General features: G+C 68.1%; 51 protein-coding genes (2 of these 51 only partly in view). 26 read left to right on the forward strand and 25 right to left on the reverse strand.

Annotation, left to right across the window (positions count from 1 at the left end; all coding sequences use genetic code 11):
• The 6 genes from era to AC0VYP_RS17940 form a co-directional block, all read right to left on the reverse strand.
• Positions 1-699: the 5' portion of a GTPase Era gene (gene era / locus AC0VYP_RS17915; RefSeq protein ID WP_285757222.1), read on the reverse strand. 270 nt of this gene lie to the left of the window's left edge; the window shows 699 of its 969 coding nt (coding positions 1-699); it begins with the start codon at positions 697-699; the stop codon falls past the left edge of the window.
• Positions 700-729: 30 nt separating this feature from the next.
• Positions 730-1,083 (reverse strand): cytidine deaminase, encoded by a 354-nt coding sequence (locus tag AC0VYP_RS17920; RefSeq protein ID WP_285757223.1) that lies wholly within the window; start codon positions 1,081-1,083, stop codon positions 730-732.
• Between the two features lie 30 nt (positions 1,084-1,113).
• Positions 1,114-2,460, reverse strand: coding sequence for a hemolysin family protein (locus AC0VYP_RS17925; RefSeq protein WP_475470817.1), 1,347 nt, complete (start codon positions 2,458-2,460; stop codon positions 1,114-1,116).
• The gene (gene ybeY, locus AC0VYP_RS17930) at positions 2,457-2,921 is read right to left on the reverse strand and encodes an rRNA maturation RNase YbeY (protein WP_285757225.1); all 465 of its coding nucleotides are present in this window, start codon (positions 2,919-2,921) and stop codon (positions 2,457-2,459) included. The genes AC0VYP_RS17925 and ybeY overlap by 4 nt, the downstream gene beginning before the upstream one ends.
• A gap of 75 nt (positions 2,922-2,996) precedes the next feature.
• On the reverse strand, positions 2,997-4,061 hold the full coding sequence (locus AC0VYP_RS17935; protein ID WP_475470819.1) for a PhoH family protein: 1,065 nt from the start codon (positions 4,059-4,061) through the stop codon (positions 2,997-2,999).
• Between the two features lie 162 nt (positions 4,062-4,223).
• Positions 4,224-4,580, reverse strand: coding sequence for a histidine triad nucleotide-binding protein (locus AC0VYP_RS17940; RefSeq protein ID WP_285757227.1), 357 nt, complete (start codon positions 4,578-4,580; stop codon positions 4,224-4,226).
• Between the two features lie 396 nt (positions 4,581-4,976).
• Here AC0VYP_RS17940 and AC0VYP_RS17945 point away from each other — a divergent pair, with 396 nt between their 5' ends.
• Both AC0VYP_RS17945 and AC0VYP_RS17950 read left to right on the forward strand, forming a co-directional pair.
• Positions 4,977-5,507, forward strand: a complete 531-nt coding sequence (locus AC0VYP_RS17945) for a SigE family RNA polymerase sigma factor (protein ID WP_285757885.1) — start codon at positions 4,977-4,979, stop codon at positions 5,505-5,507.
• Positions 5,504-6,181 carry a hypothetical protein gene (locus tag AC0VYP_RS17950; RefSeq protein WP_285757228.1) on the forward strand — a complete coding sequence of 226 codons (678 nt, stop codon included), beginning with the start codon at positions 5,504-5,506 and terminating at the stop codon, positions 6,179-6,181. The genes AC0VYP_RS17945 and AC0VYP_RS17950 overlap by 4 nt, the downstream gene beginning before the upstream one ends.
• Before the next feature lie 81 nt (positions 6,182-6,262).
• Here the strand turns inward: AC0VYP_RS17950 and AC0VYP_RS17955 are convergent, their stop codons facing one another.
• Genes AC0VYP_RS17955 through hrcA form a run of 3 tightly spaced genes read right to left on the reverse strand, consistent with a single transcriptional unit; the run spans position 6,263 to position 9,165 of the window.
• The gene (locus AC0VYP_RS17955; RefSeq protein WP_475470821.1) at positions 6,263-7,006 is read right to left on the reverse strand and encodes a 16S rRNA (uracil(1498)-N(3))-methyltransferase; all 744 of its coding nucleotides are present in this window, start codon (positions 7,004-7,006) and stop codon (positions 6,263-6,265) included.
• Positions 7,003-8,151, reverse strand: coding sequence for a molecular chaperone DnaJ (dnaJ, locus tag AC0VYP_RS17960; RefSeq protein ID WP_475470823.1), 1,149 nt, complete (start codon positions 8,149-8,151; stop codon positions 7,003-7,005). Before dnaJ ends, AC0VYP_RS17955 begins: the two co-directional genes overlap by 4 nt.
• Positions 8,152-9,165, reverse strand: a complete 1,014-nt coding sequence (gene hrcA / locus AC0VYP_RS17965; protein ID WP_475470825.1) for a heat-inducible transcriptional repressor HrcA — start codon at positions 9,163-9,165, stop codon at positions 8,152-8,154.
• Between the two features lie 288 nt (positions 9,166-9,453).
• On the opposite strand from hrcA, the gene AC0VYP_RS17970 reads away from it, so the two are divergent.
• The 3 genes from AC0VYP_RS17970 (at position 9,454) to AC0VYP_RS17980 (ending at position 12,342) form a co-directional block, all read left to right on the forward strand.
• Positions 9,454-10,293 carry a DUF3097 domain-containing protein gene (locus tag AC0VYP_RS17970; protein WP_285757232.1) on the forward strand — a complete coding sequence of 280 codons (840 nt, stop codon included), beginning with the start codon at positions 9,454-9,456 and terminating at the stop codon, positions 10,291-10,293.
• A gap of 62 nt (positions 10,294-10,355) precedes the next feature.
• Positions 10,356-11,543 carry a DUF4870 domain-containing protein gene (locus AC0VYP_RS17975; protein WP_475470827.1) on the forward strand — a complete coding sequence of 396 codons (1,188 nt, stop codon included), beginning with the start codon at positions 10,356-10,358 and terminating at the stop codon, positions 11,541-11,543.
• A 184-nt stretch (positions 11,544-11,727) separates the two neighbouring features.
• Positions 11,728-12,342 carry a magnetosome magnetite crystal formation protein family gene (locus AC0VYP_RS17980; RefSeq protein WP_285757234.1) on the forward strand — a complete coding sequence of 205 codons (615 nt, stop codon included), beginning with the start codon at positions 11,728-11,730 and terminating at the stop codon, positions 12,340-12,342.
• A 69-nt stretch (positions 12,343-12,411) separates the two neighbouring features.
• On the opposite strand, the gene hemW is transcribed toward AC0VYP_RS17980, so the two are convergent.
• The 3 genes from hemW to AC0VYP_RS17995 all read right to left on the reverse strand — a co-directional run bounded on the left by hemW (position 12,412) and on the right by AC0VYP_RS17995 (position 15,485).
• Positions 12,412-13,644: a radical SAM family heme chaperone HemW gene (gene hemW, locus AC0VYP_RS17985; protein ID WP_475470829.1), complete on the reverse strand. Its 1,233-nt coding sequence runs from the start codon at positions 13,642-13,644 to the stop codon at positions 12,412-12,414.
• A gap of 102 nt (positions 13,645-13,746) precedes the next feature.
• Positions 13,747-14,397 carry an MOSC domain-containing protein gene (locus AC0VYP_RS17990; RefSeq protein WP_285757236.1) on the reverse strand — a complete coding sequence of 217 codons (651 nt, stop codon included), beginning with the start codon at positions 14,395-14,397 and terminating at the stop codon, positions 13,747-13,749.
• Between the two features lie 47 nt (positions 14,398-14,444).
• A complete protein-coding gene (locus tag AC0VYP_RS17995) occupies positions 14,445-15,485 on the reverse strand; it encodes a LacI family DNA-binding transcriptional regulator (RefSeq protein ID WP_285757237.1) in 1,041 nt (346 codons plus the stop codon).
• 107 nt (positions 15,486-15,592) lie between these two features.
• Between AC0VYP_RS17995 and AC0VYP_RS18000 the strand changes: the two genes are divergently transcribed.
• The gene (locus AC0VYP_RS18000) at positions 15,593-17,224 is read left to right on the forward strand and encodes a glycoside hydrolase family 13 protein (protein WP_475470831.1); all 1,632 of its coding nucleotides are present in this window, start codon (positions 15,593-15,595) and stop codon (positions 17,222-17,224) included.
• 410 nt (positions 17,225-17,634) lie between these two features.
• On the opposite strand, the gene lepA is transcribed toward AC0VYP_RS18000, so the two are convergent.
• On the reverse strand, positions 17,635-19,479 hold the full coding sequence (lepA, locus tag AC0VYP_RS18005) for a translation elongation factor 4 (RefSeq protein ID WP_475470832.1): 1,845 nt from the start codon (positions 19,477-19,479) through the stop codon (positions 17,635-17,637).
• Between the two features lie 182 nt (positions 19,480-19,661).
• On the opposite strand from lepA, the gene AC0VYP_RS18010 reads away from it, so the two are divergent.
• The 6 genes from AC0VYP_RS18010 (at position 19,662) to holA (ending at position 26,916) form a co-directional block, all read left to right on the forward strand.
• Positions 19,662-20,654 (forward strand): hypothetical protein, encoded by a 993-nt coding sequence (locus AC0VYP_RS18010; RefSeq protein ID WP_475470834.1) that lies wholly within the window; start codon positions 19,662-19,664, stop codon positions 20,652-20,654.
• 200 nt (positions 20,655-20,854) lie between these two features.
• Complete coding sequence (gene rpsT, locus AC0VYP_RS18015) at positions 20,855-21,124, forward strand: 30S ribosomal protein S20 (protein WP_285757241.1); 270 nt, start codon at positions 20,855-20,857, stop codon at positions 21,122-21,124.
• 206 nt (positions 21,125-21,330) lie between these two features.
• Positions 21,331-22,452: a helix-hairpin-helix domain-containing protein gene (locus AC0VYP_RS18020; RefSeq protein ID WP_475470835.1), complete on the forward strand. Its 1,122-nt coding sequence runs from the start codon at positions 21,331-21,333 to the stop codon at positions 22,450-22,452.
• Between the two features lie 25 nt (positions 22,453-22,477).
• Positions 22,478-24,832, forward strand: coding sequence for a ComEC/Rec2 family competence protein (locus AC0VYP_RS18025; protein WP_475470837.1), 2,355 nt, complete (start codon positions 22,478-22,480; stop codon positions 24,830-24,832).
• 70 nt (positions 24,833-24,902) lie between these two features.
• A complete protein-coding gene (locus AC0VYP_RS18030) occupies positions 24,903-25,823 on the forward strand; it encodes an oxygenase MpaB family protein (RefSeq protein WP_475470838.1) in 921 nt (306 codons plus the stop codon).
• 124 nt (positions 25,824-25,947) lie between these two features.
• A complete protein-coding gene (holA, locus tag AC0VYP_RS18035; protein WP_475470840.1) occupies positions 25,948-26,916 on the forward strand; it encodes a DNA polymerase III subunit delta in 969 nt (322 codons plus the stop codon).
• 23 nt (positions 26,917-26,939) lie between these two features.
• Here the strand turns inward: holA and AC0VYP_RS18040 are convergent, their stop codons facing one another.
• Positions 26,940-28,148: an amidohydrolase family protein gene (locus AC0VYP_RS18040; protein WP_285757246.1), complete on the reverse strand. Its 1,209-nt coding sequence runs from the start codon at positions 28,146-28,148 to the stop codon at positions 26,940-26,942.
• 284 nt (positions 28,149-28,432) lie between these two features.
• Positions 28,433-29,941, reverse strand: coding sequence for a GTPase HflX (gene hflX, locus AC0VYP_RS18045; protein ID WP_475470842.1), 1,509 nt, complete (start codon positions 29,939-29,941; stop codon positions 28,433-28,435).
• 310 nt (positions 29,942-30,251) lie between these two features.
• Between hflX and aceB the strand changes: the two genes are divergently transcribed.
• Positions 30,252-31,850 carry a malate synthase A gene (gene aceB / locus AC0VYP_RS18050; protein ID WP_475470844.1) on the forward strand — a complete coding sequence of 533 codons (1,599 nt, stop codon included), beginning with the start codon at positions 30,252-30,254 and terminating at the stop codon, positions 31,848-31,850.
• A gap of 44 nt (positions 31,851-31,894) precedes the next feature.
• Here the strand turns inward: aceB and AC0VYP_RS18055 are convergent, their stop codons facing one another.
• The 3 genes from AC0VYP_RS18055 to dapF form a co-directional block, all read right to left on the reverse strand.
• Positions 31,895-33,583 carry an ABC transporter family substrate-binding protein gene (locus AC0VYP_RS18055; protein ID WP_285757249.1) on the reverse strand — a complete coding sequence of 563 codons (1,689 nt, stop codon included), beginning with the start codon at positions 33,581-33,583 and terminating at the stop codon, positions 31,895-31,897.
• Between the two features lie 221 nt (positions 33,584-33,804).
• Positions 33,805-34,788 carry an ABC transporter permease gene (locus tag AC0VYP_RS18060; protein ID WP_475470846.1) on the reverse strand — a complete coding sequence of 328 codons (984 nt, stop codon included), beginning with the start codon at positions 34,786-34,788 and terminating at the stop codon, positions 33,805-33,807.
• Between the two features lie 26 nt (positions 34,789-34,814).
• Positions 34,815-35,633 carry a diaminopimelate epimerase gene (gene dapF, locus AC0VYP_RS18065; RefSeq protein WP_475470848.1) on the reverse strand — a complete coding sequence of 273 codons (819 nt, stop codon included), beginning with the start codon at positions 35,631-35,633 and terminating at the stop codon, positions 34,815-34,817.
• A gap of 111 nt (positions 35,634-35,744) precedes the next feature.
• Here dapF and miaA point away from each other — a divergent pair, with 111 nt between their 5' ends.
• On the forward strand, positions 35,745-36,671 hold the full coding sequence (gene miaA, locus AC0VYP_RS18070) for a tRNA (adenosine(37)-N6)-dimethylallyltransferase MiaA (RefSeq protein ID WP_285757887.1): 927 nt from the start codon (positions 35,745-35,747) through the stop codon (positions 36,669-36,671).
• Positions 36,672-36,733: 62 nt separating this feature from the next.
• Positions 36,734-37,528, forward strand: coding sequence for a VOC family protein (locus tag AC0VYP_RS18075; protein WP_475470850.1), 795 nt, complete (start codon positions 36,734-36,736; stop codon positions 37,526-37,528).
• Here the strand turns inward: AC0VYP_RS18075 and AC0VYP_RS18080 are convergent.
• Positions 37,501-38,184: a class III extradiol ring-cleavage dioxygenase family protein gene (locus tag AC0VYP_RS18080; protein WP_475470852.1), complete on the reverse strand. Its 684-nt coding sequence runs from the start codon at positions 38,182-38,184 to the stop codon at positions 37,501-37,503. The two genes, AC0VYP_RS18075 and AC0VYP_RS18080, sit on opposite strands and share 28 nt — an antisense overlap.
• A 185-nt stretch (positions 38,185-38,369) precedes the next feature.
• Between AC0VYP_RS18080 and AC0VYP_RS18085 the strand changes: the two genes are divergently transcribed.
• Positions 38,370-39,620 carry a cytochrome P450 family protein gene (locus tag AC0VYP_RS18085; protein ID WP_285757254.1) on the forward strand — a complete coding sequence of 417 codons (1,251 nt, stop codon included), beginning with the start codon at positions 38,370-38,372 and terminating at the stop codon, positions 39,618-39,620.
• A gap of 92 nt (positions 39,621-39,712) precedes the next feature.
• Here AC0VYP_RS18085 and miaB read toward each other — a convergent pair whose 3' ends face one another.
• Positions 39,713-41,176, reverse strand: a complete 1,464-nt coding sequence (miaB, locus tag AC0VYP_RS18090) for a tRNA (N6-isopentenyl adenosine(37)-C2)-methylthiotransferase MiaB (protein WP_285757888.1) — start codon at positions 41,174-41,176, stop codon at positions 39,713-39,715.
• 265 nt (positions 41,177-41,441) lie between these two features.
• Between miaB and AC0VYP_RS18095 the strand changes: the two genes are divergently transcribed.
• From AC0VYP_RS18095 to AC0VYP_RS18115, 5 genes are all read left to right on the forward strand, one after another.
• Complete coding sequence (locus tag AC0VYP_RS18095) at positions 41,442-42,185, forward strand: amino acid ABC transporter ATP-binding protein (protein WP_285757255.1); 744 nt, start codon at positions 41,442-41,444, stop codon at positions 42,183-42,185.
• 47 nt (positions 42,186-42,232) lie between these two features.
• Entirely contained in the window at positions 42,233-43,078 is an 846-nt protein-coding gene (locus AC0VYP_RS18100) for a glutamate ABC transporter substrate-binding protein (protein WP_475470854.1), read from the forward strand.
• Between the two features lie 71 nt (positions 43,079-43,149).
• Positions 43,150-43,824, forward strand: a complete 675-nt coding sequence (locus tag AC0VYP_RS18105; protein ID WP_475470855.1) for an amino acid ABC transporter permease — start codon at positions 43,150-43,152, stop codon at positions 43,822-43,824.
• Positions 43,821-44,852, forward strand: a complete 1,032-nt coding sequence (locus tag AC0VYP_RS18110; protein WP_285757258.1) for an amino acid ABC transporter permease — start codon at positions 43,821-43,823, stop codon at positions 44,850-44,852. Before AC0VYP_RS18105 ends, AC0VYP_RS18110 begins: the two co-directional genes overlap by 4 nt.
• A 166-nt stretch (positions 44,853-45,018) precedes the next feature.
• Positions 45,019-46,992 (forward strand): S9 family peptidase, encoded by a 1,974-nt coding sequence (locus tag AC0VYP_RS18115; RefSeq protein WP_285757259.1) that lies wholly within the window; start codon positions 45,019-45,021, stop codon positions 46,990-46,992.
• A gap of 216 nt (positions 46,993-47,208) precedes the next feature.
• Here AC0VYP_RS18115 and rny read toward each other — a convergent pair whose 3' ends face one another.
• From rny to AC0VYP_RS18135, 4 genes are all read right to left on the reverse strand, one after another.
• A complete protein-coding gene (rny, locus tag AC0VYP_RS18120) occupies positions 47,209-48,711 on the reverse strand; it encodes a ribonuclease Y (RefSeq protein ID WP_475470856.1) in 1,503 nt (500 codons plus the stop codon).
• A gap of 200 nt (positions 48,712-48,911) precedes the next feature.
• Positions 48,912-49,478, reverse strand: a complete 567-nt coding sequence (gene recX, locus AC0VYP_RS18125) for a recombination regulator RecX (RefSeq protein ID WP_285757261.1) — start codon at positions 49,476-49,478, stop codon at positions 48,912-48,914.
• Positions 49,471-50,643 carry a recombinase RecA gene (gene recA / locus AC0VYP_RS18130; protein WP_475470858.1) on the reverse strand — a complete coding sequence of 391 codons (1,173 nt, stop codon included), beginning with the start codon at positions 50,641-50,643 and terminating at the stop codon, positions 49,471-49,473. The genes recX and recA overlap by 8 nt, the downstream gene beginning before the upstream one ends.
• Positions 50,644-50,889: 246 nt before the next feature.
• On the reverse strand, positions 50,890-51,084 hold the full coding sequence (locus AC0VYP_RS18135; RefSeq protein ID WP_285757262.1) for a DUF3046 domain-containing protein: 195 nt from the start codon (positions 51,082-51,084) through the stop codon (positions 50,890-50,892).
• A 66-nt stretch (positions 51,085-51,150) separates the two neighbouring features.
• Between AC0VYP_RS18135 and AC0VYP_RS18140 the strand changes: the two genes are divergently transcribed.
• Positions 51,151-51,642, forward strand: coding sequence for a GNAT family N-acetyltransferase (locus tag AC0VYP_RS18140; RefSeq protein ID WP_475470860.1), 492 nt, complete (start codon positions 51,151-51,153; stop codon positions 51,640-51,642).
• Between the two features lie 44 nt (positions 51,643-51,686).
• On the opposite strand, the gene AC0VYP_RS18145 is transcribed toward AC0VYP_RS18140, so the two are convergent.
• The gene (locus tag AC0VYP_RS18145) at positions 51,687-52,904 is read right to left on the reverse strand and encodes an ROK family transcriptional regulator (RefSeq protein WP_475470862.1); all 1,218 of its coding nucleotides are present in this window, start codon (positions 52,902-52,904) and stop codon (positions 51,687-51,689) included.
• Positions 52,905-53,182: 278 nt separating this feature from the next.
• Between AC0VYP_RS18145 and AC0VYP_RS18150 the strand changes: the two genes are divergently transcribed.
• The 4 genes from AC0VYP_RS18150 to AC0VYP_RS18165 all read left to right on the forward strand — a co-directional run.
• Positions 53,183-54,481 (forward strand): extracellular solute-binding protein, encoded by a 1,299-nt coding sequence (locus AC0VYP_RS18150; RefSeq protein WP_475470863.1) that lies wholly within the window; start codon positions 53,183-53,185, stop codon positions 54,479-54,481.
• Between the two features lie 95 nt (positions 54,482-54,576).
• Positions 54,577-55,602, forward strand: a complete 1,026-nt coding sequence (locus AC0VYP_RS18155; RefSeq protein WP_285757266.1) for a carbohydrate ABC transporter permease — start codon at positions 54,577-54,579, stop codon at positions 55,600-55,602.
• Complete coding sequence (locus AC0VYP_RS18160) at positions 55,599-56,519, forward strand: carbohydrate ABC transporter permease (RefSeq protein ID WP_285757267.1); 921 nt, start codon at positions 55,599-55,601, stop codon at positions 56,517-56,519. The genes AC0VYP_RS18155 and AC0VYP_RS18160 overlap by 4 nt, the downstream gene beginning before the upstream one ends.
• A gap of 127 nt (positions 56,520-56,646) precedes the next feature.
• On the forward strand, positions 56,647-57,671 hold the 5' portion of the coding sequence (locus AC0VYP_RS18165; protein WP_285757268.1) for a glycoside hydrolase family 3 protein. The gene runs 433 nt beyond the window's last position; the window shows 1,025 of its 1,458 coding nt (coding positions 1-1,025); the start codon lies at positions 56,647-56,649; its stop codon lies beyond the right edge, outside the window.

A 57,671-nucleotide genomic window follows, 5' to 3' on the forward strand; every position in this document is an offset into this window, starting at 1 on the left:
CACAACGGCGATGGAGTGCGGAAGCTCGTCGCGCACACCGTCCAGGGACGCCTCGCGGATCAGCTCGGCCACCAGCATTTCGTCAGGCTCGTCGGTGAGGTCACCGTCGTGGTAGAGCGGCGGTCCGGGCGGCAGGTGGCCGCACAGCACGTCGGTGACCGTGTCCAACTGGAAAGAACCGTTGGCCGAGACCGGGACGATATCGGCCCACTCGCCCAGTTGGGAGACCGCCAGCAGCTGGTCGGTGATCTGCTTGCGGTCGGCGGTGTCGGTCTTGGTGACGATCGCCACCACCGGCGTGTCGCGCTGAGCGGCGAGTTCACGGGCGATGTAGGCGTCGCCCCTGCCGATCGGCTCGTTGGCCGGGATGCAGAAGCCGATCACATCGACCTCGACCAGGGTGGAGCGCACCAGGCTGTCCAGGCGCTCGCCCAACAGCGTGCGCGGCTTGTGCAGCCCGGGAGTGTCAACGATGATCAGCTGTGCGTCGTCGCGGTGCACGATGCCACGCACAGTACGCCGCGTGGTCTGCGGCTGGTTGCTGGTGATCGCCACCTTCTGCCCGACAAGGGCATTCATCAGCGTTGACTTGCCCACATTGGGCCGGCCGACGAAGCAGGCGAAGCCGCTGCGGAAACCCTCCTTGTACGTGGGCATCGGCAGCGGCACGCGCAGCTTCTCAAGATCGAGGTCGTCCATCTGTCCAGTCTCGCCGGTGGAGTGCAGTGCTCAGGCTCGAACAATGCTGGTGGTCGTGCCGTCGGGAGCCGCCGTGATCAAGGTCGCGGCCTTGAGGTCGGCTGCAACCGAGGTGTCGGCCCCGGAGGGCACGGTGGCCGCGGTGACCACGACTGCGGCTTCCAGCGACTCCGCTCCGCTGGAGACCGCGGCGGCTACGGCCGCCTGGAGCGCGGTCAACGCCAGGGACGGCAGTGCGACGGTGGTGGCCACGTAGGTGCGACCGGTCTCGTCGCGCACCGCCGCGCCCTCGGCGGAGCCGTTTCGGGCGCGAGAGGAACGGGCGAGGGTCACGAGCTTGGCGTCTTCGGGGCCGAGCTCGACGGGGGGGCTGGTGTCACTCAACGTGGGTGCCTCTCTTGGCGGGTAGGCAGGTCAGGCGTCAACTCGGTCGGGACCGGAGTCGTCGGCGGGCACCGGAAGCTTCTGCACCAGGATCGTCGCGGTCTGGTTGCGGCGGCCGGAAGGGTCCTCGGCGATCAGCCGGAGGCCGGAGAGTTCGGCCCGGGAGCCGGTGATGGGCACCCGTCCCAGGGCGTAGGCGAGCAGGCCGCCCACGGTCTCGATGTCGGGGGCGTCGATCTCCACCTCGAACAACTGCGCGAGATCGCCCAAGGGCAGGCGGGCGGTGACTCGCGCGCGGTCCTCGCCTAGGCGCTCGATGGGCGGGACCTCGTCGTCGTACTCGTCGGTGATCTCGCCGACGATCTCCTCGACGATGTCCTCGATGGTGACCAGGCCGGCGGTACCGCCGTACTCGTCGATGACAACGGCGACGTGGATGCGCTTCTGCTGCATCTCGCGCAGGAGTTCGTTGACGGGTTTGGAGTCGGGTACGTAGGTGGCCTCGCGCATCACGTCGCGGACCGTGCGGTCGGGGTCGGCCGCGAATTCGTCCTGGCCGGACGCGTCGATCCGCTCGTCGCGCAGCCGGGACACGACGTCCTTGAGATAGACGATTCCCACTACGTCGTCCTCGTTCTCGCCCACAACGGGAATGCGGGAGAACCCGCTGCGCAGCGCCAGGGAGAGCGCATCCTCGGCGGAGGCGTCGTGAGGGACGAAGACGATGTCGGGACGGGGGACCATTACCTCGCGCACCGAGGTGTCGTCGAGCTTGAAGACCGAATGGATCATCTCCCGCTCTTCGGCGTCGATGACCTGCCCCTGCTCGGCGAGGTCCACCAGGTGGCGGAGTTCGTCCTCGCTGGCGAAGGGGCCCTCGCGGTCCCCCTTGCCGCGCGGGGTGAAGGCCCGCCCGAGGAAGACCAGGAGTTGGGCGAGCGGCCCCAGCACGAGGGTGACCGGGTAGATGACGTTGGCGCTGGCAACCGCGACCTGGGCCGGGAACTGTCGGCCCAGGATCCGGGGCGCGACACCGATCATGACGTAGTTGACCAGAATCATGATGCCCGCGGACAGGGCGATCGCCTGCCAGGTCAGCCCGAGCCAGTCGATGAAGCCGACCGCCAGCGACAGCGCTGCGAGGACCTCGCAAGAGACCCGCAGCAACAACACCATGTTGAGGTGGCGGGCGGGTTCAGCGGCGATCGACTCCAGCCTGCGCGCTCCGGAACTGCCCCGGTCGGTGCCGATCAGCTCCGCCACGCCCATGCGTGAGGCACGCCCGAGGGCGACCTCGGCACTGACGAAGAAGGCCGCCAGCAGGGAGAGCAGGACGGCGCAGCCGAAGGCAAGGCTGAGTTCGGCGGCACCGTTCACGACGTCTGCTCCAGGCTCTCTCGCCACGCGGCGAGCAGTTCGCCCTGGAGGCCGAACATCTCTTTGTGCTCGTCGGGTTCGGCGTGGTCGTAGCCCAACAGGTGCAAGATGCCGTGGGTGCACAGCAGGTCGATCTCGGCCTGCTCACTGTGTCCGGCCTTCTCGGCCTGACGGGCGGCCACCTGCGGGCAGATGATCACATCGCCCAGGACCCCGGGGTCGGAGGTACGCCCCGGGCCCCCGGGACGCAACTCGTCCATGGGGAAGGACAGGACATCGGTGGGGCCGGGTTCGTCCATCCACCGCACGTGCAGGTCGGTCATCGGCTCCTCGTCCACGAGGACCACCGAGAGCTCCGCGAGCGGGTGCACCCGCATCGCGTCCAGGACGTAGCGGGCCAGACGGGACAGTCGCTCTTCGTCGGCCGGGACGCCGGACTCGTTCGCGACGTCAATACTCATAGCTGTTACAGCGCCTTATCTCGAAATTCCATGAAGATCCGCGCGGCGCGGGCCGCCCCGCGCGGCGGCCGCGGCCTATTTCCGGCCGCTGCCGCCGCCCGGGCTGTTGGCGCGGACCGGGCGGCCGTTGCGAGCGCCGTTGTGCTGCGTGGCCTCCTGCTGTTGCTGCGCCTCGTGGCGGCCGTAGGCGTTGACGATCTTGCCGACCAGCTTGTGACGGACAACGTCCTTGCTGGTCAATCGGCAGAAACCGATGTCCTTGATACCGTCGAGGATACGCTCGATCGTGGCCAGTCCACTGGCCTGCCCACCGGGAAGGTCCACCTGGGTGACGTCACCGGTGACCACGATCTTGGAACCGAACCCCAGACGGGTCAGGAACATCTTCATCTGTTCCGGCGAGGTGTTCTGGGCCTCGTCCAAGATGATGAAGGCGTCGTTGAGGGTGCGTCCGCGCATGTAGGCCAGCGGGGCGACCTCGATGGTGCCCGCCGCCATCAGCTTGGGGATCGAGTCCGGGTCGAGCATGTCGTGCAGCGCGTCGTAGAGGGGGCGGAGGTAGGGGTCGATCTTCTCGTAGAGGGTGCCGGGCAGGAAGCCCAGCCGTTCCCCCGCCTCGACCGCGGGCCGGGTCAAGATGATCCGGTTGACCTCCTTGGCCTGCAATGCCTTCACCGCTTTGGCCATGGCCAGGTAGGTCTTGCCGGTACCGGCCGGACCGATACCGAAGACGACGGTGTGCTTGTCGATGGCGTTGACGTAGTGCTTCTGGTTGAGTGTCTTGGGCCGGATCGTGCGTCCGCGCGCCGAGAGGATGTTCATCGTCAGCACGTCGGCGGGACGCTCGCCCGCCTCGCCGGGGGTACGCAGCATACTCAGTGCGTGCTCGATCGCCTCGGGCGTCACCTGGGTGCCGCCCTCGACGAGTTCGAGCAATTCCTCGACAAGGCGGACGACCAGGGCGGTGTCCTCGGGACTGCCGCTGATGGTGATCTCGTTGCCCCGGACATGGATGTCGCTGTCGAAGGAGTTCTCCACCACCCGGAGCAGTTCGTCGCGGGCCCCGAGCAGGCTGACCATCATCTGGTCCTCCGGCACGACGATCTTGACCTGGGTGCTTGATTGCGTTGACTCGACCATGGTGTGGCCTTGCGGCCGTCTCGCCCCTGCCCTTCGTCGCCGTATCCGGGATCTTTGGCACCGTGGCGGCCTCTCGGACCGTCCGCGCCAGGACTGGATTCTATCAACCCGGTACTGAATCGGTCCGAGAGGTTTTGCCTGTGCCGCGGGTCCCGAAGCGCGCTATCCCGGAGGCCACTCCAGCCCGCGCCCGCCCAGCAGGTGCCCGTGTACGTGCAGGACGGTCTGTCCGGCGGCAGGACCGGTGTTGAAGACCAGACGGTATCCGGTGTCGGCGATCCCCTCCGCCGTGGCGACCTCACCGGCCACCCGGGCGATCTCGTCGAGCAGGCCGGCGTCGGCCGCACCTGCCTGTGCGGCCGTGGCGTAGTGCTGGCGGGGCACGATCAGCACGTGCGTGGGGGCCTGGGGGTTGAGGTCGCGGAAGGCGAGGGTCTGCTCACTCTCTCCCACGACGTCGGCCGGTATCCGGCCGGCGATGATCCCGCAGAACAGGCAGTCGGACTCGGTCGGTGCCACCGGCTTCTCCTCTCGCTGAGGGCGGACGCCCTCGTCGCGCCCTCCATGATGCCGGAGTCGGCGAACTCGGCGAGTACCGAAGTCAACGCCTCAGCAGGGGGCCGGCTCGTTCCCGTGGTTCCGGCGCCCGGCAATCGGACCGTTTGCGCCACAAGCACCCCGCCGCATCGGTCTATTCTGGGATTTTGCGTCTTCTGTCGGGGCCTCCGCAGCGCTTCGGAAGTACCGGCAAAGACGGGACGAACCTTTGCAGCATCACGCGACCAGACGTCGAGGGAGGTCATGGGCGCCTTCTCCTGGAACAAGCGGCGGACATCCCCATCAAGCGAGAAGAACGACATGCCCTTTCGTAAACCCGACGCCAAGGGCACGCGTCCTACCGACGTGACTGAAACCATGGTGGCCGGAGCGCCAGCGGCGACGGTGGCGGTCAGTTGGGACGCCGACCAGGCGGTGACCCAGCTCTACTCGGCCCACTATCGTCCCCTGGTCCGACTGGCGACGCTGCTCGTTCGCGACGTCGCCACCGCCGAAGAGGTCGTCCAGGACGCGTTCGTTTCCATGCACACCGCGTGGCGGCGCCTGCGCGACCCCAACAAGGCGTTGTCGTACCTGCGCCAGTCCGTGGTGAACAAGGCGCGGTCGGTGCTGCGGCACCGCGCTGTGGTGGAGAAACATGCACCCAAGGCACTACCCGATGCTCCCAGCGCGGAGCACGGTGCCATGGGCGAACTCGAACGGGCCGCGGTGATCGAGGCATTGCGCACACTGCCGACCCGGCAGCGAGAGGCTATTGTTCTGCGTTATTACGGAGACCTCTCCGAAGCTCAGATCGCCGACGCCATGGGCATCAGTCGTGGCGCAGTCAAGAGCCACACGGCACGCGGAATCTCCGCGCTCCGCACGGTTCTGGAGCAATCGACATGACCGAACCTTTCGACGACCGCTTCGAAGAGCGGCTACGGGCAGTCCTGCACTCGGAAGCCGACGCTACGCGCACGTCCCATGACGCGCTGGAGCGAATCCGTTCCCGGACCGAGCGCAACCGGTTCTCATGGAGCGGCCTGGTGTGGCTGAGGCCGGCCGTCGCGGTCGGGGCCACCGCGCTGATCGCCTCTTCCGTGCTGCTCGGTACCCCACAGATCCGCGAGCGGGTGCTGCCCGAGTCGTTCGTCTCTGCTTCCGACTCGCAGCAGGCCGAACTTCCGCCGGCCCTGCAGGCACAGACCTCTCCCGGACAGCCCAGCCACGGAGCGGGACCGCACCCCGAGGCGGCTCCGGCCGCCCCCAGCGAATCCCTCCGCCCGTCTCCCTCCAGCAGCCCCGGCACGGTCGAGGGCCCCATGACGCTGAGCGGTACCTGCACGCCCACACCGTCTCCGACGCCCTCCACCCTCCAGGACCGCGCACGACGCGACAGCGCAGGCGTGCCCTGTGCTCCGGGGCGCCCCACCGAAACCGGTCCGCAGGACCCCGCACCCGGAACCGATCCGGGCCAGGACGACCCCTCGCCCGATCCGGACGAAGACGACACTTCAGAGCCCGCCGATCCCCCGGCCACCCTGCTGCCCGGCAACGGCGGCCAGGAGCCGGCTCCCTGACCTACGGCGGGCAGGAGCGCGTCGTGGCCGCTCCTGCCCGACCACGACGATCAGCGTCCGGGGGCGCGCCCACGCGCGCGGCTACCAGCGCCCGCAGCGTGCCTGGAGTACCGCCAGCGCGGCGACACCGGCGGTCGAGGTGCGCAGGACCGTGGGGCCCAGCAGCGCACGAACAGCACCGGCGGAGTCGAAGGCCGCGAGCTCGGAGTCGGTGAACCCGCCTTCGGGTCCCACGACGGTCACGATCTCGGTCGCGTCCGTCGGAGCGGAAGGCAGTGCGACTTCGGACAATCGAATCGCCCCTTCCTCGTGGAGCACGATTCCCAACGAGGCAGCGGACAGCAGTTCCACGACGTCCCGGGTGGCAACCGGTTCGCTCACGTTCGGCACCCGGCTGCGGCGGGCCTGCTTTGCGGCGGAGCGGGCCGCTGAGCGCCACTTGGCCAACGACTTCGCCGCACGGTCGGCCTTCCACCGGGTGATGGAGCGCTCTGCAGCCCAGGGGACGACGGCATCGACGCCGGCTTCGGTCATCACCTCGACGGCGAGTTCACCGCGGTCGCCCTTGGGCAGAGCCTGGACGACCACCAGGCGGGGAGCCGGCGGGGCCTCGACGGTTCGCTCGTGAACAGCAAAGGTCACCGTGTCCTTTCCGACCGCGACGACCTCGCAGCGCGCTCTGGTGCCGGCGCCGTCGGCGAGGTGGACCACCTCGCCGACGGCGAGCCTGCGCACGGTGGCGGCATGGCGGCCCTCAGAACCGCCAAGCACCATCCGGTCACCATCGAGATCACCCGATTCGGTGAGGAAGACCGGAGGTGTCACCGGGCCCCAAACGCGTCGCGCAGACGGGAGAAGAGGTTGCCGTGCCCCGGGCTGAACTTGCCGGGCGGGTGGTCCTCCCCACGCAGCTCGGCGAACTTGCGCAAGAGCGCCTCCTGTTCGTCGTCGAGACGGCCGGGAGTCTCGACGGTGACGTGGATCAGCAGGTCACCGCGGCCCGCCTCGTTGAGGTGCTTGCATCCGCGCGCCTCCAGGGTAATGACCTGACCGGAGTTGGTCCCCGGACGCAGATCGATCTCCTCGTTGCCGTCGAGGGTCTCGATGGTCAGTGACGCTCCGAGGGCGGCCGCCGCCATCGGGACCGTGACGGTGCAGTGCAGATCGTCCCCGCGCCGCTCGAAGATCGGGTGCGGACGCTGCACGATCTCCAAGAAGATGTCACCGCGCGGACCGCCGTTGGGGCCGACCTCGCCCTCGCCGGCGAGCTGGATCTGGGTACCGTCCTCGACGCCCGCGGGAATCTGGACCTTGCGGGTGACGCGCTCGCGCACCCGACCCTCGCCGGCGCAGTCGGCACAGGGGTTCTTGATGGTGCTGCCCTGGCCGGAGCACTGCGGACACGGTCGGGTCGTCATGACCTGGCCGAGGAAGGACCGGGTGACCTGGGAGACCTCACCGCGGCCGGCGCACATGTCACAGGTCTCACGGTGACTGCCCGCGGCGGTGCCCTCACCATGGCAGGTGTCACACACGATGGCGGTGGGGAAGGTGACGTCCTTGGTGACGCCGAAGGCGGTCTCGGCGAGGTCGAGTTCGATGCGCACCTTGACGCTGCGCCCGCGACGTGCACGATCACGCGGTGAACGGCCGGCCTGCTGGCCGCCTCCGCCGAAGAAGGCGTTCATGATGTCGTCGAAGGGGAATCCCCCCGCGCCACCCCCGAACCCGCCCGGCCCGCCACCGCCCGCGGGGGCGAAGGGGTTGACACCCATGTCGAACATGCGGCGTTTCTCGGTGTTGGAGAGGACCTCGTATGCCTGGGCCACCTCTTTGAAGCGCTCCTGCGTCACCGGGTCGGGGTTGACGTCCGGGTGCAGCTCACGCGCGAGTTGACGATATGCCTTCTTGATCTCGTCCTGGGAGGCGTCTCGGCGGACACCGAGGATCTCGTAATAGTCTCTGGCCACTTACTGTCCCGCCAAGATCTGACCGACGTACCTTGCCACAGCGCGTACCGCTCCCATCGTTCCTGGGTAGTCCATTCGAGTCGGGCCGACGACCCCGAGCTTGGCAAGCGGCTGGTCACCGATGCCGTAGCCGGCGGAAATGATCGACGTGGTGTGCAAGCCCTCGTGTGAGTTCTCAGCCCCGATGCGTACTGTCAGCATCGACGGGTCGGCCGCCTCACCCAGCAAACGGATGAGGACGACGTTTTCTTCCAGCGCCTCCAGGACGTCGCGAAGACTGGTGGAGAAACCCTTCGCGGCGAGGTTGGCGGTACCACCGAGAACGACCTTCTCCTCGCGCTTCTCGACCAGGCTCTCCATCAGGACCGAAAGCACCGCGTGGGCGAGGGGGCGGTCGTCTGCGGGAATCTGGGCGGGAATCGTGGAGACGGTCTGCGGGACGTCGGTGAGCCACTTGCCGATGAGGGCACGGTTCAACACGCTGCGCAGGTTCTCGACCGCCTCATCGGTGACCGACAGCAGTCCGTCGATGACACGCTGATCCACTCGGCCGGTGTCGGTGATGAGCACCATCATGACACGCTGCGGCCCCAGTGGGACGAGTTCGATGTGTTGGACGCAGGACCGCGTCAGGGACGGGTACTGCACGACCGCCACCTGGCGGGTCAGCTGGGCGAGCAGGCGAACCGTGCGGGCCACGATCTCGTCGAGGTCCACGGCGCCGGACAGGAAGGTCTCGATCGCACGCCGCTCCGGCCTGGACAGCGGCTTGACGGTCGAGAGCCGGTTGACGAAGAGCCGGTAACCCTTGTCCGTGGGGACCCGCCCCGCACTGGTGTGGGGCTGGGCGATGTAGCCCTCCTCTTCGAGGGACACCATGTCGTTGCGAATGGTCGCCGGGGAGACTCCAAGGCTGTGCCGGTCAACCAGCGCCTTGGAACCTACGGGCTCGTTCGTGGACACGTAGTCCTCGACGATGGCACGCAGCACCGCGAGTTTGCGGTCGTCAAGCACGCGCTCACCTCCTGCTGGCACTCCGTGGTCTCAAGTGCTAATTCTACGCCGCAGAGCAAGCCTGCTCCGGACGGCGCTGAATCGGTCCGGCCCGGCGCACCTCCCAACGGGCTCCTTCCCGGCAGTTCCGCAGTATTTTTGCAGCTGGACGACTTTCTCGAATCGATGCCGCCCCGAGCCCCGCCGGCGGGAGCGCTCGATGGCGACGATCCCCACACGGCCGGCCAACACGCCATGGGCCGGGGGGAACCCCCAAACGGTCGGGGGAGGTCGCTAAAATCCGGGGCCGTGTCTTCTCACTCCCCGAAATACGGCAACGACGTACTGGCCGGAGACTGGCGCCGCCCCCGTAAGGGCAGTGTGCCCGAGGTTCCGGCCCAACGGGGCCTCGTCGCGGAATCGGCCGACGAGGGCTTCTGCGGCGCGATCGTCGCCTGGGACAAGCAGACCGTCACACTTGAGGACCGCGCCGGACGCACCCGGGTGTTCGATCTCGCCCCGGCGGCCTTTCTGATCGACGGTGCGCCGGTGACCCTGGTACGCCCCTCCCCGACCGTCTCCAGCGCCCCGCTGCGCAGTGCGTCGGGTTCCGTCGCCGTTCGTGACGTCAGATCGCGGGTGGCCAAGGAGAGTCGGATCTACGTGGAGGGCGCCCACGACGCGGACCTCGTGGAGAAGATCTGGGGCCACGACCTGCGGGTGGAGGGCGTGGTTGTGGAATACCTGGAGGGTGTGGACCATCTTCCCGACGTCGTGGCGGAGTTCTCCCCCGCCCCTCAGCGACGCCTCGGTGTACTGGTGGACCACCTGGTGGACGGGTCGAAAGAGAGTCGGATCGCCGGCCAGGTGACCTCCCCGCACGTTCTGGTCGTGGGGCACCCCTACATCGACGTGTGGGCCGCGGTGAAACCGGCGACCGTGGGAATTCGTCGCTGGCCGGATGTTCCTCGGGGGATTCCCTGGAAAGAAGGGGTACTGGACGCACTCGGCTGGCGGATGGAGCCGGGCGAAGCGTGGCAGCGCATCCTCGGTTCGGTGCGGTCCTACGCGGACCTGGAACCTGAGCTGCTCGGACGCGTCGAAGAATTGATCGACTTCGTCACTGCCCCCCACCTGGACCGGCAATAGGCTCAGGAGCAGGGACCGGCGTGTTCTACGGCCCACCGCAATCGGCATAGCCAAGGGAAACCATGAGCGAGACACCTCCCAACTACCCGCCACCCCAGGACGGCCCTCCGGGCCGTGAGCCGGACCACGGCACGCCTCCCCACGGCGAACAGCCCGGCGGCCAGGCCGACAGCGGCGGCCAGCAGGGCTACGGTCAGGAACAGCACGACGAGCAGGCCGGACACGGGCAGTCCTCCGGGGGACGGCCCGGATACGGCCAGCCCTCGGGCGGACAGCCCGGCTACGCGCAACCCTCCGGTGCGCAGCCGGGGTACGGCCAAGCCCAGCCCCATCCGGGATACGGCCAGCCCTCGGGCGGACAGCAGGGGTACGGCCACCAGCAGCCCGGGTACCCGCAGGGCCCACCGGAGAACCAGGGACAACCGTCCGGGGGAACTCCCGGCTACGGACAGCAGCAGTACCCCGGCTACGGCCAACAGCCCGGATACCCCCAACAAGACGCGCAGCCCGGATACGGCCAGCCCTCGGGCGGACAGCAGGGGTACGGCCAGCCGTCCCCGCAGGGCTACGGACAGCAGCAGTACCCCGGCTACGGCCAACAGCCCGGATACCCCCAACAAGGCGCCCAGCCCGGATACGGCCAGCCCTCGGGCGGACAGCAGGGGTACGGCCAGCCGTCCCCGCAGGGCTACGGACAACAGCAGTACCCCGGCTACCCCCAGCAAGGGGAGCAGTCCTCCGGTTACCCTCAGCCGAGCGCGCAACCCGGATACGGCCAGTCCTCGGGCGGCTACCCCGGATACGGCCAACAGGAGGCCGTCCAGCAGGGCTACGGACAGACCGACTATCAGCAGGGCGGAACCGACCAGTTCGGGCAACCTGCGGGTGGGGCGGACCACCAAGGGGAAACCACCTGGGCGATGATCCCGCACCTCTCCGGGGCGATCATCGCCTGCGCCGGCTGGTTGCCGGCTCTGGTCGTCTTCCTGATGAAGAAGGACAGTTCCCCGTTCGTACGCCACCACGCGACAGAGGCCCTGAACTTCCAGCTGACCCTGCTGATCCCCTACATCATCAGCACGATCGTCTTCATCGCGCTGGGCATCTACAACCCGGGGCTGTCACCGATCGGATCGGGGCTGCTGATGGTCGTCTGGCTGGTCTCGATCATCTTCGGGGTCCTCGCGGCACTCGCGGCCAACAAGGGTGCGCTGTACCGCTACCCGGTCGCGCTGCGGATGGTGAAGTAGCGGGAACCCCGATGGTGGCGGACCCGTCCGAGTGAAGGAATGGTTCGCCACCCACCGAACGGCCTTACTGGACGGCCGCCGCAAAGCCGTTCAGAATCGCCACCAGGGCCATGCGGTGGCGACCGCGATGTCCAAGCGCCCACGTGCTGCGCACCCCACACGGGACGGAAGACGAGGACCGATCATGAGCAACGCCTACCCGCCCCCGAACGGCCCCGACGGCCAGGGCGGCCATGGATCAGACCCCTACAGCACCGGGGGGCAGTCGGGCTACGGCCAGCAACCGCCGCCCGGGTACGGGCAGGCCCCCGGAGGGGAGCCCGGATACGGCCAGCCTTCCGGGGGGCACGCCGGCTACGGCCAGCAGCCTCCCCAGCAGGGCTACCCCGGCGGTTACGACGCCCCACAACCGCCGCCCGCATACGGCCAGCAGCCCGCATACGGCCAGCAGCCCGGATACGGCCAGCGTCCCGGCAGCAGCGACGAGAACACCTTCGGTCTGCTGATCCACCTGAGCGGAATCCTGGTGTCGTTCCTCGGCCCGCTGGTGTTCTACCTGGTCAAGAAGGATGAGTCTCCCTACCTTCGACACCATTCGCTTGAGGCGCTCAATTTCCAGATCGTGATGCTGATCGCCAACGTGGTCTCCATCATCCTGGGAGCCGTCACTTTCGGCATCCTGGGCTTCCTGCCGTTCGTGGTCTGGGTCGTCAACATCATCTTCTGCGTCCTGGGCGGCATGGCTGCCAACAAGGGCGAGATGTACACCTACCCGTTCAACATCCGAATGGTGAAGTAGGCAGCCCTTTCGTCCGACGTGTATGCCCCCGGCCGCCGGGCGAATTCCAGCGGCCGGGGGCATACGCGTTCAGGTCAGATCACGGACGAGCGCGTCGGCCAGCAGGCGTCCGCGGGTGGTGAGGACCGCGCGTCCCCGCGCATGGTCGGAGGCGGCGAGCAGGCCCTCGGCCACGGCCCGGGCGGCGGCGGCCCTGCCGTCGTCGTCGAGCAGGTCGAGAGGGCAGCCCTGGAGGATGCGCAGCTCCAGCAGAATGCGCTCGAAGCGCCGGTCGTCCTCGTTGAGGACCTCTCGCGCCTGGGCCGGGGTTCGCCCCTCCGCCAGTCGCGCGGCGTAGGCGGCGGGGTGTTTGACGTTCCACCACCGGGTGCCCCCGATATGGCTGTGCGCTCCCGGACCGACCCCCCACCAGTCCCCGCCGGTCCAGTAGAGCAGGTTGTGCGCACTGCGGGCGTTTTCGCCGGCCGCCCAGTTGGACACCTCATACCAGTGCAGTCCGGCAGCGGTCAGTCGCTCGTCCGCCATCAGGTAGCGATCGGCCATGACGTCGTCGTCGGGCGGGGTGAGCTCGCCCCTGCGCACCCGGGCAGCCAACCGGGTGCCCTCCTCCACGATGAGCGAGTAGGCGGAGACGTGGTCGGGGCGCGCTGCGACGGCCGCGTCCAGCGACTCCTTCCAGTCGGCGTCCGTCTCCCCTGGTGTGCCGTAGATCAGGTCCAGGTTGACATGATCGAACCCGGCCTCTCGTGCCCAGTTGACGCACTGTTGCGGACGTCCGGGGGTGTGGGTGCGCTCCAACACCTGGAGCACGTGGGGACGGGCGCTCTGCATACCGAAGGAGACCCGGGTGAACCCGGCGTCGCGCAACCGCTTGAGATAGTCGGCGTCCACTGTCTCCGGGTTGGCTTCGGTGGTGACTTCGACGCCGGGGGCAAGACCGAAGCGGGTGTCGATCGCGGCCAGAATACGGCCGAGGTCCTCTGCGGGCAGCAGCGTCGGGGTACCGCCGCCCACGAAAACGGTGCTGACCGGGGTGGCGCGCTCCCCCAGGACCCTACGGGCGAGGTCGAGTTCACCGATGGCCTGGTCGGCATAGGTGTCGCGGGAGGCCGTGACTGATCCGTCCCGCGAACGCAGCTCGGCGGCGGTATAGGTGTTGAAGTCGCAGTAGCCGCAGCGGGTGACGCAGAACGGGACATGGACGTACATTCCGAACGGCCGGTCACCGAGCCCGTCGAGCGCGGTCGCGGGCAGGGCGCCGTCATCGGGCACGGGGTCACCGTCGAGGGGAACTGAAGGCATGTCTTCAGTGTCGAGCACGCCCGGGACCTGATGCGCCAGGTGCACGGGCGGGCGGGGCGCAACCGCACGGGTACGGCCCGCACGAGCCGCATCACCGAAGGGCTACCGCAGGCCCAACTGCTTCTCGACTCGGGCCAGTGGTTCCTTCCACGTGTCAGAGCGTCCCGGAAGGGCCATTACACGACGCAAGAGGTCGAGGTCGCGTTCGTAGCCGGCCCGAAAGGCGGAACTGATGTCGATGCCGTGGTCGGGGCGGTGCTCGATGTGGACCTCGTCACCGGCGCCGATCTCCCCTTCTTCAAGAACGCGCAGGTAAGCGCCGGTTCGGGCCTCCTCGGTGAAACGCTTGACCCACGCCTGGGCGTCGATCCAGTTCCTGAACACCGCGCAAGGGGTGCGGGGCAACACCACCTCCAACAGGGCATCTCCGATGCGCCAGCGCTCGCCGATCAGCGCCTTGCTGACCGTCAGCCCTCGCGTGGTGAGGTTTTCCCCGAAGACACCGTCGCGCAGCGGCCGTCCCAGCCGCTCCTGCCACAGATCGAGCTCTTCACGAGCGTAGGCGTAGACGGCCTGGTCGGGACCACCGTGGTTGGCGGTGTCGGCCTGCTCGTCGCCGTCGAGGCCCAGGGTTTGGGCACGGACCCTGCCCTGGACCGGATTTTTGTCGATGGCGGTGCGCTTGAGTGTGCCCGCCCATTCCGCGTCCACGGCTCGGCCGACATTGACCGACTGCACGATCCCCTTGTTCATGGGGAGAACGTTACGCGAATGGCGGCCGTTTCCGATGCCGCCGCTCCTCACCCCGCGGCAGCGGCCCGTGTGGGCTCGGGCGTACGGGCAGCGGCTCCGGTGGAGCCCCGCACGACGAGTTCGGGGTCGAAGACGTACTCGGTACGGGAAGCCGCATGGCCGGCGATCTCGTCGCACAGCGCGCGCACAGCGGCCAGCGCCATTGCCTGGATGGGCTGGCGGACGGTGGTCAGCGGGGGATCGGTGAAGGCGATGAGCTGGGAGTCGTCGTAACCCACGACGGAGCAGTCCCCTGGGACGGAGAGCCCCCGCTGTCGAGCGGCGCGGACGGCACCCAGGGCCATCAGGTCCGATCCGCACACGATGGCGGTTACGCCTCGGTCCAACAACCTGGACGCCGCGGCGTGCCCGCCCTCCACCCCGAAGAGGGAGAGTTCGACCAGGTCGTCGCTCTCCAGTCCCTTGGCGGCCATCGCTTCCTTGAAACCGGCCATCCTGCGTCGGACCGGCACGTAGCGTTGCGGGCCGCTGGCGAACCCGATCCGGGTGTGACCGAGTGCGGCCAGGTGGTCCACCGCCAACTGCGCCGCGTAACGGTCGTTGGGCGAGACGAAAGCCGCGGGAAGGCCGTCGACGAAGCCGTTCACCAGGACGATGGGGAGTCCGCGGGCGAGCAGGGCCCGGTATCGGTCGTGGTCGGCCGTGGTGTCGGCGTGCAGGCCGGAGATGAAGATGATTCCGGAGACATTGCGTTCCAGCAGCATCTCCACGTACTCGTCCTCGGCTATCCCGCCGGGGGTCTGCGTGCACAGCACCGGGGTGTACCCGTGCTGGGCCAGCGCACCCTCGGCCGCCTGGGCGAACAAGGGGAAGATCGGGTTCTCCAGCTCGGGAACGACCATTCCGACCAACCCGGCGGAGCGCTGGCGCAGCCGGGCCGGGCGCTCGTAACCGAGGACGTCCAAGGCGGTGAGAACGGCCTTGCGGGTTTCCGCGCCGACCCCTGGTTTGTCGTTGAGCACTCGGGAAACGGTGGCCTCGCTGACCCCTGCCTGGCGGGCGATGTCAGCGAGTCGAGGTGAGGCCATGCGAGCACTCTAGTGGACAAACCGGTTTCATGATTGAAAGAGATCGGTAATCTTGCGCAAGTAATTTCAGCCAGTCGTCATCGTTCCGGCGATACGAAGGGACCCCTATGCAGTCGTCTCCCGAAAGCGCGCCCGCCACCCCTGCATCCCGCAGTGACTGGTGGCGTGAAGCGGTCATCTACCAGGTCTACGTTCGCAGCTTCGCCGACTCCGACGGAGATGGCGACGGTGATCTGCGCGGTATCCGTGAGCGCCTGCCCAAACTGGCGGCGCTCGGCGTGGACGCCGTCTGGCTGACGCCGTTCTACGTCTCCCCCCTCGCCGACGGAGGGTACGACGTCGCCGACTACCGCGACGTCAACCCGCGCTTCGGCACCCTCGCCGACTTCGACGACCTGCGCGCATCGGCGCACGGGTTGGGCATCCGGGTGATCATCGACATCGTCCCCAACCACACGTCGTCGGCCCACCCCTGGTTCGATGCGGCGGTGACAGCCGAGCCGGGGTCCCCCGCGCGCGACCGCTACGTCTTCCGTCCGGGCAAAGGTCCTGACGGCGACGAGCCGCCCACCAACTGGAACTCGATCTTCGGCGGTCCGGCCTGGACCCGGCTCAAGCGGCCCGACGGCACACCCGAGGAGTGGTACCTCCACCTGTTCGACCCCGAACAACCGGACTTGAACTGGGAGAACAGTGAGGTTCGGGCGGAGTTTGCGGATGTTCTGCGATTCTGGCTCGATCGCGGGGTGGACGGATTCCGCATCGACGTGGCACACGGAATGGTCAAGGACCCCGCCCTGCCCGATATCGCCGAAGGACAGAAGGCCGACCTGCTGGACGGCCACAGCCGTCTGCCCTACTTCGACCAGGACGGCGTGCACGAGATCTACCGCGAGTGGCGGGCGATCGCGGACTCCTACCCGGGCGAGCGCGCTCTGGTGGCCGAGGCGTGGGTCGAGGACGCGGACCGGGTCGCGCGCTACCTGCGTCCCGACGAACTGCACCAGGCGTTCAACTTCGAGTACCTGACCGCCGATTGGGATGCGACGGTCCTGCGCGGGGTTGCGCAACGGTCGCTGGCGGCCAACGCGGCCGTGGGCGCACCCACTACCTGGGTCCTGTCCAACCACGATGTGACCAGGCACGTCACTCGATTCGGTGGAGGCGACCACGGCCTGGCCAGGGCCCGCGCGGCGGCCCTGCTGACGCTGGCGCTCCCCGGATCGGTCTACCTCTACCAGGGCGAGGAACTGGGCTTGCCCGAGGTCACCGACCTGCCGGAGGACGTTCTCCAGGATCCGACCTGGAAGCGTTCGCAGTACACCGAGCGTGGCAGGGACGGTTGCCGGGTCCCGTTGCCGTGGGAGGGCGAGGAGGCGCCGTTCGGGTTCGGTTCCAGCGCGGAGCGGGCCTGGCTGCCGGTACCGCCCGAGTGGCGGACCCTGACAAGGGAGGCCCAGGAACGCGACGCCGGTTCCACCCTGTCGCTGTACACCGCGGCGCTGCGCCTGCGCAGGTCGGAGCCGGCTCTGGGCGATGGGGCGATGCACTGGGGCGACGCCCCCGAGGAGGTCCTGGTCGTCCACCGCGATCCGGGGTTCTCCTGCGTGGTCAATTTCGCTCCCGAACCGGTGACGATGCGCTGGGAGGGCGAGGTCCTGCTGGGCAGCGGTCCCCTACGGCTCGCCGAGGGCGTACTCGTCCTGCCCGCCGACACCGCGGTGTGGCTGCGCCGCTGATCCGTGCCGCACACTGGGGCCCGAACAACCGTTCGGGCCCCAGTGTTTTGCGAAAATAATTGAAATTTGTTCCAAAATTTGCAAAAAATTGCTAACGCCGCACGCCGCCTCCCCAGAGTCGCGACGGAGAACACCCCGTAAACGAGTTCCTGACCGCCAGTGTCTTCCTGCGCGACCCCGGGGGGCCAGACCCTGACGGTGGGGTGGTGCGGGCTGATCTCGGGCGAGCGCAACGCCGACTTCTGGGTCTTCCCAGCAGGAACGATCCTCATCGCCGTCTCCACCCTGGCGGTGTCCTGGTTCCTGCAACGGTACATCGTGGAAGGTCTGACCAGCGGATCGGTCAAGGACTGCCCCGTAACGCGGCTAAGGAGCGGGACACCCGGCCCGCTCCTTGGCCTCCCACGGCACTACTTCTTCTTCGCGTCCTTGCCGTCGCCGCCCGAGTCGGTGGACAGCGCAGAGATGAACGCCTCCTGCGGCACCTCGACCCGGCCCACCATCTTCATGCGCTTCTTGCCCTCCTTCTGCTTCTCCAGCAGCTTGCGCTTACGGCTGATGTCGCCGCCGTAGCACTTGGAGAGCACGTCCTTGCGGATCGCACGGATGTTCTCGCGGGCGATGACCCTGGCACCGACGGCCGCCTGGATCGGAACCTCGAACTGCTGGCGCGGGATGAGTTCGCGCAGCTTCTTGGTCATGGCCAGCCCGTAGGAATAGGCGTTCTCCTTGTGGACGATCGCCGAGAACGCGTTGACGGTCTCACCCTGTAGCAGGATGTCCACCTTGACCAGGTCGGCGATCTGCTCGCCGGAGGGCTCGTAGTCCAGCGAGGCATACCCCTTGGTGCGCGACTTGAGCTGGTCGAAGAAGTCGAAGACGATCTCGGCGAGCGGAAGCGTGTAGCGCATCTCCACCCGGTCCTCGGACAGGTAGTCCATCCCTTGGAGGTTGCCGCGACGGCTCTGGCACAGCTCCATGATCGGACCGACGAAGTCCGAGGGCGAGAGCAGCGTGGCCCGGACCATGGGCTCGCGGACCTCGGCGATCTTGCCCTCGGGGAATTCGCTGGGGTTGGTCACCGTGTGCTCGACGGCGTCTTCCATGCGGACCTGGTAGACCACGTTGGGCGCGGTGGAGATGAGGTCGAGGTTGAACTCGCGCTCCAGGCGGTCCCGGGTGATCTCCAGGTGCAGCAGACCGAGGAAACCGCAACGGAAGCCGAAACCGAGCGCCGCGGAGGTCTCTGGCTCGAACACCAGTGCCGCATCGTTGAGCTGGAGCTTCTCCAGCGCATCACGCAGCACCGGGTAATCGGTGCCGTCGATCGGGTACAGCCCCGAGAAGACCATGGGCTTGGGCTCGCGGTAGCCCGAGAGGATCTCGGTCGCGGGCTTGGTCGCGGAGGTGACGGTGTCACCGACCTTGGACTGGCGTACGTCCTTGACCCCGGTGATCAGGTAGCCGACCTCACCGACACCGAGGGAGGCCACCTTGGTGGGCTCGGGCGAGCTGACCCCGATCTCCAGCATCTCGTGGGTGGCGCGGGTTGACATCATCTGAATGCGCTCACGAGTACCGAGCTGGCCGTCGATGACCCGGACGTAGGTGACCACGCCCCGGTAGGTGTCGTAGACGGAGTCGAAGATCATGGCGCGCGCGGGCGCGTCGGCGTCGCCGACGGGCGGCGGGATCTTGGCGACGATCTCGTTGAGCAGCTCGTTGACCCCGACACCGGTCTTGGCACTGACCTTCAGTACGTCGGAGGGCTCGCAGCCGATGATGTTGGCGAGCTCGGCCGCGTACTTCTCCGGCTGTGCGGCCGGGAGGTCGATCTTGTTGAGCACCGGGATGATGGCGAGGTCGTTCTCCAGGGCCATGTACAGGTTGGCCAGGGTCTGGGCCTCGATGCCCTGGGCCGCGTCCACCAGCAGGATCGCGCCCTCGCAGGCGGCCAGCGAGCGGGAGACCTCATAACTGAAGTTGACGTGTCCGGGGGTGTCGATCAGGTTGAGCACGTAGCTCACGTCGTCGGTGGCGGTGAAGGGCAGCCGGACGGCCTGCGACTTGATGGTGATACCGCGCTCGCGCTCGATGTCCATGCGGTCGAGGTACTGCGCACGCATCTGGCGGGCTTCGACGACACCGGTCAACTGCAGCATCCGGTCGGCCAGGGTCAACTTGCCGTGGTCGATGTGCGCGATGATGCAGAAGTTTCGGATCAGCGCGGGATCGGTCCGGGTTGGCTCTGGCACCGTGGTCCGTTCACATTCGTCGAGGTGGCATGGGCGTGACGCGGCGGTCGTGGTGGGGCGCGCGGCGTCGGTAGGCGTGCCCCCATGGTCCCATGCCCCGAAAGTTGGGGGATACCACGGGCGAGAATGGGACAGGCCGACTTCGACCAGGCTATGTGACGCTCAACAACCGGGAGACAACGGTGCGGTGGCTTCTCCAACGTATCCTCGCAGGTCTGGCCGCCGTTCTGGTGGTGGCGATCGGCGCTGGGACCCTGCTGGCGATGCAGTTCTCCGGGGAGGAGGCTCCTTGGGCGGCGTCCTCCGGCGAGGACTCCGCCTGGTTGGGCAACGTCTGGGTGAGCGGTGGGCGCGGACCTGCCGAGTTCGCCGAACTCTCCCCTCGGCTGAGCATGTTGTCCGAGGTCTACGTGCACGTGGGTGAGATCGGCCCGGACGGCACGGTGGACCCCGGGGGGTACGCCGGCGCGGAGGCGTTCCTGGACTGGATGGGGCAGGAACTGCCGGAGGTGCGGGTCCTGGGCTGGCTGAGCCACACCGCGGAAGGCTCTTCGCTGACCAGGGACCGGTTCCCCGAGGACGCACGGGCGCGCATAGCCGAGGGCTCGGCCGATGTAGTGGCGGCCGGGTTCGACGGCGTGCACTACGCGATCACACCGGTCACCGTGAACGATCCGAGTTTTCCCGACCTGTTGGAACGGGCCCGCGAGGCGGTCGGTGACGAGGCGTTCATCTCGGTGGACGTCCAGCAGCTCGAACTCATCCCCGGTATGCGGCTGCCGGTCTTCTTCGCCGCCCGCGGCGAACGGTACTGGTCCAAGGGCTACCTGATCCGGGTGGCGGAACTGGTGGACGGAATCGTGATCCGCGGCCACGGGACAGGGATGCCGACGCAGTCGCTGTACGGCGGGTTCATGGTGCGTCAGACGGTGCTGGCGTTGGAGACGGTGCCGGAGGGGGTGACGGTGCATATCGGCGCTCCGTCCTTCGACCACGAGGGGTGGGGGCCGGTCTCGGGCGCGGAGAGCGTCGCGGGGGCCGCACGAGCGGTGCGCATCGGACTGACCGAGCACGGCGAACGGGAGGGATTCGGGATGGCGCTGTACGTGTTGGACGACACCGACCCCGACGACTGGGCGGAATTCGAGACCGGCTGGCTGAATCCGCCCTCCTGAGCGGGGTACGGTGCGAGCACTCCCGAACACGGGGCATAATGGAAACCCGTGTCTCGGGCGTTCCACGTTCGGTTTGAGCCCTTCGGACTCACCCACCACGTCGATATCCGCCGCGGACCCTTTGTGGATCGGCTGCCCACGCTGGCGATCCGCGCGTATTTTCGACGCATGATCTGACATTAACTGGAGCACGTTTTCGCATGGCGAACATCAAGTCGCAGAAGAAGCGCAACCGGCAGAACGAGAAGGCCCGGATTCGCAACAAGTCGGTGCGCTCGTCGCTGAAGACGGCCATCCGCAAGTTCCGCGAGGCCGCCGAGTCCGGCAACGTCGAGCAGGCCACCGTGCTGCAGCGCGACGCCTCGCGCAAGCTCGACAAGGCTGTCAGCAAGGGCGTCATCCACCAGAACCAGGCCGCGAACCGCAAGAGCGCGATCGCCAAGCGTCTGGACACTGTGAAGAGCGCCTAGCAGGTTATCCACAGAGCCGCCCGCACCCTTTCGGTGCGGGCGGCTCTGTCGTACGCCGCGAAGGGGCTGCCGTCGATGTGCTCCCCCTGGCCGGTTGACGCCCCGACAGCACCGGTGGTCTTCCACGGGGCCATGGGGTACGTGACTGTCCACAGGCCCGCTTTCCCTCCCGACTCGTCCCGGTGGATGTTCCTAGCGTTGATGGCATGATTGCCCCTCGCCGATCGTCACCGCCTCCTGACGCCTCCTCGGCCCTGCGATTGCAGGCCGCCCTCACCGACCTCTCCCCCACCGCACCGGCTCCTGCCCCCGAGCCGTTTCCTCCGCCGCACGAGCTCGACGCACTGCCGGCGCCGCCCTACGCCCTCCGGCCGGCACAGCAGGGAGGGAGGCGACGCCGGCTCTCGCCAGCCCCTTCCTCCCCGGGGTCCTCCGGCAGCACGGGGCGTCGCAGGCGAAACGACACCCCGACCTCCGACGAGCAGGGGCAGGCTCCGCCCATGGACGCACTGCCGAGGCGGTCCCGGGTGCGCGAGCGGATCGCAGCGTCCCCGCCGGAGGGCCGGGACACGACCGGGTCCGTGCCGTCCGGGACCGCCGAACCGCCGCCGGGGTACCTGGAGGTGCGGGAACCGACGGCACGCACCGGGGCGCTCGCCGGCCTGACCGACCGCTTCCTCGGGGAGGACGGCGAACGCCCCGTTTTGACCTCTGCCGGGGTCAAAGCATTGGCGGGAGTGTGCGCGACGGCGGTAGCGCTCACCTGTTGGCTCGTGCTCCGCGACCGCCCCGACCCCGTGCCCGCGCCGGTTCTGCGCGCTGACAGTTCCCCCGTGCCGTCTCCGGAGGAGACGTCTTCGGAGCAGACGGCCGACGAGGCGGGGACGGGTGAGGTCGTGGTGCACGTGGGCGGCGAGGTCGAATCCCCCGGCGTCCTCACCCTTCCCTCGGGTTCCCGGGTGGCCGACGCCATCGAAGCGGCCGGCGGAATCGCACCCGACGCCGATCCCGGCCTGCTCAATCTGGCCCGCCCCCTGGTCAACGGCGAACAGGTTCTGGTGGCCGTCACGCCCTCTCCCGGCGTTCCCTTGCCCCCTGATCCTGTCCCCCCGGGCATGCCGCCCCTTCTCCTCGACCTCAACAGTGCGGGGCTAACAGAGCTGGAGACGCTGCCGGGGGTGGGGCCGGTGCTGGCCCAACGGATCATCGACCACCGCACCACCAACGGCGGGTTCACGTCGGTGGAGCAGCTCCGCGACGTCACCGGAATCGGGGACCGTCGGTTCGAGGAGCTGAAGGACGCGGTACGGGTCGGCGCAACGCCATGAACCATCGTGTCCCGGTGGAGCCGACGTGAGCTACTTGGGCACCGACTCCCCCGTCTCCCCCGGCCGGGCGGACGCACGGCTGTGCGCTCCTGCCGTCGGGCTGTGGGCGAGCGTACTGGTCTCACTGGGCCTCCCCGCCTGGGCCTCGCTCGGGGCAGGTGTCGGCCTTGGCGTGGTCGCGCTGGCCCTCGTACCGCTGCTGCGCGCACACCGTCCGCCCGCGGGGATACCGCTTCTGGCAGCCGTCGTGGTCTGCGCGGCGGGCGGCACCCTGGTGGTCGCCGGGCGCACGGCGACCCTGGAGCGGAGTCCGGTGGCCCAGCTGGCGCAGGACGAACGGCACGCGCACCTGGGGGTGCGGCTCACCCGCGATCCGCGCCCGCGGGTGAGCACGCTCGTTCCTGGGCGCGCAGAGTTCACCGTGGAGGCCACAACAGAGTGGGTGACGGTCGATGGCACGCGGGTGCCTTCCCGGGTGCCGGTGGTACTGCTGACGCACGGGGAGGAGTGGCGCGACCTCGTCCCCAGCCAGCGGATGCAGATCTCGGGCAGGATCGTCCCCGGTGGGGAGGACGGGCTGATGGCCGGGCTCGTGCTGGTGCGCGGTCCTCCGGCAGAGGTGGGGGCGCCCTCGGCTGCGCATGCCTGGGCCGCGCTGGCCCGCGCCCGGCTGCGCGAGACGTGTGCGGTCCTTCCCCGCCCCGAACAGGGTCTGCTCCCCGCGTTGGTCGTCGGGGACGTCTCCAGGCTCGACGAGGAAACCTCCGAGGTGTTCCGCGCCACCGGGATGACGCACCTTTTGACGGTCTCCGGAGCGAATCTGGCCGTCATGACCGGAGCAGCGCTGGGTTCGGCACGCCTTCTCCGCCTCCCCAACTGGTGCGCGGTGGCCATGGGCGCGGGGATGATCGCGGTGTTCGTGTTACTGGCCCGTCCCGAGCCGAGCGTGCTCCGAGCAGCGTTCATGGGGGCGGTGGCCCTGTTGGGAATCGCCCTCGGCCGTCCCCGGATCGGACTGGCCGCCCTGTCGGCCTCGGTGATCGGTCTGCTGTTGTTCGCGCCGGAACTAGCCGCCTCCTACGGGTTCGCGCTGTCCGTGCTCGCCACCGGGGGAATCCTGCTGCTCGCCCCGACATGGCGAGACACGTGGTCGGCGCGCCTGCCCCGGTGGCTGGCCGAGGCGATCGCCGTGACCCTGGCAGCGCAGGTTGCCTGCCTGCCGGTATTGGTTCTGCTGTCGGCCGAGGTCAACTGGGTTTCCGTTCCGGCCAACGTGCTCGCCGGTCCGGCGGTTCCGGTGGCGACAGTGGGCGGTTTCGCGGTGGCCGGACTGGGCCTGTTCGCCCCACGGGTGGCCCAGTCCGTCGTGGAGGTCCCGGGAGCGGCGGTCGGCTGGATCGCCGCGGTGGCGCATACGGGCGCGGCGGTTCCGGTTGCTGCCCTGCCCTGGCGTGCGGACGGGGTGGGCGCGCTGCTGCTGGCCGGGGTGGTCGCGGTGCTGCTGGCCGCCCGGGGGTGGTTGCGGCGGGCGCTGGGTGCGTTGGCGGGTTCCGTCGCGGGCGCGGTGTTGCTGGTGACATGCACGGCTCCGGACTGGCCTCCGCCGGGGTGGGTGCTGGTGGCCTGCGACGTCGGGCAGGGGGATGCATTCGTGCTGGCAGCGGGGGGTGATCAGGCGATCGTGGTCGATGCGGGGGTCAACCCGCGTGCGGTTGACCGGTGTCTGAGGACTCTTGGCGTGCGGGACGTGGTGCTGTTGGTCCTCACCCATGACGACGCCGACCACGTCGGCGGTACCGCGGGCGTACTTCGGGGCAGAGCCGTGCACTCGGTGTTCACCCCGCCCGGGTTCGATTCTCCAGCGGTCACCCGGGCGCTGGCCGGTGCGGGGACCGAGCGGCACACCGTCGCGGCAGGGCAGCGCTTCGTTGTCGGGCCGTGGCAGCTGACCGTGCTGTGGCCCTCGACCGGTACCGGGGGCGACTCCAACAACCGCAGCCTGGTGGTTCTGGCACGCTGGGTTTCTCCGGTCCGGACGGAAACCGCCTCCTCGTTCTCGGTACTGCTCACCGGAGACATCGGGGAGTCTGCGCAGCGCGGTCTGCTGACCGAACCCGCGACCCGCTCGGTGGACGTGCTCAAGACCCCGCACCACGGTGCCAGAAGCCAGTCCGCGCGATTCCTGTCCGCCACGCGTCCTCGGATCACCCTCACCTCGGTAGGCACGGGCAACCGTTACGGACACCCCGCCCCCGAGGTGTGGGCGCTGCTGGAAGGTCTGACTCCCGCCTCGTACCGCACCGATGTGCACGGCGACATAGCGGTACTGCCGGGCACCGGCGCACCCGCTGTGACCTGGCGCGGCCCTCTGGACCGATGAGAGGAGAACGATAGGCGCCCGTTCACCGAAATGGCGGCGAACAGGCTGACCGAAACCTACAATCCCATGGATGGATGATCCGACTTTTTCCGACGACCACCAGTTGCGCCGTGTACTTCGCGAGGCGACGATCCTGGTGGGGGCCGGTTACGCAATCGTCCTCCAGGTTGCGCATCCCGGTGTGGGCCAGGGGGTCTACGACCACAGCGATTTCGCGTCCCGCCCACTCGACCGACTCCGTGGGACCCTCACCTTCATCTATGGGGTGGTCTTCGGCACCAGGGAGGAAGCCGACCAAATCGGCCGAATCGTGCGGGCCATGCACAACAAGGTCACCGGCCCCGGGTATCACGCGCTCGACCCCGAGCTACAACTGTGGGTGGCCGCGACACTCTACGCATCGGCGCTGCGCACCCACGAGCTCTGTGTGGGTGCCCTCACCGAGGCGCAGAAGGACGAGATGTACGCCCAGGGCGCGGTGTTCGCCACCTCCTTGGGCTGTCCGGCCGAGCGGTGGCCGGCCGACCGGGTGGCGTTCGCCGCCTACTGGACCCGCACCATGCAGGACATGCACACCACGGACGCAACCCAGGCGGTCCTCCAGGAGCTGTTCCTTCCCGACAACGCACTGCTGCGTCCGGCTGCACGCGCACAGCGGTTCATCGCCACCGGTTTGCTCGCCCCGGAGCTGCGCGAAGAACTCGGCCTGGCCTGGAGCGCGCGGCACCAGCGCAGGTTCGACCGCTTGTTCGCCCTCGTACGGGCCGTTTATCCCCGGCTGCCGGTGATCCTGCGTACCGCGCCCAAAAACCTGTACATGCGGAGCATGCGCCGCAGGGCAGCACGCAACCGGCTCTACCACCGCCCCAAGGGGCACGTACGTACCTTGCGCGGCCTGGCCGCGGCACAGCGGGCAGCGGAGCTCCAGCGGCCGCAGAGCGGGGTCTCCCGGTTCCCCGAGGTTCGGCCGGAGAGCGAATCGGTCGGGTAGCGGCCCACGGGTCCGCACACGGAACCCGGCGCCCCGGTTCCCTGTTGGCCACGCCCCGACCGCTTCAGAGGCGGCGTTGACGCGAGCGGGCCCGGTGGTCACCTCGGCATGGCATCCTGCTTGCATGGCCTCCGCTTCCCTGCCTCCGCTGTCCGTCATCGTGGGCGACGAGGAACTCCTCGTCAACCGTGCGGTGGCCGAACTCGTCGCGGCGGCACGCACCGATGATCCAGACGTGGACGTCCACGATCTTGTTCCTGCTCAGGTCAGCGCGGTGAAACTGGTGGAGGTGACCTCCCCCTCGCTGTTCGGGGAGCGACGCGTGGTGGTGTTGCGCTCCGCCCAGGACCTCACCAAGGAACCAGCCGGCCAGGTCACCGGGTACGTCACCGACCCGGCCGACGACGTCCTCCTGGTCCTGGTGCACGCGGGAGGTGCCAAGGGCAAGGCATTGCTGGACTCCGCCTTGAAAGCAGGGGCTCATCGAATCAACTGTGCCAAACCCACCAAGGCGACCGAACGGCTCAAGTTCGTCAAGGACGAGTTCTCCCGTGCCAAACGTCAGATCGCCCCGGATGCCGCCCAGGCGCTGATGGACGCGGTCGGCAGTGATCTGCGCGAGCTGGCCGCCGCCTGTACCCAACTGGTCGCCGACACCGAAGGGCGCGTGGACATGGCCGCCGTGGCCCGCTACCACAGCGGTCGGGCCGAGGCATCGGGGTTCACCGTGGCCGACCGCACGGTGGAGGGCCGGCTTCCCGAGGCCCTCGAACAACTGCGGTGGTCGTTGTCGGTGGGAATGGCACCGGTACTGATCAACAGCGCGCTTGCCAGCGCGGTGCGCGGTATCGCGGTGGCCGCGCAACCACCGCGTGGAATGGCGGAGGCCGAACTCGCCAAGCGGGCCAAGGTTCCGCCGTGGAAGCTCAAGACGCTGCGCCAGCAGGCCCGCGGCTGGACCCCGCAGGGGGTGGCGTATGCGTTGCGCGTGGTGGCGGAGACCGATGCGCTGATCAAGGGGGCGGGCCGCGATCCGGCCTACGCCCTGGAGCGCGCGGTCATCGAGATCGCCACGGGACGCGCCCGTCGCTGACGCGGAAGGACCCGGGCGGGCGTCTAGCGGATGTTCTCCCCGCCGCGCCACACCCGCATGGCCTTGAGCCCGTGGGCCCAGGCGAACGCGCCCTCGTGATCGGCATCCCACTGGACGATGTCGGCGAGCCTTCCCGGGGCGATGAGCCCGCGGTCGTGGGCGTTGAGGGCTGTGGCACCGCCGACGGTGGCCGCGCGCAGTGCCTCGTGGACGCTGAGCCCGTACAACGAGATGGCCATGGATATGACCAGCGACATCATCGTGGATCCCGACTGCGCGGGGTTGTGGTCGGTACCGAGCGCCACCGGGACGCCGTGGTCGAGCAGGGAACGCACCGGCGGGGTACGGCGCTCGTACATGGAGGCCGTGGGGCAGATGACAACAGGGGTACTGGATTTGGCCAGTGCCAGGAGGTCGTCGTCATCGGTCTCGTGCAGCAGATCCACCGAGGAGCACTGCATGTCGGCGGCCATGCGGACCGCGCCGTGCCGGGGTTTGGCGCAGGCGTGCATACGGGTCTGGAGTCCGTTGGAGCGTCCCATGGACAGCAGCCAGCGCGCGTCCTCGGGGGTGAACTGACGACTGTCGCAGTAGACGTCCACTCCGTCGGCGCCGGCCTGGGCCGCGTCGCCCAGCCATGACCCGACCGCCTGGACGTAATCACGGGGACGGCCGAAGTACTCCGGGGGCACCGCATGGGCGGCGAAGAAGGTGACGTGGAGCCGGGGCATGCCCGGTTCTTCCTCGAGCGACCGCAGCAGCCGTACATCGGCGAGCTCGCCGTCGCGGGTCAGGTGGTACCCGGTCTTGGCCTCGACCGTGGTGGTTCCCCACAACAACCAGTGCCGGAGCCGGTCGCGCACGTCGTTGCACAGGGTCCAGGGATCGGTGCCACGGGTCACGGTAACGGTGGACGCCACGCCGCCGCCCGCGGCAGTGATCTCTGCGTCCGAGGCGCCGCTGGAGCGCATCATGACTTCGGCCCAGCGGTTGCCCGCGTAGACGGGGTGGGTGTGGGCGTCGATCAAACCGGGGGTGACGAGACCGCCACCGGCGTTCTCGATCTTGTCGGCGTCCACGATGTTGTCGATCACACCGGGGATGCTCTGAGGGAGTTCGGACGCCGGACCGACCCAGGCAATCCGGTCGTGCTGGACGATGATCGCAGCGTTACTGATCAGGTCGGTGCCTGTCCATAGTCGCCCGATATTCGTCAGCAGTCGTACCGTCATCGTCTCACCGCTCGCCCGCCCGCGTTGTCACGGCCTCCCGCCCCACACGGTTGCACGGGGACAGTTATCACACGACCTCATATGCCGATTTATGGTGATGCCCAGGCCGCTTCGAGGGGAAGGAATCCGGGCGGCCGGTGAAGGCCCTTAGGGCCCCACCTCACGTTGGTGAAGGCAACCGTAGTTCATAGCGAGATCGGATGTACACCTCTGCCGGCAAACAGCGATGGCGGAACACCCGTGGGAGTTCCGCCGTCGCTAGGCGTACTGGCAGGCCCGGACCGCTAGATCTGCGCGGTAGCGTACTCGTCGAGCTGATTGGCCAGCATCTCGGGTACCCATGCGTGCAGAGCGGTGCCGGACTCGGTGTGCTTCTCGCTGAGGATACGTCCCTCTTCGTACACTCTGGACACCAAATCGCCCCGCTGATAAGGCACCAGAGCCCGAACCTCGCGCTCAAGCTGGGGCAACGCACCCGAGATCGAATCAATCAATTCATCGATGCCCTGCCCCGTCCGCGCCGAGACCTCGACGGCACCCGGCAGACGGGTCCGCAGCTGTTTGAGCACGGTGGAATCGGCCGCATCGGTCTTGTTGATGACGATCAGCTCGGGAACATCCGAGGCATCGATGTCGGCGAGAACCTCGCGAACCGAGGCGAGCTGCTGCTCGGGGTCGGGGTGCGAGCCGTCCACGACGTGCACGATCAGGTCGGCGTCGGCGACTTCTTCCAGTGTGGAACGAAACGCCTCGACCAATTGGTGCGGCAGGTGCCGGACGAAACCGACGGTGTCACTGAGCGTGAACGCGCGGCCGTCGGGGGTACGCGCCTGACGAACGGTGGGGTCCAGCGTGGCGAAAAGGGCGTTCTCCACCAACACCCCCGCGCCGGTGAGTCGGTTGAGCAGGCTGGACTTGCCGGCGTTGGTGTAGCCGGCGATTGTCACTGCCGGCACCTGCCGGGTACGCCGCTTGTCGCGCTTGATGTCACGGGCGACCGACATGTGTTGCAGTTGCCTGCGCAGCCTGGCCATCTTGGCGTTGATCCGTTGACGATCGGTCTCGATCTTGGTCTCACCAGGGCCACGCAGCCCGACACCGCCGTTGCCACCGCCTCCACCGGCACCACCGCCCTGTCGGGACAGCGAGTCGCCCCAGCCGCGCAGGCGGGGCAGGAGGTAGGAGAGCTGGGCGAGCTCGACCTGGGCCTTGCCCTCGCGACTCCGCGCGTGCTGGGCGAAGATGTCGAGGATCAGGGCGGTGCGGTCGATCACCTTGACCTTCACGACCTCCTCCAGCTGGCGCAGCTGGCCGGGGGTGAGCTCACCGTCGCAGATCACGGTGTCGGCGCCGGTGCTCTCCACGATGTCGCGGAGTTCCACCGCCTTGCCGCTGCCGACGTAGGTCGCGGGGTCGGGCTTGGAGCGACGCTGGGTCACGCCTTCCAGGACCATCGCCCCGGCGGTTTCGGCGAGTTGCTTGAGCTCGACAAGTGAGTTGTCCGCGTCCAGCTGGGTTCCGCTGGTCCAGACACCGATGAGGACGACGCGCTCAAGGCGCAGCGACCGGTACTCGACCTCGGTGACGTCCTGAAGCTCGGTGGAGAGCCCGGCGACACGGCGTAGCGCGTGGCGCTCCTCGAGTTCGAGTTGGCCCTGGTCGGGAACGTCGGAACCGCGGCGGCTCTCCGCGTAGGTCACTCCATCGGCATCTGCGTCGTCGATGACGATCGCGTCGCGCTCGGCGTCATCGCCGTCGAAGGGATCGTGGTCATTGAGAGCAGTGCGTGTCATATCCATCCAGGAAGTAGTAACGCTCGGAGTACCGCGGTTTCTTCCCCGATCGTCCCATGCGGCTCGGGGAACGGCACCTGCATTTTTGCCGGTGACCCCATGCCGCTTGCGTGCCCGTCGAGGCATGGGTGAATCGGAAGGACCATCGTTTTTACCGTCGCTTGGCGCGAAAAGAACACGGTTCCTGCTGCTGGGAACAAATTTCGCCACCTTGCCCGGTGGGCACAGCGTTGACCACGCCTTGCCGGCAGAGTAGCGTCGGATTCCGCATCCCAGAATAAAATTTCGCTTTGCGGAAGGCAGGGTTTTCATGGGCGCCACCACCGGAGTCGAGGTCACCGGCCCGCTGCACGACCGGTACGACGAGATCCTCACCGATGAGGCCCTCGAACTGATCGCCGGTCTGCACCGCACGTTCGAGGCGCGCCGCCAAGAACTGCTCGCCGAACGCAGGCATCGCCAGGACCAGATCTCAAACGGCTCCGACCTTGACTTTCTCACCGAGACCACGGACGTGCGCGCCGACTCCGACTGGCGCGTGGCCCCGCCGGCACCGGGCATCGTGGACCGCCGCGTGGAGATCACCGGCCCGACCGACCGGAAGACGACCGTCAACGCCCTCAACTCCGGGGCGAAGGTGTGGCTGGCCGACTTCGAGGACGCCAACACCCCTTTGTGGGAAAATATGATCGACGGTCAGCTCAACCTGCGCGACGCCCTCGATCGCACGATCGACTTCACCAGCCCCCAGGGCAAGTCCTACGCGCTCAAGGACGACTCCGAACTGGCCACCATCGTCGTGCGCCCCCGTGGCTGGCACCTCGACGAGAAGCACATCCTGGTCGACGGCCGGCGGGTCAGCGGAGGCATCGTCAACTTCGCCCTGTACCTCTTCCACTGCGGTCGCCGCCAACTCGCCAAGGGCAAGGGGCCCTACTTCTACCTTCCCAAGCTGCAAGGGCACCGCGAGGCCCGGCTGTGGAACGAGATCTTCGTCCGTGCCCAGGCCGAGCTCGGCATCGAGCGCGGAACCATTCGTGCCACCGTCCTGATCGAGACCATCCCCGCGGCCTTCGAGATGGAGGAGATCCTCTACGAGCTGCGCGAACACTCCGCGGGCCTCAACGCCGGGCGCTGGGACTACCTGTTCAGCATCATCAAGACGCACCGCACCCGGGGCAGCCGCTTCCTGCTGCCCGAACGCAACGCCGTGACGATGACCGCGCCGTTCATGCGCGCCTACACCGAGCTGCTGGTCAAGACCTGCCATCGGCGCGGGGCCCACGCGATCGGCGGCATGGCAGCGTTCATTCCCAGTCGCCGCGACGCAGAGGTCAACAAAGTCGCCCTCGCCAAAGTCCGCGAGGACAAGTCCCGTGAATCCGGCGACGGCTTCGACGGCTCCTGGGTCGCCCACCCCGACCTGGTGCCGATCGCGCGAGAGGTCTTCGACGACGTTCTGGGGGACGAGCCCAACCAGATCCACCGACAGCGCGACGACGTGCACGTCTCGGGCGCGGACCTGCTGGACGTGGCCGGCGCCGGAGGCGGGGTCACCGAGGCCGGCCTGCGCTCCAACGTCAACGTGGCCCTGCAGTACCTCGCGGCGTGGCTGGGCGGCAACGGCGCCGTGGCCGTCCACAACCTGATGGAGGACACGGCGACCGCCGAGATCTCGCGCTCCCAGATCTGGCAATGGCTGCACAACGACGTCGCTCTGGACGACGGCACACCGGTGACAAAGGAACTGGTCGAACGTCTGATCCACGAGGAACTGACGGCGATCCGCGCGACGGACAGGCTCGACCCGGCGCTACTGGACCGGGCGAGCGCCCTGTTCACCGATGTCGCACTGGACGACGACTACGCCGACTTCCTCACTCTTCCCGCCTACGAGCAGATGCCCTGAGCGCTCCGGTCCGGCAGCCGTCGGTGCAGGGGCGCAGCCGGCCGCTACGGCGCTCCGGCCGATGCCCCGTCATCGGTGGTGTAGCCGATGTCTGCGTAGTCGAGGCCACCGAACCCGGAAGCGCCGACGTTGGCGAGATCGGTGCGGGTGGCCACGAGCTCGGGGCGCTGGTAGAGCGGCAGGGTATGGCCGGCCTCCCACAACAGCCGGTCGGCCTCGTTGAGGCGGCGCAGCGCGGCGTCGGGTTCCAGTTCTTCCAGTGCTCCCGCGAGGGCCCCGTCGATCTCGGGCGAACCGATCCGGGCGACGTTGGACCCCCACTTGTCCTGGCCGTCCGGCGTGGTGACGGCGTTGGACCACTGGTAGAGGAACTCGGAGGCGGGGAAACCGCCCCCGGAGTTGACGAAGGCGACCATGTCGTAATCGCCGGGCAATACGTAACCACCGAACAACTGGTCACCGGGAACGGCTTCGATACGAACCTCGATCCCGATCTCGGCGAGCATCGCCTGGACGAGTTCTGCCTCGTTCTGGGCAGGGGCGAAGCCCTGGGGCACGAGGAAACGCAACGTCAGCGACTGGCCCTGCCGGGTGCGCACCGCTCCCGGCTCGGGTGCGCGCCAGCCTGCGCCGTCCAGCAGTTCGGCTGCCCGCTCGGGGTCGTAGGTGCCCCACTTCCCGCTGTTGTCAACATATCCCTTCTGGTTGGGGGCGAGGAAGTGGTTGCCCAACACCGAGGACGGCCAGTCGATCGCGCTGAACGCCGAATTGGCGATGGCCTCGCGGTCGATGCCCAGGAAAACGGCGTGGCGCACGTCAACGTCGCTGAGCGCCGGACTCTGGCCGTTGAGGGTGATGTGACGGTAGTCGGGCGCCAGCGCCGCGCGGACCTCCCCGCCGGAGGCGGTCTTGACCCGCTGGTAGGACGCGGCGTCCACGGCGACGGCGTAGACGTCGATGCCACCGTCCAGGAAGGCGGCGTCCAACGCGTCAGGGGACAGCGAGCGAAAGACGATCCGGTCGAGCTTGGCAGGTTCCCCCCACCAGGAGTCGTCCCGCGCGAGTGTGACGGTCTGGGCAGAGGGGTCGATCGCGTCGAGGGCGAACGGGCCCGCCGTGACCGGGATCCGGTCCAGGTAACCGGAGTTGAACGCCTCCGGGTCCGCGGAGTAGTCGGCGGGAAGCAGGTTCTGGAACAAGGCCGCGTAGTCGGCGAAAGGCTCGTCGAAGGTGATGACGACCTCGTGGTCGTCCGCACCCGCGCGCACGTCGGCGATACGGCTGTAGCCGACCTCGCCGAGCACCTGGTAGTCGGGGTCGGAGCCGGACAGCGCATCGACCATGGCAGCGTAGTCGCGCCAGGTGATGGGGGCGCCGGTGGACCACCGTGCGCGGGGCTCCAGGGTAAGGGTCACGACCTGGGTGGGGTCGGTGACGACCTGGACGTCGGTCACATAGTCGGGGTCGGGGTGGGCACGACCCGTTTCGTCGATGTGAAACGGTGCGGGCAGCAGACCGCGCAGGACGGTGGAGACCGTGCTGAGGTTGCCGGCGGGATGGTGGGGGTTCCACTGGGCGGGCAGTTCGTTGATCCCCCAGCGCAGCGTGCCGCCATCGGCGAGTTGGCCGCGCTCGACGGGATTGATCTCGGCCGAGGGCAGAGCGGCGGGATCGACCAAGGGCGGGCCGGGGACCTGGGAATCGCATCCGGACAGGGCGACGACCAGCGCCATCAAGGCAGCGCCCCCGACGCCGGCCCGTAGTTTCGCTAACCGCACCTGATCCCCCAAATGCCGTGGTGTTTCGGAGACCCTCCCGCGGGACCGACCCGCGGCAGCCAACCGGGCTAACGGCGCCATTGGAACAATTGGGAAATAATACTGCGCTCCGGACAGGCCAATGGTGGCCCGGGTGGGATCCCCGCCCTTGGCGCCGATCCGTCCCGGAACGGGACTCACAGCACGCGCGTCCGCGGATCAACCAAGAAACGCCCGATATCGGCAAGCAAACCCGCGGTGACCACGCACAACGCCCCAAAGCAACAGACCGCTGCGACTGCGTGGACATCCCCCCGCCCAACCGAATCAAGCAGGTACTCGCCCACACCGTGCCACCCGAACACCTTTTCGGTGAAGACCGCGCTGGCGAACAGCAGGGCCGAGGAGTACCCGAAATAGGTCACCGCGGGCCCCAACGCGGTGCGCAACCCGTGCCGGAACAGAGCGGCGCGCTTGGTCAACCCTTTGGCCCGCGCGGTGCGCACGTAGTCGGAACCGGCCTCGTCGAGCATGAGGTTGCGCTGGTAGCGACTGAACAACGCGATCTGCGGCAACGCCACGGTGAGCGTCGGAAGCAGGAGATGGCGTGCCCGGTCCATCACCTGCGCCACCGGCCCCCCGTTCAGGCCGGGAGTGAACTCCCCGGTTGCACGCAGCAGTTCGCTTCCGGTGACCTGGTTGACCCACAGCGCCGCACTCTGTAGCGAGACGGCGACGACCACCGCCGGCGTGGAGATGACGAGCAACGATACGGCCACCGAGGTGCGGTCCAGTCTTCCGCGATGGCGGCTCGCGGCCAAGGCACCGAGCAGTACCCCGCCAAGCGCGCCCAAGGCCGCGCCGAGTGCCAGCAGCCTGAGGCTGACACCGACCCGGCGCACCAGTTGAGCGGTGACGTCGGAACCGTCCCAGCTTCGACCGAAGTCCCCGGTGACCACACCCGAGGCCCAGACCAGGTAGCGCTCGGCAAGAGGGGTGTCGGGATTGAGGTTGTACTCGTCGAGGAGCGCATCCACCGTCTCGGCGGGGGGCGGTGGCCGTTGCCCCTCGTAGTTTCCCCGCGGATCCAATGCGGTGGCAGCGAGCAGGTGGGCGCAACTCGCCGCCACGACGAGCAACAGCGCCTTGCCCACCAGGCGACGCAGCAGAAAACGGACCACCGCGCGCTCCTTGCCGAGAAACCAGGTCAGCCGGGCAGCCGGATGTCGCCTTCTGCGACGATCACGGCCGGCCCGCGCAACCGCGCCGAACCCGACTCAAGGGCAACGGTGCACGTGCCTCCCGGAACACGGACGGTCCATTGCGCGTCCGTCCCCGGTCCGCTGGCTGCGGCAGCGGCAGCGACGATCCCGGTGCCACACGAGCGGGTCTCGGCCGCCCCGCGCTCGTACACCCGCATGTCCAGTACGCCCGGTTCGGACTCGCAGAACACTTCGAGGTTGGCCCCTTGGGGGAATTCAGCAGCGTCGAACACCGGCGCGGTCCCCAGATCGACCCCGGCCACCGGCCCCGCCACCCGGCAGGCCAAGTGGGGATTGCCGACCGAGACGCGCTCACCGGTCAGCTCGGCGCCGCCCAGCACTGCGGTTCCCCTCCCCAGCATCCCCACCGGTCCCATGTCCACGGTGATGTCGCCGTCCTCGTGCACTGTTACCTGCCGGGTACCGGCACGGGTGCCCACGCCGAACGAGGTCTCGGCCAGCAAGCCGGCGCTCAGCAGGTACCTGGCGAACACGCGAACGCCGTTGCCGCACATCTCGGCGACACTGCCGTCCGCGTTGCGGTAGTCCATGAACCACTCGCACTCCGCGGACGAGGCGGCCGGACCGGTCAACGGTTCATCGAATGCCTTCGTACGCACCACCCGCAGGACGCCGTCGCCTCCGATACCCGCACGGCGGTCGCACAGCGCCGCAACCGACGCGGCGCTCAACGACAGCGTGCCGTCGGGGTCGGGGAGGATGACGAAATCGTTCTCGGTGCCGTGGCCTTTGGCGAAACGCATGTGGTCATCTTAGGAGCCGGAGCGCCCAGACCGGCCGAAAATACGAAAACGGCCCGCTCCATCCCGGACCGGCCCGCCGGGAGGCGCTGGCACACTGGAGGGGTGAGCACAGTGATCGCGGTCGTCGGGGCGACCGCAACGGGCAAATCCGATCTCGGCGTCGGTCTCGCACGACGACTGGGTGCGGGCGACTCCCCGGGTGAGGTCATCAACGCCGACTCCATGCAGTTGTACCGGGGGATGGACATCGGCACCGCCAAGCTGAGCGTGGCCGAGCGGGACGATGTGCCCCACCACCTGCTCGACATCTGGGACATCACTCAGACCGCAAACGTTGCCGCCTACCAACGGCTCTCCCGCGACGTCATCGACGACCTGCGCGATTCCGGACGCACACCGATCCTGGTGGGCGGCTCGGGACTCTACATCCGGGGTGCCCTGGACGCGCTGGACTTCCCCGGCACCGATCCCGTGGTGCGGGCACGGCTGGAGACCGAACTCGCCGAACGGGGGTCGCTCGTCCTCCATGCCCGTCTGGCCCGGCTCGACCCGGCTGCGGGCATCGCGATCCTGCCCACCAACGGGCGCCGGGTCGTACGTGCGCTTGAGGTCATCGAACTGACCGGCGGACCGTTCACCGCCACACTCCCCGAGCACGTGTCCCGCTATCCGTGCGTGCAGATCGGCCTGGCCGTGCCCCGCCCCGAACTGGACGCACGCATCGAACTTCGTGTGACACGCATGTGGGAGGCGGGCCTCGTTGACGAGGTTCGCAACCTGGAGAAGAACGGGCTGCGCGATGGCCTGACCGCCTCCCGGGCCCTGGGGTACGCCCAGGTGCTGCGCTTCCTGGCGGAGGAGTGTTCCGAGGACGAGGCCCGGGAGGAGACCGTGCGAGCCACCCGCCGCTTCGCCCGACGCCAGGACTCCTGGTTCCGCCGCGACCCCCGCGTGCAGTGGCTCCCCTACGACGACCCCGACCTGCTGGAGAAAGCCGTCGCGCTGGTGGAGGCGGGCCCGGTCGGATCCGGCGGATAGATCTACCCCCTCTTCACCCCGTGCACCGATTTTGTTGATCCGGGTACGGGTACTGGCGCGCCATGACCCAAACAGCCGAGTACCCGCCGGGCGCACCGGCATGGTTCGACCTGGCCGTGCGCGATCTCAGCACGGCGCAGCACTTCTACACCGAGGTGCTGGAGTGGGAGTTCTACGAATCCCCCTATGCACTGGCCAGCGTTCGAGGCAGGCGTGTGGCCGGGCTGACCGAGCCCTGGGAGAGCGCTCCGCCCCCGGCATCGTCGAGTTGGACCGTCTACCTGTTCACCGACGACATCGACGCCTCCCTGGAAGCCGTGCGAGACGCCGGGGGCACCATCGTGACCGAGCGGACCGACATGCCCGGGATCAGCTCCACCGCGATCGTGCGCGATCCCACCGGCGTGGTCTTCGCACTCTGGCAGGCGGACGGAATGGCCGGCGCGGAAGCGTTCGGAACCTCCGGCGCGCCCATCTGGGCCGAGGTCACCAGCACCGAAACCTCCGTCACAGAGGCGTTCTTGACCGCGGTCTTCGGCTACGAGGCCGAACGGTACCCCGACTTCGATTTCGTCACCCTCTCCAGCGGCGGCGACCCGGTGTGCGGTGTGTACGGCGGAGCTGCTGAGCGCGCCGGCGAGGGCCACGGCGCATGGTTGCCGTACTTCGTGGTGGAAAGCTCCGATGTCGCCGCGGTACTGGCCGAGCGGGCCGGCGGTACGGTACTGCGCGCTGCCGAGGACGCCCCTATGGGCCGGTGGACGATGCTGGCGGATCCGTTCGGCGCGCATTTCGCCGCGATCGAGGTCGCTCCAGAGTACGTGGTGGGTCAGGAGGTCCACGAGGCGACGAGGTAGCCCACCCCGTAAGGCGCCTGGTACGCCACGAGCTCACCCTTGAGTCCCGCCCCGACTGCGGCACCGGCCAGAACCTGCCACGCGGCTCTGCCCGCCACCATCAGGTCGCGCGCGAGCACCGGATCGAGGGCTGCGAGGGCGGCGGTATCAGCAGCGCCCAGTGCCGACGCCACCGCGTCGTCGTAGGCCGCCGCGCGGTCGTTGACCCGGCCGGGCGAGCGGTCGGTACGACGGGCGCTGCCGTCCCCCATCACCAGCACGGCCACCCGGGGGGACGCCTCCGCCAAGTCGAGGCCCAACGCACTGCACGCGGCGGGCGTGGCGTCGTCGGCGACCTCGATGTAGCCATCGGGAACAGCACCGGAACGGCGGGCCAGCCAGCGTCCGATCGTCGTTGCGAGCCCCAGCACCGCAGGCCCCGACCCCACCTCGACAGGGGCCCCGTATCCGGCCAGGCTGCCGGCCGCATCGGCGGGGTGGCGGCGGGTCGGCTTCCCCGCTCCGACAACGAACAGGCGGTCGGGGCGAGCTTCGACGAGGGTGCCGATCGCACGATCGCAGGCGGCCCGCACTTCGTCGAGCTCGTGGGCCGCTCCGCCTGCGACCTCGGGCACGAGCAGCGGCGGATGGGGACATACAGCAGCGGCGATCAACACGCTGGAGAGGCTATCGGGACGTTCCCTTCTGCCGCGGGGACTCCCCGGCAAACGGGTAGGTATACCTCCGTCCGGCCAAGGGCGGCACCGTCGCCGGACGGCCGGGAGTCCGACCTCTTGTTGTTCGGGGAGGGAGGTGTTCGGGCAACGCCGACCTCGCCCGCCACGAGCTCTGAGGAGTCGCCATGACCGACAGAAACGTCCCCGACCTGACCGACCCCGCGCTCATGGAAGATCCCTACGGCGGGTACGGACGCCTGCGTGAGCGGGGCCCCGTTCTTCGTGGGCGGTTCTTGGAAGGCACCCCCACCTGGTACGTCACGCGTTACGACGATGTGCGCGCGGTGCTCGGCGACAGCCGGTTCGCCAACGACCCGCGCTCCGTTCCCGACGCGCCCGAGAAGAGTCCCCGCGACCACGCGCTGAAGATGTTCGGGGTCCCCGAAGAACTCACCGGCTACCTGGTCGGCACCATCCTGGACTCCGACCCGCCCGATCACACCCGGCTGCGCAAACTGGTCTCGCGTACGTTCACCGTCCGTCGCGTCTCGCAATTGCGCCCGCGCGTGGTCGCGATCACCGACGGACTGCTGGACCGGCTCCCCGACTCGGCCGAAAACGGGGTGACCGATCTGATCGAGGGCTTCGCCTACCCACTGCCCAGTGCGGTCATCTGCGAGATGGTGGGGGTCCCCGAGGCCGATCGGTCGCTGTGGCGGGACTGGGGCAAGTCCCTGGTGGCAAGGGATCCGAAGGTGATGCCGAACGCGCTGCGTTCGATGGTGGACTACGTACACGACCTCATCGGGCAGCGCCGGTCGGCCCCGACCGACGACCTGCTCAGCGGCCTCATCCGAACCCACGACGAGGAGGGGGACCGGCTCAGCGACGTCGAGATGGTGACGCTGGTGTTCACCCTGGTGCTGGCCGGGCACGAGACCACTGCGCACCTGATCGGGAACGGGACCGTAGCGCTGCTCACCCACCCCGAACAGCTCGCACTGCTCCGGCAGGACCCCGGTGCCTGGCCGCACGCGGTGCACGAGCTGATGCGCTGGTGCGGGCCGGTACAACTCCCCCGGCTGCGCTACGCGACGGAGGACGTGGAGTTGGCCGGAACCCTGATCGAACGGGGCGACGCCGTTCAGGCGGTCATCGTCTCCGCCAATTTCGACCCGCGCGAGTTCGACTCACCGGACCGCTTCGACATCACGCGTGTGCCAGAAGCCCACGGCGAGGGGCACGTGGGGTTCGGGTACGGTGCCCACTACTGCCTGGGTGCTGCCCTGGCCCGTCAGGAGTGCGAGGTCGCCCTGAGCGCGCTGTTCGAGCGTTTCCCCTCCCTCTCCCTGGCGGTGGCACCCGAAAACCTGCCGTGGATGCCGCTCCCCGGCAATCGTCGCCTGGCCCGGCTCCCGGTCCGGCTGGAGGGGTGATGCGGATGCCCGGCACCGTCGCGGCGGTCGGGTGAGCAACGGAGGGGCCCGGGAAACCGCCCCCGAGCCCCTTGATCGTGTGGTGGATCGGCTCAGTCCGACCCGCAGCCGCTCGACATCACCGGGAGAGGGGCGGGGACCCCCACCTTGGGCATACCGAGCAGGACCCCGGGTCCTGCCTCGGCCGGGGCTGCGTTGCGGGCTTCCCACGCGTCACCCGCACGGGTGCGCCGCACGGCGTGCACCCCGGAGTCGGCGACGAGGTGGTGGGGGGCGGCGTAGGTGACGGTGACGGTTGCGAGGTCCCCAGGACGCAGATCGGTGTCGTCGTCCACCGCGAAGTGCACCAGGCGGCTGTCCGGGGCCCTTCCGGAGAGGCGGCGCCGGGCGCTGTCCTTCCGGCCCTCGCCCTCGGCGACCAGGACCTCGACCTCTCGTCCGATGAGCTTGGCGTTCTCCTCGCCCGAGACGCGCTCCTGGACTTCGAGCAGGCGCATGTAGCGTTCCTGCACGACCTCCTTGGGCAGTTGCCCCTCCATCTCCGCGGCCGGGGTGCCGGGACGCTTGGAGTACTGGAAGGTGTAGGCGTGGGAGAACCGTGCCTGCTCGACGGCCTTCAACGTTTCGGCGAAGTCCTCCTCGGTCTCACCGGGGAAGCCGACGATGATGTCGGTGCTGATGGCCGCCTCGGGCATGGCAGCGCGCACCTTCTCCACGATGCCCAGGAAGCGGTCCTGACGGTAGGAGCGACGCATGGCCTTGAGGACACGGTCGGACCCCGACTGCATCGGCATGTGCAGTTGCGGCATGACGTTGGGTGTCTCGGCCATCGCCGCGATCACGTCGTCGGTGAAGTCACGTGGGTGGGGGGAGGTGAAGCGCACCCGCTCCAGGCCCTCGATCTCCCCGCATGCGCGCAGCAGCTTGGAGAACGCCTCGCGGTCCCCGAACTCCGCACCGTAGGCGTTGACGTTCTGGCCGAGCAGGGTCACCTCGATGGCACCCTCGGCGACAACGGCCCGCACCTCGGCGAGGATGTCACCGGGACGGCGGTCCTTCTCCTTGCCGCGCAGGGCGGGGACGATGCAGAAGGTGCACGTGTTGTTGCAGCCCACCGAGATCGAGACCCAGGCGGCGTAGACCGACTCGCGCCGGGTCGGCAAGGTGGAGGGGAAGGTCTCCAGGGACTCGGCGATCTCGACCTGGGCTTCGCGCTGGATCCGGGCACGTTCCAGCAACACCGGCAGCGAACCGATGTTGTGGGTGCCGAAGACGACGTCCACCCAGGGGGCCCGACGTACGATCTCGCCGCGGTCCTTCTGCGCGAGACAGCCGCCCACCGCGATCTGCATTCCGGGGTGGGCGTCCTTGACGGGCCTCAGGTGTCCGAGGTTGCCGTAGAGGCGATTGTCTGCGTTCTCACGGACCGCGCAGGTGTTGAAGACGACAATGTCCGGCGTGGCGTCCTGTGCTGCCCGCTGGTAACCCGCGTCCTCCAGCAGGCCCGACAGGCGCTCGGAGTCGTGGACATTCATCTGGCAGCCGTAGGTCCGCACTTCGTAGGTACGACTCTGGCTCACCCGTCCAGGCTAGTTGCTGCGCGCACCCTGCCCGACCGTCACGGTCGGGCATCCCAGGTCTGCGCAGCTAGGTTGCCTGCGCCGGCGGCCCCCACCGCAACGGACACTTCGGACATCCCCAGCTTCAGCAGTCAGATTGCATAACATTTGTACCAATCGAGGCGTAACAAGTCTGCTACTCCATGTCCAAACGGTGTTTCTGGTGATGACAAGGAAACATCCGCCTACTAGGTTCCCGCACATGACCACAACTCCTCTCGTCGTGCTGGAGAACGTCAACAAGCACTTCGGCGACCTTCACGTGCTCCGCGACATCGATCTCTCAGTCACCGCCGGCGAGGTTGTCGTCGTCATCGGACCCTCTGGTTCAGGCAAGTCCACGCTCTGCCGCACCATCAACCGGCTGGAGACGATCGACACCGGCCGCATCCTGCTGGACGGTCAGCCGCTCCCCGCTGAGGGCCGCGGTCTGGCGAAGCTGCGCAGTGACGTGGGCATGGTGTTCCAGTCGTTCAACCTCTTCGCACACAAGACGGTGCTGCAGAACGTCACCCTGGGCCCCATGAAGGTGCTCGGCCAGCCCAAGGCAAAGGCGACCGAGCGCGGAATGGAACTGCTGGACCGGGTGCGCATCGGCAACCAGGCACACAAGTACCCGGCGCAGCTCTCGGGCGGTCAGCAGCAGCGCGTGGCCATCGCGCGCGCCCTGGCGATGAACCCCAAGGTGCTCCTGTTCGACGAACCCACCTCGGCTCTGGACCCCGAAATGGTGCAGGAGGTCCTGGACGTCATGACCGACCTCGCCAAAGAGGGAATGACCATGGTCGTGGTGACCCACGAGATGGGCTTCGCCCGCCGCGCGGCCAATCGTGTGGTGTTCATGGCTGACGGCCAGATCGTCGAGGAGAACACACCCGACGAGTTCTTCACCAAACCGCAGTCCGAACGAGCCCGCGACTTCCTCTCCAAGATCCTGACCCACTAGGCATCCCCACGCTCCCCGCACGAAGCTAAGGAAGAGGTATTCCAATTATGCGAGTTCGTCGCATCAGCGCAGCACTGGCCGGATCGGCCGCCGTGGCCCTGACCCTCGCCGCCTGCGGCACCGCCGAGGTCGGCGGCGACAGTGAGGGCGGCGGCGAAGGCGGCGGCGGTGACACCATCACCATCGGCGTCAAGTACGACCAGCCCGGCCTCGGCCTGCTCGAAGGCAGCGCCCCCGTCGGGTTCGACGTGGACGTGGCCACTTTCATCGCCGGTGAACTGGGCTACACCCCCGAGCAGATCGAATGGACCGAGGCGGCCTCCGCGAACCGCGAGGCGTTCCTCCAGCAGGGCACCGTGGACATGGTGATCGCCACCTACTCCATCACCGACGAGCGCAAGAACGTCGTGGACTTCGCGGGGCCCTACTACGTCGCCCAGCAGGACATCGCCGTGGCCGCCGACGACTCCGACATCTCGGGCCCCGACGACCTCGCCGGCAAGGTGCTGTGCTCGGCATCGGGCTCGCGCTCGGCCAACAACATCGTCGAGGACATGGAGATCGACGCCGAGCTGCGTGAGGCCGGCAACTACTCCGAGTGCTTCGAGCTGCTGGCCAACGGCACCGTCAACGCTGTCACCACCGACAACACCATCCTGGCCGGGTTCGCCGCGCAGAACCCCGACGCCTACAAGATGGTGAACAACCCCTTCGGCGAGGAGAAGTACGGGATCGGCCTGCCCAAGGGCGACACCGAGCGCTGCGAGGAGGTCAACGCCGCTGTCACCAAGATGTGGGACGAAGGCAAGACCACCGAATTCCTCGACAGCGCGTTCGGCGAGGTCGGCTTCGAGTACGCCGAAGAGCAGCCCGCGGTCGAAGGCTGCGCTTAATCACTGACCGCTTGCGCGGCCGGTGGTCTACTCGGTAGGCCACCGGCCGCGCATATGACCGGCTGGGACCCATGGAAGCCTTTCTCAGCAACATCGACAAGGTCGTCAACGGTTTCTCGTGGACCGTCCGGCTCACCCTGTTCAGCGCCCTGTTCTCATTCATCCTGGGCATCGTCCTCACCGCGATGCGGGTATCTCCGATCCCGCTGCTGCGCGCCCTCTCCACGGGCTACGTCGAGGGCATCCGCAACACGCCCCTGACCCTGGTGCTGCTCTTCTGCGGCCTGGGCCTCAACAGCGCGCTCGGCCTCAGCCTCGCCGACAGCGTGGCGTGGGACGTCTTCTGGTGGGCCGTGATCGGCCTGTCGGCCTACACCGCCTGCTTCGTCTCCGAGTCCCTGCGCGCAGGCATCAACACCATCCCGCTGGGCCAGGTCGAGGCCGCACGCTCACTCGGCCTGACCTTCACCCAGAACCTGAGCCTGATCGTCATCCCGCAGGCACTGCGCACGGTCGTCGGCCCGCTGGGCAGCGTCCTCATCGCGCTGATCAAGAACACGACCGTGGCCTCTGTAGCGGGGCTCGGCGTGCAGGAGGCATCCCGGCAGATGAAGTTGATGTTCGACCAGGGCATCGCGCCGGTCCTGCCGACCTTCGTCGGTTTCGCGATCGGGTTCCTGATCCTCACCCTGCCGACCGGTTACTTCTTCGGGTGGCTCAGCAAGCGAGTGGCGGTGGTCCGATGAGCGCGCAGAACGTCCTGTTCGACGTCCCCGGCCCCAAGGCCCGGGCACGCTACCGGATCTACACCGCCTTCACGGTTCTCGCCGCCATAGCCGGCCTCGCCGTGCTCTACCTCGGGTTCAACCGGACCCTCGGCGAGGGCGCTCCCTCGATCCTCAGCAGCGAGGCGTGGGCCCCCAGCCCCACGGGGCAGTGGACGGCGAACAAATGGCTGCCGTTCATCGACCCGGCCACCTGGACCGACTACGTCATCCCCGGTCTGCAGAACACCCTGACCGCGGCGCTGCTGGCCTCCGTTCTGGCCATCGTGTTCGGTCTGGTCTTCGGCATCGGCCGGATGTCGGACCACTGGTGGATCCGCGTCCCCTCCAGCGCGGTGGTGGAGTTCTTCCGCGGCATCCCGTTGCTGATGCTGATCTTCTTCACCATGGCGCTGCCCATCGCGATCAACCAGTTGCTGCCGGTCTTCGGCCAGCCTCCCATGACACCGGGAACCTTCCAGGTCAGCGCACTGGCGGCTGTGGTCACCGGCTTGACCCTCTACAACGGGTCGGTGCTGGCGGAGGTTTTCCGGGCCGGCATCAAGGCCGTACCCAAGGGGCAGTCCGAGGCCGCGTACTCGGTCGGGATGAACAAGACCCAGACGATGTGGCTGATCCTGATCCCGCAGGCCGTCACCTCGATGATGCCGGCGATCGTGGCGCAGTTGGTGGTCCTCCTCAAGGACTCCGCGCTGGGGTACATCATCGCGTTCCCCGAGCTGCTGCGCAGTTTCACCTTGATCGCGACCCGGCACAGCAACGTCATCCCGGCAGCGATCGTCTGCGCGATCATCTACATCATCATCAACGTCTCGCTGAGCCGTGTGGCCATCTGGTTGGAACGCCGCAACGCCCAGCGCGGCAAGCAGTCGGCGAAGGTCGGTGCGGGGCCGGGGGTCGCCCCCGAGCCGACACCGGACGCAGCGGTGCCGGGCGCCGTCCCCGACCAGGGACAGGAGACCAGGAACAAGCCCACCGAGCCTTCCTGATCACCGCCCGCGGTACCGACACGGGTCCCCGTCGTCCGAGCATTGCTCGGGCGACGGGGACTCTTTGGTTGCGGTCCTGCGGTGTGCCGGATCAGGGCCCGCGGAGCCGATAACTTGAAGGGCACCCCGCCCGTCGCCACCCTTCGCCCCAGGATTCAGGACCCCTATGACCGAGCGCGTGTCTCTGCCCTACGGAAGCTGGCCCTCCCCCATCACCGCGGTCGAGGTCGCTCGCGGCTCGACCAGGCTGGGCTTCCCTTCGGTGATCGGCGAACAGATCTGGTGGGAGGAGTCCCGACCGGACGAGGGAGGCCGAACGACCGTCATGCACCGCGCGGCCGACGGTACCGTCAGCGATCTCCTTCCGCTGCCGTGGAGCGCGGCCACCCGGGTGCACGAGACAGGTGGCCGGTCCCATCTCCCCGTACCCCGCCGCGACGACAAGGCCATCACGCGCTATGGCATCGTCTTCGCCGAGGCCGGCGACCAGCGGCTCTACCTGCTGGAGAAGGGCGCGCGCGAACCCGTCGCCCTCACCCCCGAGCCGGCCGTCCCCGGTGCGGTGCGCTATGCCGACCCTGCGCTGAGCCCCGACGGCAAGCGCGTCATCTGCGTACGCGAGACCCACTCCGATTCGACCGTCGCCCGCGCGATCGTGTCCGTCCCGTTGTCCGGACGAGCGGTCTCGGACCCGACAGCGGTACGCGAACTCGTCAGTGGTGCCGACTTCTTCGCTTCTCCCACCCCGTCCCCTGATGGCGAACGGCTGGCCTGGATCTCCTGGAACCATCCCCGCATGCCCTGGGACGGGACTGAGCTGCGAGTCGGAGCGTTCACCCCCGAAGGAGCCGTGTCCGCACCGCGCACCATCAGGGGTGGCACGACGGAATCGGTGCTCTCCCCTCGTTGGAGGGACGCCAACACGCTGCTCTTCCTGTCCGACTGGACCGGTTGGTGGAACCTCTACGAGGTCAAGGCACACGGCCAGGCCATGGCCCAGTATCCGGAGGAAGCGGAGTTCACCCTTCCCCCGTGGCAGTTGGGGGCCGCACCGTTCGGGATACTCGACGACGGGCGGGTCGTGACCCTGTACGGGCACGCCGACCTCAACGCGGGAATCTATGACCCCGAAACCGCGCAGCTGACACCGCTGAAATCGTCGCTGACCACCTGGCGCGCCCTCGCCACCGACGGAAAGTCCGTGGTGGGGGTGGCTGCTTCCCCGACCGAACCCGACGCGCTCGTGCAGGTCAATCCGGAAACCGGAGTGGTGCGCACACTGCGCTCGGCGGTGGAGTCCCCACCTCCTGCCTCCTACCTCCCGGTCCCCCGCTCCGAGGAGATCTCCGGACGCTACGGCGCGCGAATCCACGCCTTCGCCTACCCGCCCACCAGCCCCGAGGCGTGCGCGGACGGCCCTGCACCCTACGTGGTGTGGGTGCACGGCGGTCCCACGGGCTGTGCGGACAGTTCCCTGGACCTGGCCAAGGCCTACTTCACCAGCCGCGGAATCGGGATCCTCGACGTCAACCACGGCGGCTCCACCGGGTACGGGCGCTCCTACCGGGAACGGCTGCACCGCAACTGGGGTGTCGTGGACGTCGAGGACGCGACGGCGGCGGTCCTCGATCTGGTCGAACGCGGTATCGCCGACCCCACCCGGTTGGCCGTCAGGGGCGCCAGCGCAGGCGGGCTGACGACCCTCCTCGCCCTGACCGGCACCACCTTCGCCTGTGGGACCTCCTATTACGGAGTGACCGACCTGATGCGACTGGCCGCGGAGACGCACGACTTCGAGTCGCGCTACCTCGACACCATCATCGGACCGCTTCCCGGTTACGCCTCGGTCTACGAGGAACGCTCACCGGTCAACCGCGTGCACGAGATCGATGTCCCGGTGCTGCTGCTCCAGGGTGACCAGGACCCGATCGTCCCGCCCGCACAAGCCGGCGCGCTGGCGTCCGCACTCACGGCACGCGGTGTCGTCCACGCCCACATCGAATTCGCAGGGGAGCCGCACGGTTTCCGCAAGGCCGAGAGCGTGCGCGCCGCGCTGGAGGCCGAGCTGGCGTTCTACTGCAAGGTGTTCTTCGGTTTCACTCCGCCGGGGGTTCCACCGATCGCACTGACCGGGGGCTGAGACCCTGCGCTACCCTGATCCGGATTTTGCGCACAAGGGGCGGGGCGGCGGCTCCAGGCCCCGCTCACGGGTTCTCGTTTGCCCGTCTTTCGCCAGACGAAGAGGCAGCGGGTCCGCCCTCTGCCCTGTCGGCTTCCCGGCGGGAAAGGTCCACGGTCACTCCCCGAACGGTCAACGATGGGGAGGAACTCGTCGGGCGCGGGTCTGATACCACTGTCAGCGCGCGGTCTCCGTCGCCCGCGACTCGCGAATGACCGTTACCCGGATCTGCCCCGGGTAGGTCAGTTCCTCCTCCACCTGCTTGGCGATGTCGCGAGCGATCACCTGTGCCTGTACGTCATCCACTTCCTCGGGCTTGACCATCACCCGTACCTCGCGCCCGGCCTGCATCGCGAAGACCTTCTCCACTCCCTCATTGGCCAGGGCGATCTCCTCAAGCCGCTGCAACCGCTCGACATAGGCCTCCAGCGAGTCCCTGCGTGCGCCCGGCCGTCCTCCACTGATCGCGTCGGCCGCCTGGGTCAGGACGGCTTCCACCGTGCGGACCTCGACCTCGTTGTGGTGTGCCTCGATGGCGTGCACGACGTCCTCGGACTCACCGTAGCGACGGGCGATCTCGGCTCCGATCAGCGCATGGCTGCCCTCGATCTCATGGGTCAGAGCCTTGCCGATGTCGTGCAATAGCGCGCACCGCTTCATCAAGGCCACGTCCATCCCCAGCTCGGCGGCCATGATCCCTGCCAAGTGGGCGGACTCGACCAGATGCGCGAGGACGTTCTGGCCGTAGGAGGTGCGGTAACGCAACTGGCCGAGCAAAATCACCAGCTCCTGGTGGAGGTCGGTGACACCGACCTCTGCCACTGCGTCCTCACCGGCGCGCACACAGAGCTGGTCCACTTCCGAACGGCTTGTGTCGAAAACCTCCTCGATGCGGTGGGGATGGATTCGGCCGTCCAGGACGAGTTTCTCCAGGGTGAGCCGGCCGACCTCCCGCCGCACCGGATCGAAACACGACAGCAACACCACCCCGGGCGTGTCGTCGATGATCAGGTTGACCCCGGTGACAGCCTCGAAAGCACGGATGTTGCGGCCTTCCCGGCCGATGATCCGCCCTTTCATGTCGTCGGTGGGCAGATGCACCGCCGAGACGACCGACTCACTGGTCTGCTGGCTGGCCAGACGTTGGATGGCCAGGGTGATGACCTTGCGAGCGCGTGCCTCGCCGTTCTTGCGCGCATCCTGTTCGATAGCACGCGCGATCAGCACCGCCTCGCGTTTGGCCTGGTTGCGCACCTCAGCGACCAAGGCTGCCTTGGCGTCGTCCGCGCTCAGCGCAGCCGTCGCCTCCAGGATCGCCAGCCGCTCTTCCTCCATCCGGTCCAGCTCCGCCGCGCGCTGCTCCAGCAGTGCTGCACGCTCGTCTCCTTTGTCCCGGACTGCGAAGAGTCGATTCGCTTCCTCGTCGATGCGGCGCTCGCGCTCGGTCATGCGCTGTTCACGGTGCTCAAGGTCGCTACGTCTGCTGTCCAGGAGCGCCCGTTCCTCAGCCTGCTCGGCGACGGCTCTGCTGCGGATCTGCTCCGCATCCGTGTTCGCCTGTTCGAGGAGGGCGCGTGCCTGGTGACGCCCGATGCGCTTGGAAAGGAGGAATCCGCCGGTCGCCACTCCCAGGAGGAGAACCGTGACGATCGCGCTCAACAACCCGTCTGCACCGTCCATGGCCCCACCCCAAACCGCGTCGCGTCCGTCTGCCGCTCCTGGTTCGCCGTACGACCGGCTGACAAAGCCATCGGGCGGTACGTGCTTCGTTGGATTTAGAGCTACCCGTGGGGCGAGCCGGCTAACTCATCGGCCGCTGTGAGGTTGGGGGCCTGTTGAAGCGAATCGGACGCCGATCGGTCGGAACGGAGACGGACCGATCAGTCGAGATCGGGCTCGGGAAGGTCGATGTCGTAGCCCTCGGCGTCGAGTTCGGCACGGATCACCCGGTAGGCGAGTCCTGCCGGATAGCCCTTGCGCGCGAGCATCCCCATGAGCCTGCGGGTGCGCACCTCGGGTGCCTTGCCCCGGGTGGCGGAGAGCTTGCGGCGCACGAGGCTTCTGGCGGCTGTCTCCTCCTGTTCTGGGGTGAGTTCCTCGACCGCGTCGCGCACCGTTTCCTCATCGACCCCGCGCTGGCGCAGTTCAGCAGCAAGCGCACGGCGGGCCAGTCCCCTGCCGGTGTGCCGGGAGTCCACCCAGGCAGCTGCAAAAGCGGCGTCGTCGATGATCCCGGCCTCGTTGAAACGGCTCAGGACAGCCTCGGCTGCCTCATCCGGGATCTCGCGACGTCGCAGCGCCTGGGCCAGTTGCGATCTGGTGCGTGGCGCCAGGGTGAGCAGACGGAGGCAGATCGCCCGCGCCTTGGTTTCGGGGTCCTCCTCCGGCCGCGCGGACGCGGCCGGAGGAGCCTCGGAGTCCACGTCGTCCGGTCGCGGGTCAGGCATCCGCGGAAGTCGGTTTGGCGGCCTCGGCCGCCCCTGCCGCAACAGGCACCGAAGGAGACGCGGCCTTGGCTTCGGCGGCCGGCTTCTTCACGGCCCGCTTGGGCGGTGTCGGTGCGGCGTCCTTGGCCGCGGCGTCCTTGACGGGCTCGCTGGTTGCGCTGTCGTCGCCGCCGGTGGGCACGCCCAGCTTCTCCTTGATCCGCTTCTCGATCTCGTTGGACATGTCGGCGTTCTCGCGCAGGAAGTTGCGCGCGTTCTCCTTGCCCTGACCGAGCTGAGTGCCTTCGTAGGTGTACCAGGCACCGGACTTGCGCACGATGCCGTTCTCGACCCCGAGGTCGATCAGGCCGCCCTCGCGGGAGACCCCTACGCCGTAGAGGATGTCGAACTCGGCCTGCTTGAAGGGCGGAGCGACCTTGTTCTTGACCACCTTGACCCTGGTGCGGTTGCCGACCGCGTCGGTACCGTCCTTGAGGGTCTCGATGCGGCGCACGTCCAGGCGGACCGAAGAGTAGAACTTCAACGCCCGGCCGCCGGAGGTGGTCTCGGGAGAGCCGAACATCACGCCGACCTTCTCCCGAAGCTGGTTGATGAAGATGGCGGTGGTGTTGGTCTGGTGCAGGGCACCGGCGATCTTGCGCAGTGCCTGCGACATCAGCCGGGCCTGAAGACCGACGTGGCTGTCCCCCATCTCACCCTCGATTTCCGCACGGGGCACGAGCGCGGCCACGGAGTCGATGACGATGATGGACACCGCGCCGGAGCGGATCAGCATGTCCACGATCTCCAGCGCCTGCTCGCCGGTGTCGGGCTGGGACAGGAGGAGGTCGTCGGTGTTCACACCGATCTTCTTGGCGTACACGGGGTCGAGCGCGTGCTCGGCGTTGACGAAGGCCGCGATCCCGCCCAGACGCTGCGCGCTGGCGACGGCGTGCAGGGCGACGGTCGTCTTTCCCGACGACTCGGGACCGTATACCTCCACGATGCGGCCGCGCGGAATCCCTCCGATTCCGAGCGCGACGTCCAGTGCGATCGCCCCGGTGGGGATGGACTCGATCGGCGGTCGCTCATCATCGCCCAAGCGCATGATGGAGCCCTTGCCGAACTGGCGCTCGATCTGAGCGAGTGCGGTTTCAAGAGCTTTGTCTCGATCGGCAGCTGCCACGGCAAACCCCTGTTGGGTCGATGCTTTCTTTTTCATGATGGAGACGACGCTACGCGGAGGCGACGACATTTCGCGCCACCCGCGCGTCTCCTGTGGACGGTCACGGCGCAACCGTCCACCCGGGCCCGGCACTGAGTGCCCCAGGGAGCAGGCGACGCCGCTCCCGTCCCGGATACACCATCACTGTACCCGAACCTCTGTTCGATTTTTGGCTCTAGGCGTGCCGGAGTGTCGAATCGGGCGACCTCAGCGCGCGGCGGCGGGGACGTCGAAGGTGTCGCACACCGCCCGCCACACCTCCTTGGCGCCCATACCGTCGTCGAGCGCGGCACGCACGGTCCGCGACCCCAGGGCCTCGATAACGTAGTCGCTGGCCAGACTGTCGGCATAGGACTCGCCGAACTGCTCGTGCATCCGCTGCCAGAAATGGGAGAGTCTCATCGACACCAGTATCGGCCCACCGCGTCGGACTGTCACACCGACCGCTTCGCAGGGCAGACTGGTCCGATGGACTACACGGTGCGACCGATGGAGGACACCGACCTCGACCGACTGGTCGAGGTGAGCCTGGCCGCCGACGGCCTGTTCGCCCGGGCCGGGCTGGAACTGCCGCCGGACGATCCGCGGCCCATGTTGGCGCACTGCCCACTGGTTTTGGTGGCCGGCCGCCCAGCGGCAGGCCTGGCCGCGCTGACCGAGTTGGACGGGAACGCGCACCTGGAGCAGATCGCGGTACATCCGACACTGGGCCGACGCGGCATCGGGACCGCCCTGCTGACAGCGGCCTGCGCGAAGGCCCGCGCCCAGGGGCACCGCGCGATCACCTTGACCACCTTCGGCGATCTTGCCTGGAACGCCCCCTGGTACGCCCGGAACGGCTTCACCGAGTTTCCCCGTGACTCCTGGGGCCCCGAGCTCGCCGTCCACTGGCTGGCCGAGGAAGCGGCCGGAATCGCCGTGGCCCGCCGAATCGCGATGCGCCGGCTCCTCACCGCTTGAGACACCACCGGACCCTGGGCCTCCGGGCCCGGTGGCGGCCTCGACTACCCCACGGTGGAGGCGAACATCTCTTCCCGCGCCTTCTTCAACGCCGCCAGGATCGCCCCGCGCAGAACCGGGTTCCCCCCCACCTGGCTCACCCGGACCTCTGCGGTGTTGGGACCGATACGCCCGGCCGCCTCGGCCACTCGCGCCGCGAGGTCGTCTCCTCCGACAAGTGGGACGTCGCCCCCCAGAACCACCAGCCCCGGGTCGAGGACGACGCAGACCGCGGTAACCCCACGCGCGATACGTTCGGCGAGCTCCTCCAGGAACAGCCCCTTGCTCCCCGGGTCCGCCCGCGCCAGGCGCACCGCCTCGGTGACCGTGCCGGCGGCGAGGCCGTGCCGGGCCGCCAGTTCCAGGACTTCCCTGGAACCGACGAGCGACTGGAAACCGTGCGCGAGCGAGGGCTTGCCGTAGGCGGTGCGCAGCGACTCGTAGCCGCCGGGCAGCCCGATGTCGTCGGGGAGCGGGGCCCCGGGAACGGGCAGGTAACCGATCTCCCCCGCCCCGCCCGAGCGTCCCCGGTGGATGCGGTCGCCGAGCATGATGGACATGCCCACGCCGCCGGAGCTGTCGAGCCACATGAGGACGAAGTCGGGGATTCCCCGTGCCGCCCCTTCGGCGTGCTCCGCCAATGCCGCGAGGTTCACGTCGTTCTCGATGGCGACCGAGCGCTTGAGATCGGTGCGCAGCGCGTCGAGGACTCCTTCGTGCCAGGAACCCAACTCGAAGGAGAAGCGCATGTCGCCGGTACGCGGGTTGACCACTCCCGGGGTGCCGATGACGCAGGCGGTGAGCCGGCTCAGCGGAACACCGGAGGTCTCCACCAGGCGCATGACCGCGGTGTGGACGAGGGCGACCGGATCGTCGGATTCGGTGGGATCGACGGTGACCTGGGAGACGATTCGGCCGGTGACATCGGCAATGGCTGCGGCGACCTGATGCGGGCCGACGTCGAGAGCGGCCACATAGGCGCTTGAGGGCACCACTGCGTACAGTGCGGCGTTGGGGCCGCGCCCCCCGGCCTGGGCCCCGATCACGTGCACGAGTTCGCGCTCCTCCAGGCGGGAGAGGAGCTGCGAGGCGGTCACTTTGGACAGGCCGGTGGCCTCGCCGAGCTGGGTCCGCGTGAGCGGTCCGGACGACAACAGCAACTCCAGGGCCGCTCGGTCGTTGAGCTGTCGCAACAGCCTCGGAGTCCCCGGGCGTCGAGACATAACCGTAACTCCCCCATCTCTATTTATTAGGAAAGTTTCCTGTTAGTTTAGCGGTCGTCTCACGAAAGGTCACATTCCCAATACCGCCCTTTCTATTTCTCTCCGGGCGGACCGGCGAAAGCCGATTGGGATGGACCGAACACACAGTGCTATCCCAGCACACCCCCGCACCGACGACGAAGCCCGCACAGCGTTCGTAGCCGACCGAGATGTTTTTCGGGGGCCTCATCTTCCGAGGCTCGCCGCACGCGAGGCGACTCGTGAAAGGGAGATTCAAAGTGAAGAAATTCGCATTCGCTAAGGTCGCGGCGACCTCGTCGCTCCTCCTTCTCGCCTCCGCCTGTGGCGGAGGCGGCGGCGAGTCCACCGGCGACGGTGAGGTACCCGCGGAACTGACCGTCTGGATCATGGGCGACTCCCAGCCCACCATCGTCGAGTACTTCGACGAGGCAGAAGGAGCCTGGCAGGAGTCCTACCCCGATAGCGGGATCAACGTCGAGTTCATCGCCTGGCCGGACGTGCAGACCACCCTGACCAACGCGCTGGCCGGCGGTGACAGCCCCGACGTCATCGAGATCGGCAACGACCAGGGCGCCAACTGGGCGTCCCAGGGCGCGCTGGTTGACATCACCGAGGCGGTCAACGGCTGGGACGAGGCCGCGGACCTCGACCAGAACGCCCTGGAGTTCGCGGCCTACGACGGCGCCACCTACGGCATCCCCTGGTATTCCGGGGTGCGCACCCTCTACTACCGCTCCGACTGGCTGCGCGACCTCGGCGTCGAGGCCCCCACGACCTGGGACGAGCTCACCGACGTCGCGGAGAAGATCAACAAGGAGCACGACGTCCCCGGCTTCTGCGCGCCGACCGACTTCACCAACGGTATCGCCAGCTTCATCTGGGGCAACGGCGGTGAGATCGCGGTGCAAAACGGTGACCAGTGGGAAGCGAAACTGACCGACCCGGCCGCCAAGGAAGCGATCGAGTTCTACGCCGGGCTCAGCGCCGACGACACCGTCTCCCCGTCGAGTGCCCTTGGTGCCAACGAGAACGACGGCTGCCTCAACGACATGGCCAACGGCAACCTCGGCATGTACATCGACGGCAGCTGGGCGCGCGGCGCCTGGGAGGGCGTGGCCGAGGACCCGGCCGTCCTGGACAACATCGACACCACGGTGCTGCCCGGAGCCGACGGTCCCGCTCCGGCCTTCGCGGGCGGCTCCAACCTCTCGGTGTGGAGCACCACGGAGAACCCCGAAGCCGCGACCGAACTGCTCCAGCTGCTCGCCGGCAAGGAGTGGGGCGACAAGTTCGCCGAGACCGCGGGCTTCTTCCCGGCCTACCCCGAGCTCCTCACCCAGGACAAGTACACCTCCGACCCCCTCAAGAAGGCCGGCGCGGAGCAGATGCAGAGCACCCAGTTCTTCCCGGCCACCCCGAACTGGAACTCGGCCGACCAGGACCAGAAGATCCTGCCCAAGGTCGTCCTGGAGATCGCCCAGGGCGGCGACGTGGACGACGTCCTGGCCAAGTACAACGAGCAGCTGCAGGAGACCCTGAACAAGCCGGTCGAGTAGCGGCCCCGCCGCTACCCCGGCCCCTCACCGGTGGCCGGCGGGCGAGCCCCGCCGGCCACCGGTCCCGTGTCACCCGACCGAGAAACCCTGAAGCCATGGCACACACCACCGAGGTGACCATGACGGCCGAGCCTCCGTCTGGTCCCGATCGGCCCAGCAGGCAGGGCAGGCGCGACCGCCCCGCACAGCCGCCGCTTGGCCGCAGACTCCTTCGCGGACTACCGCCCTACGCGCTGATCGCCCCCGCCGTTATCGTCCTCGGTGTCGTGCTGCTCTGGCCGATGCTGCAGATGGTGTGGAACTCGCTGCACTCCTACACCATCCGCAACCTCATGCCCAATGCTCCGGCACCCAAGTGGAACAACTTCGCGCACTACCAGACCCTGCTGACCGATCCCTACTTCTGGTCGGTCCTGGGCAAGACCGTCCTGATCTGCGTACTCATGGTGAGCGGCACCATCATCCTGGGCACTCTGGTGGGTCTGCTGCTGCACAAGCTCCCCAAGGCGTTCTCCACTTTCGTCGCCGTGGGAATGATGCTGGCCTGGGCGACCCCGGCCATCAGCGCATCGCTGGTCTTTCGCTGGCTCTTCTTCCCGGAGCGCGGTTTCGCCAACCACGTGCTGGAGGCCCTTCCCGACTGGCTGGTGGGCACCGGATGGCTGCGCTACAACTGGTTCCTGGACGCGACCTCGCTTTTCACCCTGTTGGTCATCGTGGTGATCTGGCAGAGCTTCCCGTTCGTGGCGATGACCGTGCTGGCGGGCCTCAAGAGCATCCCGAGCGAGCTCTACGAGGCGGCCCGTATGGACGGCGCGAGCGCCTGGCGGTCCTTCTGGGCCGTCACCTTCCCGATGCTCAAGCCGCTGTTCTCACTGATCATCGTTCTACAGATCATCTGGGACCTACGGGTGTTCACCCAGCTCTACATCTTGACCGGGAGCAGTTTCGCCAATCCGGACGCCTACCTGCTCTCGTACTACATCTACCAGCAGGGTTTCAACGCCAGCCCGGCCAACTTCGGCCTCGGCTCGGCGATCGCGGTGGTCATGACGGCACTCGTCCTCTGCGTCACCGTGTACTACCTGCGCATCATGATCCGTCAGGGGGAGACCCGATGAGCGCCCCGACCACGGCGCCCCGCCCGGTGCACCGGATCGACCCGGTACTGCGCGCGCGCCGGCTCGCCGGCCGAGCAGGTCTCTACGCCGCGGGCCTGGCCGTCTTCGTCTTCTCGGTGTTCCCCGTCTACTGGATGGTTTCCACCGCCTTCAAACCCGGCGGCGAACTGTTCGCGAAGGAACCGACGTTCTTTCCCCAGTCCCCGACCCTGAAGAACTTCGACCAGGTGATCAACGGCAACGTGATCCCGGGCGTGGACTTCTGGCAGTTCCTCGTCAACAGCCTGCTCGTGACGCTGGCGTCGGTTGCGATCGGCGCGGTCCTGGCGCTGCTGGCGGCCATCGCGGTGGCCCGGTTCAAGTTCCGGCTGCGCACCACACTGATCGTCACCCTGATGGTGATCCAGATGGTGCCGATCGAGGCGCTGATCATCTCGATCTTCATCAACTTCCGGCACATCCAGGACGGCACCGGCATCCAGATGCTGGGGACGCTGACCGGTCTGGTCTTCGCCTACACGGCCGTGCAACTGCCCATCACCATCATGATGATGCGTGGATTCGTCGCGGCGGTTCCCAAGGAACTGGAGGAGGCCGCCGCCATCGACGGCGCCGGCCACTGGACGGTTTTCTGGCGCATTCTGATGCCGCTGGTGGCGCCGGGCCTGGTCGCGGCAAGCATCTTCGCCTTCATCACGGCCTGGAACGAGTTCATCATCGCGCTGACCTTCCTCGGGCGCAGCAGCGAGTCGTACACACTGCCGTTGACGCTGTCCTACTTCTTCGGGCGCTACGGCACCGACTGGGGGGCGATCATGGCGGCCTCGACCCTGTTGACCATCCCGGTGATGATCTTCTTCCTGTTCGTGCAGCGGCGAATGGTGTCCGGTCTCACCATGGGAGCCGTCAAGGGCTGACCCACTGTTGCGTACCGCGCCCGGGGCAGGGATCGTCCGGGCGCGCGGAGCCCGCCCTTTTCACGATGTCCCACGCGGCCCCGCGACCGGGGTCAACCGCCTCCCCCTGTTCGAAACGGAGTTCGCGATGCCCGCTGACCGGAGCCTGGAACGTCTTGCCAACGCCACGCTGCTCGTCCCATTCGAGGCACACGACGCACCGCGTTGGCTCCTGGAGGGCCTGGCCGACGGGTTCGCCGGCGTGTGTGTCTTCCACAACAACATCGAAGACGCCGGACAGATCACCCGGGTGAACGCCCGAATCGCCGCCGCCGCAGATGCGCCGCTGATCTCCCTGGACGAGGAGGGTGGTGACGTCACCCGGATCGGACAGCGCGGCGGCAGCGAGTACCCCGGCAACGCCGCCCTGGGCGCGATCGACGACACCGACCTCACCCAGGCCGTCCACTACTCGCTGGCCGCGGAGTTGCACACGCTGGGCTTCAACCTGGACCTGGCACCCTCTGTGGACGTCAACACCGCTGCCGACAACCCGGTGATCGGGACCCGGTCCTTCGGGGCCGACCCCGAACTCGTGGCCCGGCACGCTATGGCCGCCGTACGCGGGCTCCAGGGCGCCGGAGTCGCGGCCTGCGCCAAGCACTTCCCGGGGCACGGCGCCACCCACCAGGACTCCCACACCGAGCTCCCCTCGATCGACGCCGCCCCGGACCTGTTGGCCCGGCGTGAACTCCTGCCTTTCCGCTCGGCGATCGAAGCGGGCGTGCGCAGCATCCTGACCGCGCACATCCAGCTGCCGGGCCTGGGAGTGAGCGCACCGGCCACGCTGGCGCCCGAGATCGTGACGGGACTGCTGCGCGACGAGTTGGGCTTCGACGGGATGGTGATCACCGATGCCCTGGACATGCACGGCGTGAGTGGCGACATCGGCGTTCCGGAGGCTGCGGTGCGCGCACTGGCAGCCGGTTGCGACCTGCTGTGCCTGGGGAGGTTCGCCTACGCCGACGAGGTCGCAGCGGTCCGGGCGGCCGTGGTGGCCGCTGTACATGAAGGCCGGCTCAGCGGGGAGCGGCTCGAAGAGGCCGCGGCTCGCACCGCTGACGTCCGTGCCTGGACGGCCGGGCAGGCGTCGACGCCCGCGACGGGAGCGGT

Source organism: Nocardiopsis sp. iso_186 (assembly GCF_056173365.1).

Excerpts from the sequence above, each read along its gene's own strand:
- AC0VYP_RS18085 (WP_285757254.1), top strand. The coding sequence starts at position 38,370 with ATGACCGACAGAAACGTCCCCGACCTGACCGACCCCGCGCTCATGGAA.
- rpsT (WP_285757241.1), top strand. The coding sequence starts at position 20,855 with ATGGCGAACATCAAGTCGCAGAAGAAGCGCAACCGGCAGAACGAGAAG.
- AC0VYP_RS18095 (WP_285757255.1), top strand. The coding sequence starts at position 41,442 with ATGACCACAACTCCTCTCGTCGTGCTGGAGAACGTCAACAAGCACTTC.
- AC0VYP_RS17945 (WP_285757885.1), top strand. The coding sequence starts at position 4,977 with ATGGTGGCCGGAGCGCCAGCGGCGACGGTGGCGGTCAGTTGGGACGCC.
- AC0VYP_RS17950 (WP_285757228.1), top strand. The coding sequence starts at position 5,504 with ATGACCGAACCTTTCGACGACCGCTTCGAAGAGCGGCTACGGGCAGTC.
- holA (WP_475470840.1), top strand. The coding sequence starts at position 25,948 with ATGGCCTCCGCTTCCCTGCCTCCGCTGTCCGTCATCGTGGGCGACGAG.
- AC0VYP_RS18135 (WP_285757262.1), bottom strand. The coding sequence starts at position 51,084 with ATGAGACTCTCCCATTTCTGGCAGCGGATGCACGAGCAGTTCGGCGAG.
- rny (WP_475470856.1), bottom strand. The coding sequence starts at position 48,711 with ATGGACGGTGCAGACGGGTTGTTGAGCGCGATCGTCACGGTTCTCCTC.
- AC0VYP_RS18055 (WP_285757249.1), bottom strand. The coding sequence starts at position 33,583 with ATGGCGCTGGTCGTCGCCCTGTCCGGATGCGATTCCCAGGTCCCCGGC.
- AC0VYP_RS18155 (WP_285757266.1), top strand. The coding sequence starts at position 54,577 with ATGGCACACACCACCGAGGTGACCATGACGGCCGAGCCTCCGTCTGGT.
- AC0VYP_RS17975 (WP_475470827.1), top strand. The coding sequence starts at position 10,356 with ATGAGCGAGACACCTCCCAACTACCCGCCACCCCAGGACGGCCCTCCG.
- AC0VYP_RS18075 (WP_475470850.1), top strand. The coding sequence starts at position 36,734 with ATGACCCAAACAGCCGAGTACCCGCCGGGCGCACCGGCATGGTTCGAC.
- AC0VYP_RS18145 (WP_475470862.1), bottom strand. The coding sequence starts at position 52,904 with ATGTCTCGACGCCCGGGGACTCCGAGGCTGTTGCGACAGCTCAACGAC.
- AC0VYP_RS18160 (WP_285757267.1), top strand. The coding sequence starts at position 55,599 with ATGAGCGCCCCGACCACGGCGCCCCGCCCGGTGCACCGGATCGACCCG.
- AC0VYP_RS18100 (WP_475470854.1), top strand. The coding sequence starts at position 42,233 with ATGCGAGTTCGTCGCATCAGCGCAGCACTGGCCGGATCGGCCGCCGTG.
- recX (WP_285757261.1), bottom strand. The coding sequence starts at position 49,478 with ATGCCTGACCCGCGACCGGACGACGTGGACTCCGAGGCTCCTCCGGCC.
- AC0VYP_RS18105 (WP_475470855.1), top strand. The coding sequence starts at position 43,150 with ATGGAAGCCTTTCTCAGCAACATCGACAAGGTCGTCAACGGTTTCTCG.
- dapF (WP_475470848.1), bottom strand. The coding sequence starts at position 35,633 with ATGCGTTTCGCCAAAGGCCACGGCACCGAGAACGATTTCGTCATCCTC.
- hemW (WP_475470829.1), bottom strand. The coding sequence starts at position 13,644 with ATGCCTTCAGTTCCCCTCGACGGTGACCCCGTGCCCGATGACGGCGCC.
- AC0VYP_RS17980 (WP_285757234.1), top strand. The coding sequence starts at position 11,728 with ATGAGCAACGCCTACCCGCCCCCGAACGGCCCCGACGGCCAGGGCGGC.
- aceB (WP_475470844.1), top strand. The coding sequence starts at position 30,252 with ATGGGCGCCACCACCGGAGTCGAGGTCACCGGCCCGCTGCACGACCGG.
- AC0VYP_RS18030 (WP_475470838.1), top strand. The coding sequence starts at position 24,903 with ATGGATGATCCGACTTTTTCCGACGACCACCAGTTGCGCCGTGTACTT.
- AC0VYP_RS18040 (WP_285757246.1), bottom strand. The coding sequence starts at position 28,148 with ATGACGGTACGACTGCTGACGAATATCGGGCGACTATGGACAGGCACC.
- ybeY (WP_285757225.1), bottom strand. The coding sequence starts at position 2,921 with ATGAGTATTGACGTCGCGAACGAGTCCGGCGTCCCGGCCGACGAAGAG.
- AC0VYP_RS17935 (WP_475470819.1), bottom strand. The coding sequence starts at position 4,061 with ATGGTCGAGTCAACGCAATCAAGCACCCAGGTCAAGATCGTCGTGCCG.
- AC0VYP_RS18020 (WP_475470835.1), top strand. The coding sequence starts at position 21,331 with ATGATTGCCCCTCGCCGATCGTCACCGCCTCCTGACGCCTCCTCGGCC.
- AC0VYP_RS18140 (WP_475470860.1), top strand. The coding sequence starts at position 51,151 with ATGGACTACACGGTGCGACCGATGGAGGACACCGACCTCGACCGACTG.
- AC0VYP_RS17995 (WP_285757237.1), bottom strand. The coding sequence starts at position 15,485 with ATGGCCTCACCTCGACTCGCTGACATCGCCCGCCAGGCAGGGGTCAGC.
- AC0VYP_RS18110 (WP_285757258.1), top strand. The coding sequence starts at position 43,821 with ATGAGCGCGCAGAACGTCCTGTTCGACGTCCCCGGCCCCAAGGCCCGG.
- AC0VYP_RS17990 (WP_285757236.1), bottom strand. The coding sequence starts at position 14,397 with ATGAACAAGGGGATCGTGCAGTCGGTCAATGTCGGCCGAGCCGTGGAC.
- AC0VYP_RS18000 (WP_475470831.1), top strand. The coding sequence starts at position 15,593 with ATGCAGTCGTCTCCCGAAAGCGCGCCCGCCACCCCTGCATCCCGCAGT.
- AC0VYP_RS18115 (WP_285757259.1), top strand. The coding sequence starts at position 45,019 with ATGACCGAGCGCGTGTCTCTGCCCTACGGAAGCTGGCCCTCCCCCATC.
- hflX (WP_475470842.1), bottom strand. The coding sequence starts at position 29,941 with ATGACACGCACTGCTCTCAATGACCACGATCCCTTCGACGGCGATGAC.